The organism is Desulfuromonas svalbardensis (assembly GCF_055389415.1).
This window is the reverse complement of sequence record NZ_AP042416.1, coordinates 344366-402036: the sequence shown is the minus strand read 5'-3', so window position 1 is coordinate 402036 and position 57671 is coordinate 344366. Positions and strand designations below refer to the sequence as shown.

The window sequence follows — 57671 nt, the reverse complement described above, 5'->3', positions numbered from 1 at the left end:
ATGCCTTAGAGGGCTGTATGCAGCAAAACTGTTCGATGGTCCTTGAGGTGATTCGACGCGTTGATGATCTAGGTCACTCGTTTCGCCAATTTTCACAAGAACTTGTTGAAACGGTTCGCTTAGTCATTCTATGTGAGTTGGTTGCTGACCCTCAAGAAGAGCTTGGTTTGTTTGGTGATGAATTACAGGCGTTGAGACATTTGGCTGGTTTGGCTTGCCAAGAGGATTGGCAGCGTTTGTTGAGCTTGTTGATTAAAACTGAATCGGAACTTGCGGGGTCAGTTTACCCAAAATTGCTGGTTGAGATGAGTTTGATTCGTGCTGCGAGCTTGCCTCCGTCTCGTGAAATTTCGGAGTTGATTCAAAAGATTGAAGGATTAGAAGGAGCGAGTTCTAGTCAGTCATTCCCGCGTCGTTCACCTGTTGTGCAACGCATGGCTCCCGTCTCTGCACCGGCTGCGGCTCCTGTCTCTGTTGCCCCAGTTGCCCCAGTTGCCCCAGCTGTTGCTGAATCTGTCCAACCTATTATTGCTCCCGTTCAAGCGGTTGAAGTTGGGTTTGAGGTTGCATCGAGCGACTCAGCGCAGATTTTGCCGACACCTTCACAGTCGAGTGCTGCAACTGTTATACAACAACCCTCTGTGGTGGTTGAAGCTGAAGCGAGCTATTCCTCCAACTCACCAACTGCGGTGGTTGCTGGTGTGGCTCCTTCTGAAGCGCGTGGCTGGATGGAGTTTGTCCAGTTTGTCAAGGTTGAACGACCACGGATTGGTTCTTTACTTGAACACGGTAGTTTATTGTCACTTGAATTACCGTTGTTACGCGTTGGCGTGACGGCAGGTTCTTTTTTGATGCAACAATTGGGAGATGCAGAGACAAAAGAGCGACTTGCTGTTGTAGCTCAGCAATTTTTTGGTCAAGATGTTCAGGTAGTGATTGAACCGTTATCGCGGCAAAAAGAGGCCCCACTGTCGTTGGTTGCAGAAGAGGAACGAAAAGAAAGTGACCGTGGTCGTCGTTTACGAGAAGATGCCTTGGCACACCCTTTAGTTCAGAAAGCCGTTGACGTTTTTTCGGGTGAAATTGAATCGATTAAGTCGATTGATAAAGGGTTTGTATAAACAGAGTTCTGTTGAATCTAAATAATTGTATTGCGGTTAAGGTAAGCATATCGTCTTATTATAATATTGATTAGAGGAGAGTATCGATGGCTAAAGGTTTAGGTAACATGATGAAGCAAGCGCAGCAGATGCAAAAGAAAATGGCGCTGGTTCAAGAAGAGATGGAAAAGCGTGAAGTTGAGGCAAGTGCTGGCGGTGGTATGGTGACGGCTGTTGTCAACGGCAAGCAGCAGGTTTTGTCTATTAAAATTGATCCAAGTGCTGTTGATCCTCAAGATGTTGAGATGTTGCAAGATTTGATTATGGTTGCAATGAATGAGGCGATTCGTCAAAGTCAAGAGATGATGCAACAAGAGATGTCGAAATTGACTGGTGGCATGAATATCCCTGGTTTGTTTTAACGAGGTGGTGTTTTTGTCTAAAAATTGATTGTTGAGAGCCATCATCGAATTTAATTTCGCTGGTGGCTTTTTTGATTTTGATGGCACGAAAATCGTGTTTGAACACACTGTGTTTTTTGTGAAAAAACAGCGTTAAGTTTTACTGTTGCTGAAAAAAAATACAATCAGGTTAAAAAATAGAACGCTATTCTAAACGGTTGTAATTCTGGAGGGCTTCATGCTAAACTCTATTCCTTCATTGGCTCGGTTAACGGTTGAATTAGGTCGTTTCCCGGGGATTGGTCGCAAAACAGCGGCACGATTAGCTTTTCATGTTTTGCAACAATCTGAAGTTGAAGCTCAGGCTCTGGTTGCTGCAATTACCGATGTAAAGGCGAAGGTCGGTTATTGTTCGTGTTGCTTTCATGTGACAGAACAGGACCCGTGTTCAATATGTCAAGCAGCGGATCGTGATGACACGCTCTTGTGTGTTGTTGAACAGCCACGGGATTTAATGGCCATTGAACGTGGCCACTCCTATCGAGGTCGTTACCATGTATTGCATGGTGTGCTTTCGCCCCTTGATGGTGTTGGTCCCGATGATCTGAAGTTTGAAGCCTTAGTTGAGCGGGTTCAGCAGGGTGCGGTCGCAGAAATCATTGTCGCTACCAATTTTTCAATCGAAGGCGAAGCGACTGCGTTATACTTGGGGCGCATTTTACAACCTCTCGGCGTGAAAGTGACCCGTTTGGCTCATGGGATTCCCATGGGAAGTGACCTTGAATATGTTGATGAAGCTACAGTAGGGCGTGCGATTGAGGCGCGTCGAGATATCTAAATTGTTTGTACCACCTGAAATTATAGGTTTTTTTGTATTGCTGATCATCGTTGATCGGTAGAAGTTTATGACAACATTTAAAGGAGGAACACATGTCGCGTAAGATGGTAAACATCGATGGCAATACTGCTGCTGCTCATGTCGCTCATGCTACCAATGAGGTTATTGCGATCTATCCCATCACCCCGTCTTCAGATATGGGTGAAATTTCCGACGCTAAGAGTGCTGCGGGACAAAAAAATATTTGGGGTACGATCCCTCGGGTTGTAGAGATGCAATCTGAAGGAGGAGCTGCTGGTGCTGTTCACGGTGCATTGCAAACTGGTGCGTTAACAACAACATTTACTGCATCACAGGGTTTGTTGTTGATGATTCCCAATATGTACAAGATTGCTGGCGAGTTGACCTCAACGGTCTTTCACGTCTCAGCTCGTGCGATCTCTGCTCAAGCCCTTTCAATCTTTGGTGATCACTCCGACGTTATGTCTTGTCGTGCTTGTGGTTGGGGGATGTTGTGTTCCAATACCGTTCAAGAGGTAATGGACTTTGCCCTGCTTGCGCAGTCAACGACATTGCGTAGTCGAATTCCTTTCATGCATTACTTTGACGGATTCCGTACTTCTCACGAAATTCAAAAAGTTGAGCAGTTGAGTATGGACGACATTCGCACCATGATCGATGATGACTTGGTTCGTGAGCACAAGGCGCGTGCATTGTCGCCAGATCATCCAGTATTGCGTGGTACCGCTCAAAACCCTGATGTCTACTTCCTTGGCCGTGAAACCGTTACTAAGTTTTATGAGTCTATTCCTGATGTTCTTCAAGGCGAGATGGATAAATTGTCGGGGCTTGTTGGCCGTCAATATAGTTTGGTTGATTACGTCGGTGCTCCTGATGCAGAGCATGTTGTTGTGGTAATGGGTTCTGGCGCTGCAACCATGGAAGAGTTGGTTGAGTATCAAGTTTCTCAAGGTAAGAAGGTTGGCCTACTGAAGGTTCGTCTGTTCCTACCTTTCCCAATTAAGGCATTTGCTGCGGCGCTGCCTGCGTCAGTGAAAAGTATTGCTGTTCTTGATCGCACCAAAGAGCCTGGTTCATTGGGCGAGCCACTCTATCAGGTGGTACGTACTGCTCTTGGCGAAGCGATGGAGACCGGTCTGTATCAAGGTCAAGGCTATCCGAAGGTTGTTGGTGGTCGTTTTGGTCTTGGCTCTTACGAGTTTACCCCAGCTATGGCTCAGTCAGTATTTGACAACTTAGCTGCTGACCAACCAAAAAATCACTTTGTTGTTGGTATCAATGATGATGTGATGGACAAAGGGTTGGCATACGATCCAAGCTTTAGCGTGCCGACTGATCGTTATGCGGCAATGTTCTATGGTCTTGGTTCTGACGGTACTGTTGGTGCCAACAAGAACTCGATTAAGATCATCGGTGAGACCACTGATAACAAAGTTCAAGCCTACTTTGTTTACGATTCAAAAAAAGCGGGCAGCATGACTACAAGTCATCTGCGTTTTGGTAAGCAAGAGATTAAGTCACCTTATTTGATTAAGAGTGCTGACTTCTTGGCCTGCCATAATTTCTCATTCCTTGAGAAATACGATATTCTTTCGAACGCAAAACAGGGTGCAACCTTCCTGCTGAACAGCCCTTATGGCAAGGACGAGGTCTGGAATCACATTCCGGTTGAAGTTCAAAAGCAAATTATTGACAAGCAATTGAAGTTTTATGTCATTGACGGCATCAAGCTCGGTGAAGAGATCGGTCTTGGTTCGCGCATCAATGTTATCATGCAGACTGCATTCTTTAAGATCTCTAACATCATTCCATTGGATACCGCTTTAGCTGAGATCAAAGCTGCCATCGTTAAGTCGTATGGTAAGGCAGGCGATAAAGTGGTCAACATGAACAAAGCGGCTGTTGATGTCGCTCTGGACAATATTCATGAAGTATCTCCTGGTGCTGTGGGTGGCGCGTTGCGTATCCATGCTGCCATCGAAGGAGACGCTCCAGCGTTTGTCAAAAACACCCTTGGCCCGATCATCGAAGGTAAAGGCGATAAACTACCAATCTCGGCCATGCCGTGTGACGGAACCTTCCCTGTTGGAACCGCCAAGTATGAGAAGCGTAACCTCGCTGTTCATATCCCAGTATGGGACGAGGAACTGTGCATTCAGTGTGGTATTTGTTCCTTTGTTTGCCCTCATTCGACGATTCGTATGAAGGCTTACGATGCGGAATGTCTCGAAGGTGCACCGGCGGCATTTAAGTCGGTCGCTGCCAAAGGCAAGGACTTGGCGGGGATGAAGTTTACCCTGCAGGTGGCTCCTGAGGATTGTACTGGTTGCGGCTCCTGTGTGCACAACTGCCCAGCGAAGAGCAAGACAGTCGAGGGCCATAAAGCGATCAATATGCAAGCACAAGTTCCTCTACGTGAGCAGGAAGCTGCTAACTGGGACTTCTTCCTTGATCTACCAGATACCGATGAAAAACTGTTTAAGCGTTCAACTCTGAAGGGTAGTCAGTTCTTACCGCCAATGTTTGAGTTCTCAGGTGCGTGTGTAGGTTGTGGTGAGACACCTTTCGTTAAATTGCTGTCGCAGTTGTTTGGTGATCGCGCTCTGATCGCAAACGCTACGGGTTGTACCTCTATCTATGGTGGCAACTTGCCGACCACGCCTTGGACCACCCGTAAGGATGGCCTCGGTCCCGCTTGGTGTAACTCACTGTTTGAGGACAATGCTGAGTTCGGTTACGGCATGCGTCTGACCGTTGATAAGTTCAAGGAGTATGCACATGAGTTGTTAGCAAGTGCAGTTGAGAAACTGTGTGATGCTGGCGCTGAATTTACTGGCTTGATCAAAGAGATTCAATCTGCTGACCAAACGACCCAACAGGGTATTGAAGATCAGCGTGCACGGGTAGCCACGTTAAAGGCTGGCCTTGAGAAGTGCCCTGAAGGTGATTCAAAGCAGCTGTTGTCTGTGGCTGACTATCTTGTAGAGAAATCAGTGTGGATCGTTGGTGGCGATGGTTGGGCGTATGATATCGGCTATGGTGGTCTTGATCACGTACTCGCTTCTGGTGAGAATGTTAACATGCTCGTCCTTGATACCGAAGTTTACTCCAACACGGGTGGCCAAGCCTCTAAGGCAACTCCTCTTGGCGCCGTTGCACAATTTGCGGCTGGTGGTAAGCGCATGGGTAAGAAAGACCTCGGCATGATCAGCATGACTTACGGGAACATCTACGTTGCTAAGGTCTCCATGGCGAACCCAGCGCAGTGTGTTAAGGCGTTTATCGAGGCGGAAGCCTATGATGGTCCTTCCATTATCATGGCCTACAGCCACTGTATCGCTCACGGTATCAACATGACCACTGCGGTTGATGAATGTAAAAAAGCGGTGAACTCTGGCCACTGGCCACTGTACCGCTACGATCCCCGCTTAACTGACCAGGGTAAGAATCCTCTTCAGCTCGATAGTAAGGATCCAAGCATCACCTTCGAGGACTTTGCCTATGGCGAGAACCGTTTCCGTGTCCTGAAGAAAGCTCAACCTGACGTTGCAGCTAAACTGATGGCGCAGGCTACGAAGGAAACCTCTGCACGTTTCGATCTTTACAAGAAACTTGCTGGTATGGAGCCAGATTGCGGTAAGAAGTAAGATTGTTCCGCAGTTGTTTGAATCAAAAGCCCCCGCAGAACATTGCGGGGGCTTTTGCTATTTATGGCACAACGATATGAAATAGGTATCGCTTGCGTGATCGATAGGCATGGTGTTATAAGTTTAAAGGTTAAATCTAAAATTAATGTATGTGGATAAAACATGTTTTCGGGAGACTGTAGATGTTTGGCTCACAAGCAACTTTTGTTCTATACGATGAAGAGGTCGCAGCGGTAAAAGAGATTCTTGATGCTCTCTTGAAGGCTTCGAACTCGAAATCAATTTATCTGGTTGATAAAAATGGTCAGATGATTGCGACTTCAGGTGACATCTCTGAAATTGATACCACAAGTTTAGCTTCGTTGACGGCGGGTAATATTGCAGCAACAGGTGGGTTGGCAAAGCTTGTCGGTGAAAAAGAGTTTGCGATTCAGTTTCATGAAGGCGAAAACGACAATATTCATATATCGATTGTTGGTAGTCGTGTCATTCTTGTTGTTATTTTTGATCAGCGAAGTTCATTGGGATTAATTCGTTTGCGTGTTAAAAAGGCAAGTGCTGCACTCGCGGTGGTCTTTGAAGAAATTAGCCAAAAGCACAAAACTCAAGCAAGTGGTCGAGATCGGGCAAATCCTTTTGCTGAAATTACCGATGACGATATTGATAACCTGTTTAACTAAGGACAGCCACTATGTCGTTTATTAATTACGCCTCACGCGAGATCAATTGTAAAATTGTTTACTATGGCCCCGGACTGTGTGGCAAAACAACCAATTTACAACATGTTTATCAAAAAACCGCCAATGAGTCCAAGGGCAAGATGATCTCGTTGGCAACCGAATCAGAACGAACTCTGTTTTTCGATTTTCTACCGCTGGCACTCGGAGAAGTTCGTGGTTTTAAGACACGCTTTCATCTTTATACTGTACCTGGGCAAGTTTTTTATGATGCCTCACGTAAGTTGATTCTTAAAGGTGTTGACGGTGTGGTATTTGTCGCTGACTCGCAAGAGGAGCGTATGGATGCTAACATTGAAAGTCTTGAGAACCTGAAAGATAATTTAGAAGAACAGGGCTACGATCTTGATAAGCTACCGTTTGTCATACAATATAATAAGCAAGATCTGTCTAATCTCAGCCCAATGGACGAACTGCAACGGTTTTTGAATCCCAATAAAGTTCAAGAATATAAAGCCTGCGCCATGAGTGGTGTTGGTGTATTTGAGACCCTGAAAGGGATTGCGAAAATGGTATTGATGGATCTAAAAAAAGGATCTCGTTAAAAACAGAAAAAAATGTTGACAACCGTGTGCGGAAAACAGTATATTCCCACGCGTCGAAAGACTGATCCCCGATAGCTCAGTTGGTAGAGCGGGTGACTGTTAATCACCTTGTCGCATGTTCGAGTCATGCTCGGGGAGCCAACAAATTCAAAGAGATCACAGTGTATTCTGTGGTCTCTTTTTTTTATGTCGTTTTTTGTGATTTTTGGATCTATTTCCCTCCTTAGTGTTCCCTATGTGTTAATTCGCAATTTTGTAGTTGAATTTTTTGTTCTAATTGACGATAAATGTTATATGAGAAATTTTTTTTCGTTTACTATTTGTGGTGAAACGTTTGGTTTGCCATTATCTTCAATTGAAACGGTAGTCCGTTCTGCGCAGTTGTTGCGTTTGCCTAAGTCCTCGACCGAATTACTTGGTTTGCTTGATCTTCGTGGCGTTTTAATCCCAATCATTAATATTCCTGCTCGACTTAATCTTCCCGAACAATCGATTCATGTTGATCAGCGGATCGTCATTGCGCGTAGTGAAAAATGCACGGTAGGTTTTTTTGTTGATTCAGTCGAGTCTGTACAAATTTCTGAAGAGGTGGCTTCCGTTGCTAGTGATGCGATTTATCCCGATATGGATCACTATGTGATAGATGTCATTTGGCACAATGGTAATAAGATACTTTATTGTGACCCTGACAAATTTTTGTTTGTTGATTCTGTCGATTTCACAGTAAGCCCTCTTGCCAGCGATGAGGGTTAATGACATCGACTCCTAGTCTGACCATACAGCAGAAACAATTTGCTAGTGATTTTATTCATGACCGTTTTGGTTTGTTTTACCCGCCAGAACGATTTGCTGATATGTTGCGGGCATTGTGTAAGGCAACTGAGGAATCAGGTTTTGACAGTATGGATCGTTATGTGAACTGGTTGTTGGCTCATCAACTTAGCGATAAGCAACTTGAGCCGCTCATAACTAATTTGACCATTGGGGAGACTTATTTTTTTCGAGATAAGAAGCTTTTTTCAGGCCTTGAGAAAAGGGTGTTCCCTGAGATAGTAAAATCAAATTCTTCGCATGATGTTCGTATTTGGAGTGCTGCCTGTAGTACTGGCGAAGAACCGTATTCGTTAGCAATATTGTTAGATCAAGGGCAAAACCTCCCACTTGATTGGCATGTGCATCTTTATGCGACAGACGTTAATGTTAAGTCTTTAGCAAAAGCACGCAAGGCTGAATATTCTCAATGGTCTTTTCGCGGTATTGATGAAACATTGAAAGCTGGCTATTTTAGTCCCGTTGATAAGAACCACTGGAAACTGGTTGATAGGGTGCGTCAACGAATTGAATTTTCATATTTAAATTTGGCTGTTCACCCGTTAGCGGTTGGTTCGAACGGCACGCGAAAATTTGATCTCATTTTATGTCGTAATGTCCTGATGTATTTTTCATCAGAGCGGCGTGACGAAATTCTTGGCCATTTAACCGATATGCTAACAGATACAGGATGGTTGATTGTTAGCCCGAGTGAGGTGGCCCTTGTCAACGTGCCAGCACTAAGAATTGTTGATGTTGATGGTATGTTGATGCATCGTAAGGGGATCAAAGAAAAAAAGAAAAATTCTCCTACGGTATGGCGTAATGTTGAGAGCCCCGTAACACGGCAAATCAAAACGACTCGGCCACGCCATAAAGTAAAAGAAGTTTCCACGGTTAGTCAGCGGAAAATTATTCTTAGTTCAGTACCCCAACCATCTGGGGTGTTACGAACGCCCAGTGGTGTTGGTATGTCCACTGCTGTAGCTTTTATTGATGAACGAAATTATAACGCTGCGATTGATTGTTTACTGTCATTAGTTACCGATGAAGGTGTTTCTGGTCCAGTTGGGGCTGAAGCTGTTTTTATGTTGGCACGATGTTTAGCAAATGTTGGTCGTGCGGATGAGGCTGAAGAGTGGCTGAAAAAGGCACTTGAATTGGATCGTTTGAATCCCACGGGCTACTATCTGCTTGCTACAATTCAGCAGGAGCGTGGTGATTTAATCCAAGCAAGGCGGTCACTAGACCAGTCTCTCTACCTTGATGGTAATTTTATTATGGCGACATTTTCCCTTGGTATGTTGTTGACACTACATGGTGATGAAAAAGAGCAAGGTGGGAAGGTATTAAGGCGAGCGAAGGCGTTATTGATGCCTTTTGATCAGGATGAAATTGTCCCTGATTCTGAAGGGCTGACAGTCGCGTATTTGTGTAAAATGTTAGAGAGTTTAATCTGATTATTTTGTCAGGATTAATATTAGGGTCGATAACGTGAGGTTCGCGGATGGAAGAACAGTGTGATATTTTACGTCGCCGTGCGGCGTTGTTAGCAAAACCGCCAGAACAAATTTCAACTGAAAAATCGATTCAGGTTGTTGAGTTTCTGTTAGCAACCGAAATTTATGCCTTTGAATTGCAGTATGTAAAAAAAGTTCTTCCGCTAAAGGAGGTAGTTATCCTGCCTGGTGCGCCCTCTTTTGTTTATGGAATTACAAACTATCTGGGTCAAATTATTTCAGTTTTGGATTTGAGAAAGTTTTTTGAGTTACCGATTCGCAGTGATGAGTCGCAGTATAAAATAGTGGTACTGCAATCGCAGCACATGCAGGTTGCAGTTTTGGCTGAAGAGATCATCGGTGTTAAGGATTGTATTGTGCCTCAATTGCAAACAGATATACCAACTTTGACTGGCGTGCGCTCTAGGTATTTAAAAGGGGTGTCTCCCCAGCAAACGATTGTATTAGATGTTGTTTCATTATTGGGTGATGAATCTCTTATTGTTTAGTCGTGAGAGTTGTATTTAAAAAAGAGTTCTTAACCGTTGGAGGAATTAATGAATTTCCTGCGTTCAAGTCTTAAATGGCGCCTGATTGTACAGTTTCTGTTTGTTGCCCTAATCCCTGTTCTCATTGTGGGGATGCTCAGTTTTAACGCGATAAAGAAGGAGCTTGAGCGGACAGCTTTTGAACATGTGCAAACGGTTAATACTGTTAATCGTGAGCAGGTGATGCAGTTTTTCTCTGAAACCATTACGGACCTTGAAATGTTAGCTATTTCGGAAAATGTTCGTACGGCGACGACCGAGTTGAAACGTTATCACGTTAAGGTGAAAACCGCAGATGATGGTACTTTTGATGTAAATTCCTCGGCCTATAAAAAAATACAGCAGCGCATTGACCCTTATTTTGCTGAATATTTAAATAACTATGAATACGATGATCTGTATTTAGTTTGCACTAAGCATGGCCATGTCATGTACACCCCTGTTCGCGGATCAGATCTTGGCGCTAATTTAAAACTGGGATCGTTAGCTACGTCTGGTTTAGCCTCGGTGTGGCAGCAAGTTGTTCAGCTGAATGATATGGTTATTGTGGATTTTGTTCAGTACGCTCCTACAGGCCGACCCGAAATGTTTGTTGGTGTTCCCGTTCCTGATAGCGATGGCGGAATCCAAGCAGTGTTGGTACTGGCGGTGAGCATTGATAATATTAATGAGGTGATGGAAGAGTCCGGGCAGTTTGGTGCTACAGGTGAGAGCTATCTCGTTGGTACCGATCACCTGTTGCGTTCCGAGCTACGTTTCGACGAGGGGCAGATTCTTCGTAAGGTGGTCAATTCCGAGTCGGTTAATCTGGCCTTGGAAGATTTGTCGGGTAGCCACTTTATCCAAGATGACAGTGGCAATGATTTGCTGAGTGTGTATTCCGATCTTGGTCTTAATGAAATATATGGTCTTGATTTTGAATGGGTTGTCATTAGTGAAATACAGCTTGATGAAGCCTTTGCTACCGTCAATATGCTGCGCTCACGTATTTTGTGGACCTGTTTTCCCGTCGCAATTATTGCCTGTTTGTTTGGTTGGTTTGCGGCTTTTAGATTGGTTGTGCCTGTGCGCGAGATGCTACACGACTTTGAAACCTTAGCAGATGGTGATTTGGCGATTGATAATGACCGCGTAACGCGTGCCGATGAACTCGGCCGGATGCAGATTGCTTTTATGCGCATGGTAAAAGGATTTCGTGTTCGTAGTGATCAACTGACCCGCATCGCTGAAGGTGATTTGAGTGATGATGTCGATATTGTTTCTGAGCGCGATGCCGTCGGTAAGGCGATGCAGCAGATGGTGATAAGTTTACGAGCGATTACCGTTTCAGCGCAGCAGATTTCTAAAGGCGATCTAAGTGTTGAGATTGCTGAACGTAGTGATCGCGATGAGTTGGGCATAGCGCTGCGCCAGATGATCGATAATCTTCGTGAAATTATTGGTGAGTTGGTTTCGGGGACCTCAACCCTTGCCGCTTCGGTGAGTCAGTTGTCCTCAACGTCATCGTTGTTGGCTGCTGGTGCGTCAGAAACCTCAAGCTCAATGGCCGAGGTGACCGCCACAGTTGATGAGGTTCGTCAGACATCACAGATCTCCAGTGACCGCGCTAAGCAGGTGTCCGATTCTGCTGAAGATGCCAATGGTTATGCTGAAAAAGGCAATGAGGCGACACAGAAGACCGTCGCTGGCATGGATCTCATCAAAGAGGAGATGGACTATATTGCTGAAAGTATTGTGACTCTCAGTGAGCAGAGCCAGAGTGTTGGCGATATCGTTGATTCGGTCAACGATCTGGCGGATCAATCCAATCTCCTTTCAGTGAATGCTTCAATTGAGGCCGCCAAGGCGGGAGAGCATGGCAAAGGATTTACGGTTGTTGCTCAAGAGGTGAAATCGTTGTCGGCCCAATCGAAGCAGGCGACAGAACAGATCAAAACGATCTTGAGTGATATTCAGAAAGCAACGGGTTCGGCTGTTATGGCAACTGAGCGTGGCGCTAAGGCGGTGCAGTCAGGTGTTGAGCTGATGTCGCAATCAGACGAAACCATTCAAATGATGTCAGGGAGCATTGGCACTTCGGCTGATTTCGCCTTGCAAATTGCCAGTTCAAGCCAGCAGCAGTTGGCGGGGGTAGAGCAGGTTGCTCAGGCGATGTTGAGCATTAAAGATGCTGGACAGCAAAATATGGATAGTGCGCGCCAACTAGAGGATGCAACGCTCCGTTTAGAGACTCTTGCTAACAATCTTAAACGGCTATCTGAGCGTTTCACCCTGTAGGCAACTGGAGTAAGAATGGACGAGCAGGAACTACTAAAAATGCTTCGTGAAGCATTTCGCGAAGAGGCTGTAGAGCGTCTGGCCAGTTTATCTAATTGCCTGTTGCAGTTGGAACGTGTGGATCCGAACGATGTTGCCCTCTCTGAGGCTTTAGAGGTCGCTTTTCGCGAAGCCCATAGCCTCAAAGGAGCAGCACGCTCCGTTTCATTGTTAGATATCGAATTGCTCTGCCAGTCACTTGAGAGTGTTTTGTCGAAAATGAAACAGGGCGAACTCGCTCTGCAGCTTCATCATTTTGATGTATTGCATGACTGTGTTGCGGTGATGGAAGATTTTCTGACCAGTTTTGCCACCAATGATGATGCGACCTGTCGTGATGCGGTGGTGCCGTTGGTCGAGTTGTTGGATCAAATACAGCAGGGGCAGCCGGTTTCCCCTGTTGTTGAAAAGGTGGTTGCTGCACCCGTTGTTGAAGTTCTGGTGGCGACCAGTGTTGCTGAACCTGCGGTCGCATCGCGCGTTGACAGCAATAACCCGATTGTCGATCTAGGCCCCTCCCCAGATCTTAGTTCCACCGTTGAGCCCGTCGCTGAGGTGGCCAGCCCTGTTGCTGGTGAGTTGTCCGCTAATGTCAGGGGATGTGATACCACATTGCGCGTTGCCTCTATCCGTCTCGATGAAGTGATGCGCAAGGCTGAGGGGATGATCTCGTTAAAGTTGGCATCGACACAGCGCCATGTTGAGGTGGAGAAGATCGGCACGATCATCCCAGTATGGAAGAAAGAACGTCTGAAGGCCGCGCAACAGTGGCGCAGTCGTTTAAAGCATCTCGATCAGCTGAACGCCGATGAGTGCCGAGCTGTCATTGCACAAATTTCTGATGCCTTCGATCAGTCAACGCAGAATATCTGCATCTTAGAGGCTGGTATTGCCGATTTGACTCACCGCCTTTTTCAAGATTCGACGATTATCAATACGCAGGTTGAAGAACTTCTGGAGGATGTCAAAGAGATCCTTATGGTTCCCTTCTCGAACACTGCCGCTAGTTTGCCACGAATGATTCGTGACATCTCGCGTGCGCAAGGCAAGAGTGTTGATTTTAGTGTTCGCGGTGAAGAGGTTGAGCTTGACAAGCGTATTCTAGAGAAAATGGTTTCGCCGTTAACACATATTCTTCGAAATGCCATTGATCATGGGATTGAGTTACCTCAGGAGCGCCTTGCCGCTGGTAAGGATGCCCAAGCACAGGTTGAGATTGTCGTCAGTCGCACCCGAAGTGGTTATGTTGAAATTCGTATTAAAGACGATGGTGGCGGAATTGATGATCAACGGTTGCGGGATAAGGCGGTGGTGCAAGGTCTTATGACACAAGAAGCTGCAGCAGAGTTGGGCCATGACGACGCAGTTGGGTTAATTTTCAACTCAGGATTGTCCACCAGTGAGATTTTGACTGAGATTTCTGGTCGCGGTTTGGGGATGGCGATTGTTAAAGAAGACGTAGAGGGTTTAGGTGGACATCTGCATGTCGAAACGACACTTGGTCAGGGCACGTGTTTTATGTTGCACCTTCCCGTTACGTTGTCAGTGTTTCGCGGGATTTTGATTCATGTACGTGGTCACGATTTGGTTTTGCCAACAACCGCAGTAGAGCGGGTGATTAAAATTCCACGGCAAGAGATTAAGACTCTTGAAAATTGCGAAGTCATCGTAATTGATGGTGTAAATCTTGCAATCACAGAGATGGGTGCGGTACTTGGCATCACTGAAAAACCGATTACTCAAGGGGATACTTTACAGATCGTTGTCGTCAGTGATTCGGGGCAGCGACTTGGTTTCGTCGTTGATTCTGTCGATGGTGAGTATGAATTACTGGTCAAAGGGTTAGGTCATCACCTTCAGGGTCTACGTTATTTTTCTGGAGCCTCTGTTCTCGGTGATGGTCGTATTGTACCGATTCTTGATTCGCGCGATCTTCTTGCTTCCCCACAAGAGGGAAACGTTCTTACAACAGTGCGACGAAGCAATGACGAGCGTGTCGTGAAGAAGATTTTGGCCGCAGACGATTCGATCACCTCGCGGATGTTGATTAAGAACATTCTTGAATCTTCAGGTTATGATGTTGTGTCGGCTGTTGATGGTGCGGATGCTTATGAAAAACTAACAAACGGCAGTTATGATCTTGTCGTAAGTGACGTTGAAATGCCACATCTGAACGGGTTCGAGTTGACGACACGTATTCGTGCCACAGATAGCGTGGCAGATATTCCGGTTATTTTAGTGACCAGTCTAGAGACGACGGAAGATAAAGAAAGAGGGATTGTTGCAGGAGCCAACGCATATATTGTTAAGCGTAGCTTCGATCAAACAAACTTGCTGGATACGGTTAAACGATTACTTTAGGATGCAGTGGTAGCTCTATGGCTGAAAATGGATTTAAAGTTCTCTTAGTTGAAGATAGTCGCACTCAAGCGTTACGCTTGCAGTTTATTCTGCAAGCCAATGGTTTTGAAGCAGTTGTTGCGACCAACGGCATTGAAGCTCTGGAAAAACTGTCTAACGACTATTATCCGATTATTATTACTGATTGGGTGATGCCAGAAATGGACGGAGCTGAGCTGTGTAAAACCATTCGTATGCGCCAATTTGATGGCTATGTTTTTATCTTTTTGGTCACCTCTAAAGATGATCCTGCCGATATTGTTGCTGGCCTTGAAGCTGGTGCCGATGACTATTTAACGAAGCCTGTTTCAGAACTCGAACTTATTGCTCGGCTCAGTACCGCAAAGCGGGTTATTGAGTTAGAGCGCTCGCTAAAAAAACGCAATGAAGAGGTATTGCATCTTTCGGTAACAGATGCTCTGACAAAGATCAATAACCGCAGTTATTTCAATACTCATTGTCCGGCATTTATTGCCAGGGCTGCTCGGTCAGGTCATTCAGTGTCAGGGATTATTTGCGATGTTGATCATTTTAAAAAAGTGAATGACACCTATGGTCACCTTGCTGGTGATAGGGTTCTTGAGGAGTTTTCGGCCTGTTTAAAAGGGTTGGTGCGTGACGATTTAGATCTGTTGGTGCGCTACGGTGGAGAAGAATTCGTCATCATGTTGCCCGAAACTGATGCTGCTACAGCGGTGGCTGTCGCCGAAAGAATGCGTCAAGCGATTGAGGGTCTCCGAGTGCCGTGGGAAGATGGAATTCTTGAAGTGACGGCTAGTTTTGGTGTTGTGACTTACTCGCCAACAGGACAAGAAAAGCAGGTTCCTGTCGAAGAGTTCATGATGGTCGCGGACAATTGTCTTTACAAGGCTAAGGGCGATGGGCGTAACTGCGTACGCAATGCGTTATTATGATTCGAGTTTTAATCGCTGAAGATTCAGCCTCAGTCAAAGCCTATCTTGAATACCTCATTAAATCTGTCGTTGATATGGAAATAGTCGCCGTGGTGTCTAATGGTGAAGAGGCCGCCCGGCTGACGTGTGAGTTGAAACCTGATGTTGTGGCGATGGATATTCATATGCCTGTGATGGATGGTTACAGTGCGACACGGCGTATTATGGCGCAGTGCCCGACTCCGGTAGTGATTGTTAGTTCATTGATCCATGGTAGTGAGGCACGGGAAATCTTTCGTATTATGGAGGTTGGTGCCGTGGCCGCAGTGCCTAAGCCCCCCGGGCCGGGTTCTGCTCATGCCAAACAGGAAGCAGAGACCTTTATCAGTACATTGCGTAAAATGGCGGGAGTTAAAGTGGCAAAACCTGCTGTAGTACCAGCATTAGTAAAGGTGCATGCTGTGGCTAAGAAAGGCTCGGATTATCGTTTAGTTGTCATCGGTTCTTCAACGGGGGGACCTGTCGCGCTACAGTCCTTGTTGCGTGAGCTGCCTGCTGACTTCCCTCTACCTATTGTCGTTGTTCAGCATATCTCAGTAGGCTTTATTGCTGGTATGGTCAAGTGGCTGTCGCAAAGCTGTGCGTTACCTCTTTCCGTTGCTCACGATGGCGATACGGTGCAAAATGGGCGGGTTTATTTTGCTCCAGATGGTGCACATATAGTCATTAATCGACAGGGGATTCTTGCGCTGAACTACGATCCTCCTTTCCATAGTGTACGGCCATCGGTGTCCTACCTCTTCGGTAGTACCGCACAAAATTACGGCAAAAGAGCGATTGGTGTTATGTTGACGGGCATGGGGCGCGATGGTGCTCAAGAGATGTTGGCAATGAAAAATACTGGTGCTGTGACACTGGTCCAAGAGGAATCAAGCTGTGTTGTTTACGGCATGCCGGGTGCGGCAGCACAACTTGGCGTCGGAGACTATCATTTGGCACCCGAACGAATTGGTCAGCAGCTTATTGCGTTAGCTGCTAAATGAATCAACCCATCTGTGGATCCATTTGGGGTAAATATTCATGGAAATTGATATGGTTAATCTATTAGATGTTGCTCCTGATACGCTACTTATCGTTGAAGATAGTCATACTCAGGCGCTCGTTCTCAAGCAGTTTCTGACTGATAATGGTTTCGATGCCGTGTATGTTGAAGATGCTCATGCTGCCTTGACATGGTTACGGTCGAATACTCCCGCATTGATTATCAGTGATGTTCTGATGCCCGACATTGATGGTTTCGCTCTCTGTGAAACGATAAAAAACACCCCGCAAATTAGAAATGTTCCGGTTATGCTATTAACGCGGCTATCAGAACCAGAAGATATTGTTCGTGGCTTGGAGTGTGGTGCCGATCATTTTGTCACCAAGCCTTTTGATAATGCTTTGCTGCTGGCGCAGGTCAGCAATATCCTTCTTAATCAACAATTGCGTTCTCATCCTGTTGGTGAGGAGAGTGTTGAAGTCTATTTCGGTGGGAAACGCCATGTTATTAATTCTGAGCGTTCGCAAATTCTAGATTTGCTACTGTCAACCTACGAAGGTGCTTTGCAGCAAAAGCGAGAACTTGAGCAGACAAACGGTCAACTCAATGAAGCATTAGATACCATTAAAAAGCGTAATACTGAAATTGCTGAGTTAGCGGTTCGAGATCCGTTAACAGGTGTCTTCAATCGCGGTTACTTTAATGATACCTTTCCTGGCTCGATCAAGTGTGCGCTGCGTTACCGCCAGTCCTTGTCATTGGTCATGTGCGACATTGATCATTTTAAACTGATCAATGATCATTATGGCCACCAAGCGGGCGACAAGGTATTGAAGCAAGTTGCTGACTGCTTGTCGAATAGCCTACGTCAGGGTGTTGATTGGATCGCTCGATATGGTGGTGAAGAGTTTGTTATTGTGTTGCCCGAAACGGATAAAGAAGGTGCTTTGGTGATGGCTGAACGGATGAGGAAATTGGTCGCAGAATTTTTAATTAATTGTGGGCCACAGCCAATCCGCTTGACCGCTAGTTTTGGTATTGCTTTTTGCCCACTGGAAAGTGTCGCTGAGTTAACGCTCAATAGTATAGTTGAGGTTGCGGACCGTTGTTTATATCAAGCGAAAGACCAAGGGCGTAATTGTTGTTGCTACGCTGAAGTTAGCGAATAGTAAAAAGCCCGCCAACAACGTTGACGGGCTTTTATTTTTTTCGCAGCCGGGTAGTCCTCTGCTTTAGTCCAGTTTCCCCATGATCTCTTCAAGGGGGTTGTTTTCACATTCTAGCTTTGGCGTTACATCTTCTACGCGGATATCAAAGATTAGTTCTTTACCTGCAAGAGGATGGTTGCCGTCAAAGGTGACTTCGTCATCAGTTGTATTGGTCACCATGACATGAAACAACGAGTCATCCTGATTGGTGATCTCGATTTGTGAGCCCACCTTGTAATCAACATCGGTAGGCAAGTTGTTGCGTTTGATCACTTCAATTAAGTTAGGTTTTGATTCACCGTAGGCTTGTACCGCTTGAATGGTTACGGTCTTCTTTTCACCTGGGACCATTCCCATAACAGCCGCATCAAATCCTTCAACCACCTCTTTTTTACCGAGCATAAATAGCAATGGCTCTTTGTCTTCTGAAGTGTCAAAAACTGTACCGTCTGTTAGCCGTCCCGTGTAGTGGACTTTGACAGTATCCCCCTTTTTTGCATTAAACATAAAAATTCCTTTCAAGAAACAATGTTTTTCTGAGATTATGAGGAATTTATCAGCATGTCAATGCTACATTCCTGTGTTTGGTTTATTTATTGTATTAAAAGATTGGGGGATTGTGTGAATCAGACTGACTTACGACAGCAAATTGAGAAAAAACGGACCGAAGAGTTACCATTCATTCTGTGGCGCTCAGAAGCGGGTGGCGAGCCACAGGTCGAACTTGTTGACTATTTTTTAAAACGACTGATCACCACTGTAACAGTCGATAGTTTTCACTTGTTAGATTTGGAGCAGATGTGGACAGAGCTTATCCAGCTGAACGAAAAGCGACATTGCGGAACATTTTCAAGACATTGGCGCAAAAAAGTTGAAGTGATCGATTGGGAAACGAAAAAGAATGATGGCAGTGCTACATTGAGAAGCTGTTGTTTTCGACCCGAAGGACTGTTGGCGATGTACGAAGAGGTTGCGGCACGATAAGGACAGGTTGGTTTGTTGTAATGTTGAAATCGTTAAGGTTGAGTCATCGGTCTTGTAATGGTAGTGTTGCGACCTTGTTGCTAATATCTCTTATCGGAAAATATTATTGTGGTGAAATGTTATGAGTTTTGATGTAGCTGCATGGCAGCGGATCGACCATCCGCAAGGTGGCATCTATTTACGAGGTGATCTTCCGAGTTGGTTTGTTCCTAACAGGGCAGGAGATCTGATTTTACAGCAGTTGATGGCGGGTGAATGCATCACTGATGATCCGATTGTTCAGCGCTTTCTTCAGCGTTTACCGGCGGGGCCACCAACCACCTATTTAGGCCGATATTCCAACCTTGAAACGGATCGTTTGAGCGAGCTGTGGTTACATATTACCAATCGCTGCGATTTGAGTTGCCGTCATTGTTTGTTTGCTTCAGGGCCGCAAGAAGCGGATGAACTGAGTTATGAAACTATTGTTCAGCGCGTTGATGAGGCGGCGGAACTTGGTTGCCGGGTGTTTGCTCTTACCGGTGGAGAACCATTTGTTCATCCCCGTTTTGTCGATATTGTCCAACACATTCAATCTTATGCGGGGGCCCATGTCGCGGTACTGACGAATGGGATGAGCTTACAGCCTGTTCTCCAATCAGTTGAATGGGATTGGAGTCGTTTTCACATCCAGCTAAGTGTGGATGGTTTGTCTGAGCGGCACGATCATATCCGTGGAACTGGCAGTTTTGCCCAGCTGCAAACACAGATGAAGTGGTTGCGCGAACAGGCTCGGCCGTTCACGCTGTCAATGTGTGTGGAGCGGGATAATCTCAATGATATGGTTGCAGTGGTTGATGTTGCCGCGGATTGTGGTGCCAGTAATGTCCATTTTATGTGGTATTTTGTCCGTGGTCGCGGTAAAGCCGAGCAGTATGTTGAACCCTCACAGATTTTTTCGCAGTTAGGTGAGGCGTGGCAACATGCCCAGCAGCGAGGGATCAGTATTGATAATCTCGACGCCTTAAAAACGCAAGTGTTTGCACCGTCAGGAACCATCCATGATGGCAGTGGATGTGCGTGGAACTCGGTGGCGATTGGTCCCGACGGGGCGCTGTATCCCTCTGCAGCATTGGTTGGTGTTGCTGAGCTGGCAACCCCTATCGAGAAAAGTTTGTCACACAGCTGGCGAAACAGTGACACCCTAGAGCGGATTCGGCTCAGCAGTTGTGTCTCACAGTCATCACCATGGCGTTTCATTCTGGGTGGTGGTGATAGTGATCACAGCTACCATTATGCGCAAACCTTTGTCGGCGATGACCCCTACCTGCCCCTATATGAACTGTTGGCAATTGAATTGATCCAGTCTGTGGCTCAGCGTTTTGAAGAGCAGCAGGGGCCAGCTTTGCGGTTGAAAATGGGTGATTATTTGGAGAGTTGTGGCGCGCACGGCAAGGTGGCGTTGCTGCATTCAAATTGTCTGCTAGCGCTGACGCAAGATGATAGCCGCAGCGTCGTTAAAAATTTCTACGCTGAAGCTGTTGGTGATACCAAGGAAGATATCCTCAATCCAGTCTGTTATGAAGCTGAGATTATCAGTCATATTCCCCCTGAATTTCGCTTACGCGGCTATGGCTGTGGTAGCCCCGTTCTCGATGCTGAGATTTGTCCTGGGGAAACAGTATTAGATCTCGGTTGTGGTAGCGGTGTGGAGTGTTTTATTGCGGCCCGCTTAACGGGAAGCAGTGGTCAGGTGATTGGTGTCGATATGCTCGACCCCATGCTTGATTTGGCTCGTCGGGGAAGTAAAGGGGTCAGTGATAATCTTGGTTATGATAATCTTGATTTTCGTAAGGGATTTCTTGAGCAACTTCCCGTCGCCGACAACAGTGTTGATCTGATCTTATCTAATTGTGTGTTGAATTTGTCTAGTGACAAGCGGCTTTTGTTTGCTGAAATCTTCCGTGTTCTCAAGCCCGGTGGGCGGTTAGTCGTTGCCGATGTGGTGTGCGAAACAGAACCCGATGCGGCGATTCGTAACGATGAAGTATTGCGTGGCGAATGTATTGCAGGGGCGCTGAGTCAAAAGGATTTAAATGGCTTACTCGACGAGAGTGGCTTTCATGCGTTCTTTTGTTTAAAACGGGTGCCTTATCGTTGTGTACAGAACCACCTTTTTTATTCCTTAACATTTCGTGCTGCTAAACCCGAGCCTGAAGCCACCGTGCGGGTGATGTATCCAGGGCCGTTCCCAACGTTACAGCTAGCCAGTGGTCAGGTTGTGGTTCCGGGGCAGGTGTTTCACGTTTCTGCTGTTGAAGCTCAGGCTGCTGGTTCTCAATTGTATCACCTTGATGAAGCGGGGCACATTACCAATGTTGTCTTTAGCTCCAGCTGCAATTGTGCTTTGCCGCAGCAGCTCAATGAGGTTGATGGTGGCAAAACGACTGCCGATGAAAAACAATCTCAGGGTTGCATGGTGTGTGGTGCGCCGCTGATTTATGAAACGTTATTTCGTCGTCATGAATGTCATTATTGTGGTCGTCACGTCGAGGCGAGTGAAAATTGTGAGCAGGGTCATTATGTGTGCGATCAGTGCCATTGTACCGATTCTGTTCGTGCCATTGAGAGTATCTGTTTTAGTTCGACAGAAACGGATATGCTGCGTCTGTTTCATCACGTCCGTCGCCACCCGGCTATTCCGTTACATGGGCCTCAATTCCACGCCCTTGTCCCGGCGGTCATTTTAGCAACGTATCGTAACCGCGGCGGTAAGCTTGGTGATACGGTACTTGCTACTGGCATTCGTCGCGGTTCTCAAGTGATTGGTGGTAGTTGCGCTTACAATGGTATTTGCGGCGCTGCGGTTGGAGTTGGTATTGCCTTTAGTCTGATTCTTGAGGCCAATCCCTTGAAGGCTGATCAGCGTCAAACGGTACAGACTGTGGTGCAACGCGTACTTAAAGAGCTTGCGGACTTTAATGCAGCGCGGTGTTGTAATCGTGATTGTGTGGTGTCGTTACAACAGGCAGCAAAATTATCTCAACACTATCTACCCCTTCCTTTGGTGGCACAGGATTGGCTTCCGTGCGATCAGCATCAACTGAATTCAGATTGTTTAGGTCAAGGGTGTCCATTGTTTTAGGTTGTGTTGTTATTGTGTCAGGTTATTAACTGTTTTGAGGAGGATTTATGGTTCGCTTGTTGGTTGTGTGGTGTGTTCTTTTGGCTCTTTTAGTCGGTGGCTGTCAACGTGATGAGACGACAACAGATGCAGCTCTAACGCAGGAAAGTGTGACGCTCTCTTATGCTAACTTTCCCCCTGCAACGACATTTCCCTGCGTGCAGATGGAACATTGGAAAGAACAGGTTGAGCAGGACAGTGGTGGCAGTTTGGCGATCAATACCTTTCCTGGTGGTACCCTTTTGGGTGCCAAAGATATGCTTGCTGGTGTCATAGCGGGGCAAGCTGATATCGGTTGCCTGTGCATGTCATATCAGCCGGGGGCTTTCCCCATGACAACCGTAACTGAATTGCCGCTAGGTTTTAAATCATCCACTGTGGCGAGTAGCGTGCTGTGGGATCTGTACGAAAAATATCAGCCAAAAGAGTTCGCTCAAGTAAAAGTTTTGGCCATGTTTACCAGCGCGCCTACGTGCATTATGAGTCAAGTTCCTGTGCGTAGTTTAGAGGATTTATCAGGCTTAGAACTCCGTGCCTCGGGAATTGCTTCACAAATATTGGATAAATTGGGGGCAACACCCGTCTCAATGCCGATGTCGCAAACACCTGAAGCCCTCCAAAAAGGGTTGGTTAAGGGATTGCTCTCTTCAATGGAGGTGCTCAAGGATCTCAATTTTGCTGAGTACTGTCGCTATGAAACGTTAACGAACTTCCAAGTGTATCCCTTTGCGGTGGTGATGAACCTTGACAAATGGAATGGTCTTTCAACTCAGCAGCAAACGGTGTTAACGGATCTCTCTCGCGAACAGGCGTTATGGACGGGGCGCTATATGGATGCCCATGTTGCGGACTCACTCAAGTGGGCCAGTGAAACATACCAGATCGAGCAAATTAATTTGTCGGAGCAAGACCAACTGTTAGCTGAACAAAAAATGAAGCCACTATTAGATACCTGGCGTAGTGCTGCTTCAAGTCGTGGTGTCGATGCTGATGCCGTAATGGCCGATGTGTTGAAGTTGAAAACTCAAGCCGAGCTTACACTGACAAAAGGGATGTAACGATTGAAGTTGCTACCGTATTTGGAAACAATTAATAAAAAAATATGTTTAGGGTTGCTGTGCCTCGCGGGCTTTTTTATGGTGCTGATGGTGCTTCTGGCCTGCTCAAACATGGTGCTGCGGGCAGTGTGGTTGCCAGTGAAAGGAACCTTTGAGCTGATGGGGTTTTCGGGCGCGCTGGCTGCCGCCTTTTCTCTTGCTGCAACCCAGCGCGGCAAGGGCCATATCACTGTGACGTTATTAAAGGGCCGCTTGCCAGAATGGTTGGAAAAAACGTTGGTGTTGTTTTCGTTTATCATTAGTAGCAGTTTTTTTCTGTTGGTCAGTTGGCATTGTGGTCAGAGGGCATTAGGTATTTGGCGGCTCGGCGAACTTTCAGAAACGTTGCAAGTGATTTATTACCCCGTTGTGTTTGCGGTGGCATTAGGGTTTATCGCATTAGCATTAGCGCTGGTGACTGATTTTTTCATCGTCCTTTTTTCATCTACTAAGCGGGGCCATTCATGAGTTTATTTGCCCTTGGTGTTATGGGTATCATCGTTTTGCTGGTGGTGATCTTTGCGTTGCGTGTTCCTGTTGGCTTTGCCATGGGCATTGTCGGTTTTATCGGATTTTGGAATGTGGTCAATCTACCCGCTGCGATGGGGATGATTGGTGCAGAATCGTGGAAAGTTTTTTCGTCCTATGGTTTAACCGTTATCCCATTGTTTGTTCTAATGGGCCAGATCTGCTTTCACTCGGGTGTCAATGAACGGCTTTACAAGGCGGCTCATGTTTGGATGGGTGGGGTGCGCGGTGGTTTAGCTATCGCTACCATTCTTGCCTGTGCAGGGTTCGCTGCTATTTGTGGTTCTAATACAGCGACAGCTGCAACGATGAGTAGTGTGGCCTTACCGCAGATGAAGAAATATGGATATAGTCCACTGCTCAGTACAGGTTCAGTTGCCGTTGGCGCGACTCTCGGTGTGGTGATCCCGCCTTCGGTGGTGCTGATCTTAATTGGTTTGCAAACGGGGCAGTCAATTGCTAGCCTTTTTTGGGCGGGGCTTGTTCCTGGGGTTTTGCTGACGGGGTTATTTTTACTGACGGTGCTGGTGAGTTGTTTGATCCACCCTGAACTTGGTCCAGCGGGTGGCAAAACATCATGGCGCGAAAAAATGGCGGCATTACCAGGAGCCATTGAAATGCTCGTGTTGTTCGCACTGGTGATGTTAGGTTTGTTGCTTGGATTCTTTACCCCCAGTGAAGCGGGTGCGGCAGGAAGTGCTTTGGCACTGCTCATTAGTGTGTTGGGCGGCCATATGAGTTGGCGTAAATTTGTTTGCGCTGTTGATGATAGTTTGCGCATCTCATGTATGATTATGATGATTATTTTTGGTGCCGTTGTTTTTGGTCGTTTTTTAACGATTACTCGGCTGCCCTATCAGGTGGCAGAACAGGTCTCACATGCTGATTTGTCACCAGTAATTATTATCACCCTGATCTGTATTATTTATGCGATTGGTGGGGCGATTATGGATGCCTTAGCACTGCTGATTATTACGATACCGATCTTTTTTCCTGTTGCCCAGCAGTTGGGCTATGACCCGCTATGGTTTGCGGTGTTGATCACTGTTGTCACCACGATGGGGGCGGTGACTCCGCCAGTTGGGGTTAACACCTTTATCGTTTCTTCCATGGCTAAAGACGTTCCCCTTGGGCAGGTGTTTCGTGGGGTAAGTCTTTTTTTACCCTCCTTTTTCCTGTGCTTGTTTCTTTTGATCGTTTGGCCTCAGTTGGTACTATGGTTACCTAATTGGCTTCATTAGATTAGAAAGTGTTGTGAGATTTAGGCAGAATTGGTAAACTCTAGCCGTCTTTTATATTTTTATTGAGGAGGTTTATGCAATGCGTTTATTGACCCGTTCAGATTTTGATGGCATCGCTTGTGCCGCGTTATTAAAAGAGATAGGTGTGATCGATTCGATGGAATATGCTCATCCTAAAGACCTTCAGGATGGCAAGGTCGATGTGACTAAAGATGATGTGTTGGCCAATGTCCCTTATGTGGCAGGCTGTGGCTTGTGGTTTGATCATCACAGTAGCGAGCATGAAAGAATGTCTCTTGAGGGGCAGTATCAAGGGTGCAGTGCTGAAGCACCGAGTGCTGCTCGAGTGATCTATGACTACTACAAAGATCCGCGTTTGACTAAATTCGATCAGATGCTCAAATATGTTGATCGTGTTGATTCGGCGCAGCTGAGTGAAATCGAAATCCTTCATCCAACAGGGTGGGTATTGCTTGGTTTCTTGTGTGATCCACGCACAGGGTTGGGTTACCATAAAAGTTTCACCATCAGTAATCTACAACTGATGCGCGAGTTGATGGAAGCTCTGCGGACGCAATCCATTGAATCAATTATGGCAAATACCGATATTCAAGAAAGAGTTAAACTCTATTTTGAAAACGATGCCCAGTGCAAAAAGTTTTTGACCGAGCAGACCAAAGTTGATGGGCCTATTGCCATTACCGACGCACGTGGTTTGACAGGGATGCCACCGGGAAATCGCTTCTTAATTTATTCACTGTTTCCTGAAACCAATATTTCTATTCGGATGATCGATGGTCGAGGCAAGGAATTTGTCGCTATCTCGGTTGGTTATAGTGTTTTAAATCGTACCGCAAAAGTAGATGTTGGCTCGTTGATGCTTAAATACGGTGGTGGTGGACATAAAGCTGTTGGCACCTGTCAGGTTCCCTATGCTGATGCCGATCGTGTATTAGCTGCAATCGTCGAGGCGATCAAAGCTGAATCTTAAATTGTTATCATTGTATGACACAACAAAGGGCCGCACAGTGAGACTGTTGCGGCCCTTTTTGTTTTCTAGATTTGACGATCAAAACAAGGTCGGTTGAGCTTCGTTGCCGTAAATATAGTACGTGTTGCGACCTGCCTGTTTGGCCTTGTACATGGCATCGTCAGCGCACTTGAGTAGTTCGTCGACGGTGTTGCCGTTGCGAGGGGAAAAGCACAATCCAATGCTGGCTGATGTGGTTATCTTTTCATTTTCGATCGTAATAGGTTTAGCTAGCGCATGGAGTAGGGCTTCAGCTAAGTTTTTCGCGTGTTCATTTTTGCAACTGTTGTGATAAATAATTAAAAATTCATCGCCGCACATTCGTGCCACAGTATCCGACTCACGTACGCATGAACTCAAGCGTTCCGCTACAATTTTGAGAACTTCATCACCCGCGCTATGGCCAAGGCGATCATTGACTTCCTTGAAGTTATCTAAATCAATAAAGGCAATGATTCCAGAGGAGTCTTCACGGGTCGATAGTAGCAGTGATTGTGCTAACCGGTCGTGAAAGAGGCTTCGGTTCGGCAATCCAGTTAGCGAGTCAAAGTAGGCCAGTTGGGTAATTTGCTGTTCCTGCTTTTTTGCTTGAGTAATATCACGGGCGACGCGCACCACTTGAATGGTATCGCCTTGTTGGTCGAGTATGGGCGACACACAGACATCATAATAAAACTGTTGACCATCGATTTCACGAACACGTTCTTGACGGCATGGAACTTTGTGTAACGCGGCATAGCAGCCAGGGCAGGGAGGAGTGCCCTTGGCTGTGGCGCTCGGTTTACATGTTGAAATGTCATGGCAGTGGGAGCCTATTGCTTTTTTATGCGTGGTGTTGTGCATGATGAAAAAAGCACCGTTCGCGGCAATAATCGTTTGTGTCTTGGGAGCAATAACGCACACCGCATCGCTAATATTGCTAAGGATTGTTGTCGAAAATTCATAAGCAGCGAGCAGGTCTTCCTCTCGATTTTTGATCTCCTCTGACATTTTCTGCATGGAGATGGTCAGAGTGTCGAGTTCATCACTACCAGTCTTGTGAGGTTCTTTCTCACAACTATCTATTCTGTTTTTTTGTGAGATCGTGTGCAAAATAGTTAGTTTTTTGTTGATCATCCGATTAAACAGCAGCACCGTTGTTAAGCAGCACACAGTAAGGCTAATAAGTATAATAATGAGGGTGTCATTTTGTCTTTTAAACGCTTGAGCTTTAAGCTGTTGGGCCGATAGTGTTATGGCGAGAATCCCATCAAGGGAGCCGGTGGGATTTTTAGATGCCAGATGGCATGAGAAACAATATGTCTCAACAAAGGTTGGTGTACTGTATTGATAAAAAAGTTCACTATTAATATAAAATGGAACAAGATGATCGCGTTTGTCGGGGTGTGTAGCAAAAAACGAGAAGGCTTTTTTTTCTAAATCAGTGGCCTTTTCCATGGTGTCAAAGGGGCTGGTTTTAAGAGTTCGAAAACGAGTGCCCCGGGAAACCGAAAGCTCATTAAGCTTTGCGGAAATCTTTTTCATGGTGTGGGAGGGTAGAAATTTCGAAACCTCTTGCGGTACTGCGAAGTTACCTTCTAGGAACGTATTATGGTAGACAATGCGAACCGACTGGATAAGTTTAGTTAGTGACTCACCTTGGGTTCGAATTGTTTGTTCGAGGGCTTTTTGGCTATGGTTGTGTTCTGAATAAAGAAAGAGGGTAAAGAACAGCCCGAACAGCAGGAGAACTGGAATAAGAAATTTAGATTGAAGCTTCACAAAGAACCCCTATTAAATAGGCCGATGATGGCCGAATTCCTTACATTAAAGCACGGTAAGGAATAGGGTTCAATTAGAAAGAGCTTTCAGTTTGTTTTTTAACTTGTTTTGTCACAAACGCTACCGAACGGTAACGTTTGTTTCTTCAAATGTGATGGTTTGACCGCTGCGGATCTTACAGCGTTTACGAGTTTCAGTGTTGCCGTCGACCAACACTGCACCATCTGCAATCACCATTTTTGCCATGCCACCGCTATGGCACAGACCTGTTACTTTAAGTAAATTATTCAATTCAATAAATTCATGACCGTCTAAATTAAAATCCATGATGTGACTCTCTTTCAATAAAAAGTTTTGCACCCTGTGGGTTACATTTGCTCGCCGAGCAAGATGGTGAACAATGGTGCTATAGCAGGGATGGTATTGCGTGGATACTTGAATTTCTCCAAACAACATTTTTGCAGTCGTGTGAATTCACTCGAACTATATTTGTCACCACGGGGACCTTTCCAGCGTCCCCTGAAGTATTTCACGATCTCTTTATTGTTGATCAGGCAACGGATAAACTGAATGTCGTCATTCTCTGTTTCCCAGGTAACCTTAACCTCATATTCAGTGCCGAGCCAGTTGATTTTTTCTGTCATGTTTTCGCGGATCATAATGTGTTCCTTTGTTGATACGGTAATTTATGTTAGGGACGGTTTATAAGGATGAGTCCCGCTGGTAACGATTCACCGAACTGAACTTCGCGATCTTCGTTACTGATGGCAATAAAGTTTTCAATGGGGCGAATCAATTCGATCGCCACTTTTGTTTCGCGCATTTTAGCACTAATTTTGCTTCGCGTCTCATCATCAATGTCAATATCTCGTTGTTCAGTACAGCGGGCTGCGAGACTAAACAGTCCAGCGAGACCTTTCCACGGTTCATTGCGCCAATCGAAGTCGCAAACTTTATCAAATAGCGTGGTCACGTGACGCGGATGAACGATGCTATTCACCCCAGCATAGAGTGGTGTGCGACTGAGCAAGCGGCCGAGTGCCCAGAGGTAGGGCGCTTTGTGACGAATACGTTCTTTTAGTAGGTTTTGACTAAATAAATGGATCAGTTCTACTTTTGCTTCAGTCGAAAGCCGTTCAAGTGCTCCGGCAAGATAGACCATTTCAGGTGCGGGGTCACCACTGGAACGTACCAACGGGATGATTTTGTTTAAAATCTGTTGTTGGCGTGAGCTGTTTAATCCTCCCGCAATGCGCCGCCATAGCAGATACCAATGGCTTTGGATCCGTTTCTCTTTTGGAAACGACATGCCAAGGTTAAACAGCCGCCAGAGTTCTTCAATGCGCGAGTCATCACGTTGGACACCATACCCGGGACGCAGGGTAAATCCGGCGAGGTACAGCCACGCGGCTTCATGCTCAAGGCTGCGAGTTTTACGGGTCATGCCTGCAGCCAGTTCTGGCCATAGTGAGCGCAGTGTTGTTGAACTCCAACTGTCACGGGAACCGAGCTTTTTTTCAAGCTGTTTGATGAGCTGTTTTGGCTTTATTTCGGGTAAGTTTGGGTCTTTTTTCTTGGCGAACACGGCCTGAATAAAAGGGCTGGCCATCATCGCTTTTTCATCCGCTTCGAAAGGGGTCTGATCGTCCGTGGAGCTGTTGTCTTCATCGACCCCTTTGCGTAGGTTGAAGTCGAGACGCCATCGGCCATCGCCCTGTTTCTCAACACAATACAGTTGCAGTAAGCCCAGCTCGTTGAGGGTTGCTTCGAGGGTGACTCGCAAACGGTTGTTGGCCACAGCTGGGCGGTCTGGTGCTAAGTGGATCGCTGTTTGCAGGGGTGGCAACGGGTGAAAGTCATTTTTGTTCCACGCAATAATGGCCCCAGCAAGGTCTTGGTTGCGTCGGGCTGAATAGCAACATTGGAATTGTGCCGGTTGATTAACGATCAGATCAAATTCAGCTTGGTTGATATGGGTGGTATTACCCGCTTCCATCCCTTTAGGTAAGATGCAGACCAGAGAACGTTCTTTTTTCTTTTTGCCACTCACCACTTCCAAGTAGAGGGCGTGGGCATGGCCACCTGCAATTCGGTTTTCAGTTGTCTGTTGTTGTAAAATCCAACCGTAACGCGCTGCACCACGGGCAACGGCCATGGAGATCGCTTCGTTATGGAGGACCACAGGTGGTGCGTCGACCTGCCAAGAGCAAATGAGCTGATGGAGGCGGTTGCGCAAGAGTAGCGGTGTCACGCTGCCGCCGTTAAAGAGGATGGCATCAACGTGCTGATTGTCGAGAAACGCCGCGAGATGGCGAGAAATTGCAGAATCTGAGGCATACGGCAGCCCCCACTCTTTAAGACCAGATGTTTTGTGTTGTGGTCGGTCTTGCGCATCGCAAAGCGGGAAAAAGCCATCTAGCACACAATGCTGTACGTCGGCTGCACGAATGGTTGTTGACAGGGTGCTGGCAAACATTCCAGCACCGCTACCCGAGAGGGTAATGGAAAAGTCACTGTCACTGTCAATAGCGCTCAGGCATTCCTCGCCACCAAGAATCCGTTCCTTGAGGTCGCGAGCTTGTACCAGCAATTGGTTCCATTGGCGACCCGTTAGCTTTTTTTTGCCGTGGGTTAGCTTTTGTTCTAATACGTAGGCTACGGTGAGATCAATATTGTCACCACCCAGTAATAAATGGTCGCTCACTGCTAGTCGTTTTAAGTTGAGACCAGTTGTTGAACTTTTGTCGGCGCACGCTTCGAATAAACTGAGATCTGTCGTGCCGCCGCCAATGTCGCACACCAGAACTTTAACGGTGGTTCGTGGTGACGCATCGAGTAGGTCGTGTAGTTCGCTCAGGTGTTGATCTTTGCCAAGCCAAAAGTAGAACGCTGCTTGTGGTTCTTCGATTAGGCGCAGTTTGTTGGGGTAGCCTGCTTTGCTGGCTGCGAGCAACGTCAACTCTTGGGCTGCCTCATCAAAGGATGCTGGAACGGTGATGACGATGTGTTGATCGGTAAACAGGGCATCGGCATGGTTCGGTAGCATGGTGCGATCCCAAACCTGTTGTAGCCATTCTAGATAGAGAGCACTGGCGTCAACGGGCGATAACTTTTCTTCGTGACTGATATCTTCCGATTGCCAAGGCAGGATGCCACTGGTGCGATCAATATCGTTATGACACAGCCATGACTTTGCTGAATGGATAACGCGCCCCGGGTTAAATGCCATTTGGTTGCGGCCGTGTAAGCCGGGAATCCAGTTGTTGATTGGTTCGGGAACGCACCCGTTGTCAGCAATAAAGCGGGGATGTTCTGCCGTGGTTGGGCTGTAGGCAAAGGAGGGCAGTTCTTGGCGCAGGACTAAGCTTCCGGCATGATCCCATTGTGGAACTGCTAGAACTTGCGACCCATTTTGGGTCTGTTTTAAGTCGACATAGGAGAGCACTGAATTGGTGGTGCCGAGGTCAATACCAATGCAATAGCGTGGTGACGGTGCCATATTTAATGCCCCCTAACGTTAAATTCAATTTTCCAGCGCTGACCCGATTCATCATGTTGCATCCACAGCTCAAGAGTACCAAGGTCGGTGATGTGGCTATGGAGGGTAACGGGAATGCGTTGTGACGGTTGGCCAGCGAGGGGAGGTAAGGTTATTTCGAGTTGTGACGTTTCTTCGAGTTCATCCGTTGTTTCGAGTTGATCACCAACCGCGTCACCAGCACGAACGCTAGAGCTAAAAAAGCGGAAATCGACAGGTTGACCTGTCATGAGGCCAAATTGTTGTTTGGCCAAGTTGAACTCAGCACCCTCTTCCATCCCTTGCGGTACAACGCATAACGCTTTAAGGGCTGGGACGAGACCAGGGATAGCAGGCATGGAACTCTCAAGTCCGATGTAGTAGGAGCGGGCGGTTCCGGCCTTGATCCGTATCCCGTCACCGTTGGCAATTGAGGCGGTATAAAATGCGGCTCCCTTGGCTACAGCGAGGTCAAAGTTTGCCCCACCCAGCTCGCGCAGTGGCGCATCGCAATTAAATTGTTGCAGTATGTCAACAACTCGCTGCCGAATCGGTTGTGATTTAAACACACCACCATTGAACAGTACGGCACTCGGTCGAATATAGCGCAGTCCATTATGTTGTCCTTGCGTTACGTTGGTCAACGGGGAGAGCGCTGAATTTGAATCGGAGTTGGCTTGGCTGCGAACGAGAAATTGAGCCAGATGCTTAGTGAGTACAGGGTCTGTTGCGTAGTTGAGGCCTGATTCTTGTAAACCTGACTGTGGGCGCTCTGTCGGTTGCTCGTCGATAGATAGCAGAGGGAGGAATCCCTCGAGTACAATCGCTGTCAGTTGCTCTCGGCTCAATTGTGTGGTGATGGTTTTGGCAAACAGACTCGATCCGCGGCTCGGAATAGAGATTGGATAACTCTGTAGCTCATCATTGTCGAATAGCTGCTCTTTGCCGAGCCGGCAGGAGAGAGTCAGAGAGTGAAACTGTACTGAATCAATTTTAGTACCGCGAGCTTCGAGTTCGGCTTTAAGCGTATAGGCCAAGGCGAGGTCCATGTTGTCGCCACCAAGAAGGATATGGTCACCGACGCTGATCCGCTCTAGTTGCAGCTCACCATCGTCTTGCGATACAGCAATTAAACTGAAGTCGGCGGTCCCACCACCAATATCACAGACTAAAATAATTTCGCCTGCGCTAATTTGTTGCCGCCACTGGTCACCGCTTTGGTCGAGCCAATGATAAAATGCAGCTTGTTGTTCTTCGAGCAGCGTTACTTCGCCCCAGCCCGCCTCAGTGGCGGCTTCAGCTGTTAGGATTCGAGCGACTTCATCAAACGATGCAGGGACGGTTATTGTCACTTTGCAACGTGGTAATGTGTCAGCAGTAAGGGGATAATCAGGGTGGTCAAGTAGCGCGCAACGTAGATGGCGCAATAGCTGAACCTGAGCCTCAAATGGCGAAATCATGATGGTGTCGATTTGTGACTGCCACGGCAAAAGAGGTTTTTGTGGATCGTGATGATGTTGGCATAGCCACGATTTCGCCGAGGTGACCAGACGCTGCGGTGAACGAAAGCCGTGTTCGTTGGCAAACTGTCCAATCACATGGGCAGGAGCTTGTTCTTGCCATGGTAACGTTGCAAAGCTACGCTGCTCAGCCTCGGTGCTCAAATAGAGTGCCGAAGGGAGTGTGGGCTTACGCGCGCTCGTCGTCTCCGACGTGAGTTGTTCAACCGTGAGTATCTGTACCGGCGTTGCCCCGTCAAGCGCGGTGAGAGCAAGAGCGGAATTTGATGTGCCAAGATCGATACCGATCGCATACAGCGTGTCCATACGTTTTACCTTCTAGTTAATTTCAACATCCGCAGGAGCCATGATAGAGCGAGCTACTTCGATGTGATCTTCCGTGTTAACCACCTGAGGGAGATTGACACGGGTTGTTTTCCAGCCGCGATGAAGGACTTGACCCACAAATGGAGCCGATTCTGGAACTTTGCCGATCAAGCGGTATGAATGGCTGTCGTAGTTATCCGCCAAGGTAATGCTTTCCATCTCTTCGCCATTGAAAACGGTTTCGATGGTGAAACTATCATGCATCACTTCACAGCATCCTTGATGGACAATTCGTGCAGCAGCGCCAACTGACTCATTATCGTAGGCTGCAATATCGTCCATAATGAAATCGAGCAAACGCCCTTTCTCTTGTAACCGAGCGACAAATTGTACTACTGCCGCATCACAGCTTTGTTCGGTGGTTATAGCGGTTGCTGCTGCGGGCTGATCAACTTTTTCTGGCTCGGTAATTTCCGTTTTAGGCAACTGTTTGCTTTTGCCAAGGGTTAGCATTTGCAGGATGAGTAATAAGGTCGGTGTTGCAATTGCGGCAATTTGCATTGGTGCCAAAAACTGCGCAGGAATTGGGCTGTATAAAAGAGTGCTGATTAGGGCAATGGTAAGAAGGGTTAAAAATGTCATGTGTAAACTCCTCTAGGGCGTGTGTAAACTTCTCTAAGTCATTTTTGTGAAATTATAAAGTTTAGATTGTTTTTGAGTACTGAACAGCGAAACATACCATTATAGAGAAGAGTTTTCGAATACATAATTAAGGATCGGTAGTTTTAAGTGTTGCGGATAGCACAGCTAAAATCTTTGGGGGAATGGTTTATTGAGGTGGGGGCGTTAAGGATTTACAGATGAAATAAAAAAACAGCCACCTTGAAGAAGGTAGCTGTCTGTATCGCAGCGAGTGAAAGGAGAGTGTTGTGGGGGGCACTCTACTGCTCAATAGTCACTTCTAACGCGCTCATTCTGTAATTGTAAGGCCGTTGTGTATCGATGCCCAACTCTTTGAGAAGTTTTGCGACAGTGGTTGGTTTTTTACCGATAATCTTTTTTAGTGGAATGGTGATTGACATAAGCGTTATCCTCCTGTATTACAACGTTCCTTAACTATGACAAAATTAGTTACTATTGTCAACGTTGGATCAATTTTTTAAGATTCTCTTTGTTTTTACGTTTGTGTATTCGATATACACAATTAAGAACAATTAGTTGTATGAAAAGCACGATGTGTGCCATGTTTCGTTTCTCGTTTGTTTGGTGTGCATGCTACCGTATTTGTTGGTATTTTATATGTTCGCTCGTTGTTGTTTAATTATGATTAACTGTAGCGCTGTACCATGTTGGCACTATGACCATGCGTAGGACTGTGAAATAACGATGAAGAGATTTGGCGATAAGGCGGTCGATGCGGATTCTACTGTGTGCTAGATAGCCGATTGCACTCGACAAAGAGCTTTGTGCTGTTTATTATAATCATTTATATTTAGGGTCCGTTTCGCTGATTTAGGCTAGATTATTTATTGGAAGTTGATATGAATTTAATTGCGACACTCGGGGCCGAAACTCTTCGTGTTTTAGAATTGTTGGGGCGCTTTGGGCTGTTTTTATTGACCTGCTTGTATTGCGCTGTCACGCCACCCTATAAATTAGCGCCTATTGTTCGCCAAATCCGTTTCATTGGTGCGCATTCCTTGTTCGTTATCTCCTTTACTGGATTATTTACCGGGATGGTTCTGAGCCTTCAAGGTTATTACACGTTGGCAAAGTTCGGTTCGGTTGGATTTCTCGGTGCCGCAGTCTCTTTAAGTCTAATTCGTGAACTTGGTCCTGTTATTGGGGCGCTGATGGTGATTGGGCGTGCTGGTTCAGCCATTTGTGCCGAAGTAGGCATTATGCGTAATAGCGAACAAATTGATGCGTTAGAGTGTATGGCCATCGACCCTTACCGCTACCTTATTGCGCCCAAATTAATTGCTGGTTTAATCGCGATGCCCCTATTGACTTGCGTGTTTGATGTTGTCGGAATCTTTGGTGGCTTTTTGGTGGGGGTTGAGCTGTTCGATGTGAGTGCTGGAGCCTATTTTCAGGGGATGTATTCAAGCGTAGGCTGGAACGATATTGAGATGGGACTGGTGAAGTCAGTTGTTTTTGGTTTGTTGTTTGTGTGGGTGTGCGCTGCCAAAGGATTTTTTCTTCATCTTGAGCGCGGTGGTGGTTTTGGTGCCGAAGGTGTGAGCCGCACGACCACTAGCGCCGTTGTCATCGCCTCTGTCTCTGTTCTGGTCTGGGATTACCTGATCAGTGCCGTGTTGCTGTAAAGTGAGGGGATAGTCCGTGGGAATGAATTCATCAGAAATTGTCATTGAGTTAGATAATGTTGAGAAGTATTTTGGTCAACAAAAAGTATTGGACGGTGTTTCACTTCAGGTTCGTGCTGGAACAACAACCGTTATAGTTGGTGCCAGTGGTCAAGGTAAGAGTGTCATCCTCAAGCACATGTTAGGGTTGATGGCCCCTGATTCAGGGCGAGTCGTTGTGTTTGGTCAGGACCTAGCTCAATCTAACACCAAACAGTTACGTGATATTCGAAGTCATTTCGGCGTGCTATTTCAGAATGTCGCCCTGTTTGATTCCATGTCAGTGTATGACAATGTGGCACTGCCATTGCGTGAGCGCACTCATATGAACGAAGTTGATATTCGCGTTAATGTCGAAGAGAAGCTGGCTCTTATGGGGTTGGTTGAGCATGGAGATAAGTTCCCGGCGCAACTCAGTGGTGGGATGAAAAAACGTGTTGGCTTAGCACGGGCACTGGTGTTAAATCCTAAAGTTGTTTTTTTTGATGAACCGACTACCGGGCTTGATGTCAGTAAAAGTAATGAGATCTATCGGCTATTTTTTGAAACTCAAGCTCGATTAAATTATACCGCCGTTATTGTTAGTCATGATGTGCCAAAAATATTTAAGCTGTCTGACTCTGTTGCTTTAATGGCCGAGGGACAACTTCAGGGGTGTATGTCTCCTGAGGCGTTCCAATTATCTGATAATCCATTGATCCGATCCTTTGTCCTTGAGACCATGGGGCCGATTTATAGTAGTGAAACTGAGGAGGCTCTTCTGTATGAAACGCTTTAATGCTGAAATTGTCGTAGGTTTATTTATGCTGATTGGTTTCAGTTGTTTTGCTTACCTTTCGGTAAAGTTAGGTGATGTGGATCTGTTTGGCAACAATAGTTACCATGTTGAAGCTCGGTTTGGTTCTGTTGCTGGACTTAAGGTTGGTGCGAACATTCAAATTGCAGGCGTCAGCGTTGGTAAAGTCTCTGCGATAGGGCTTGATCCTGTGAGTTATGATGCCCTAGTGCAGCTTGAGGTCGACCCTGAAATCGAACTACAGGAAGACTGTATTGCCTCCGTTCGTACCGCGGGTATGATTGGTGACCGCTATGTCAGTATCTCTCCTGGTGGCTCACCAATGGTGCTAGAAGAGGGTGATGAAATCTTTGAGACAGAGTCAGCAATCAATATTGAGGAGCTGATTAGTAAATATATATTTGATAAACAATAAGTCAGGTTATGTGATGTTGAATTTATCAAAAAAAGGGGGAGCTGTGATCAGACGCTATTTTGTATGTATCTCATTACTCTTGTTGATAGTGGTTCCTGTTGCTTCCGCTGATTCGATTGACCCTGTTGGCGTGACCGATGATAGCGCATTTTCGAGTGATCTCTTCGCTGATGATCTATATGCCGATGAAGAGGATTCTGAAGTGTACGATCCTTTGGAACGGATTAATCGCGGCACCTTTTGGTTTAACGATAAGGTTTATTTTTATCTCATCAAACCCATTGCTCGTGGTTTTAGAATTGTGCCCACTCCAGTTCGAACTGGCTTAGGTAAAATGTTTGACAATCTCAAATCGCCATTGCGAGCTGTGAATGCCCTGTTGCAGCTTAAGTTCAAGCAGGTAACAGCCGAAACAACACGTCTGGTGGTTAATTCTACCATTGGTTTAGCTGGTTTTTTTGATCCAGCGGATTCGTACTGGCAGATAAAAAAGAAAGATGAGGATTTTGGTCAGACTTTAGGCTACTATGGCATGGGTGAGGGGTTTTATATTGTGATTCCATTGCTGGGTGCTTCAAATCTTCGAGACGGTTTATCGCTGATTCCTGATGGTTATGCTGATCCTATTCCGTGGTTTGTTGATTCTAAAACAGCCCTTGCTTTGAGCGGTGGTAAAATCATCAATCGTGTATCGCTAGATAAAGATACCTACGAAAGCATAATAGATGAGCAGCTCGACCCCTATCTCTTTATTCGCGATGCCTATACTCAAAATCGCCGCGCTAAGGTGATTGATTGATCTGTTTTGAATGTTGATTTAATGCTTGTAATGGGGATGAAAAAACCCTGTGATGGAGATAGTATAATGAAAAAAAATTGGTTTATAGTTGCTTTGTTGTTGATGTTTGGTTTCACCTCTCTATGCAGTGCCGATACTGAAACGCCAACTGTAGAGGCTGTTGGGCCCAAAGCTCAGGTGGAACAAACGGTTAATGCTATTCTCGATATTTTACGCTGTGATGAGGCTGAGGACTCCGCACAGCGACAACATATTAGCACCCTGATTCGCAATAAATTTAATTTCAAGGTGATGTCGCAAGGTGCCTTGGGGCGAAATTGGCAAGTCGTTAGTGATGAAGAGCGTCAACAATTTGTTGAGCTTTTTAGTCGCCTTCTTGAAGAAACCTACCTTGGTCGAATTCGTGCTTATACTGATCAAGAAGTCAGTTATGGTGAAGAGACAATTCGTAAAGGGCGAGCGGTTGTCGAAACATTTATTCATAACGGCGGCGTTGAAATTCCTATTACCTATAAGCTTACCCCGCAGGGGCATGATTGGTTGGTCTATGATGTGGTGATCGAAAAGGTGAGCCTGATTCGTAATTACCGCAGCAGCTATAAAAATATTTTGCGCTCAAAAGGGATGGCACATTTACTTGAACAGATGAGTATTAAAATTGAGTCGTTGCAAAATCGGGGTGTCCAAGCGGGTGAGGCAGAGCTGAGTGAGGGAACCGTATGATCCTCGAGGCTCCAGAAGATTTATGTTTACAGATGAAGCGGGATTTCCGTTTTTTTAGCTTTCTCGATCAAGAAGATGTCGCTCGACTTTCCCCCTATTTTGAATGTCGCAGTTATCAAAAGGGCGATGATGTTTGGGTTGAAGGGGGCGATAGTCAATTCATCGCATTTATTGTTAGTGGCCGGGTTGAAACTAAAAAAGAGACGGAATTTCGTGGTAAGCAAGTGGTCGTCGGTGTGTATCGTAAGGAGTCACTTATTGGTATTCTGAGTCTTCTATCAAGTGAACCTCGACCCGTGACGGCAACGGCTCTGGAAGACTGCCATGTGCTGTTATTACATAAAGAGCGTTTTGATGCGATTAACGATCTCTATCCTGAATTGGGTGGCCGTTTGATGAAGGGGATGCTGTTTAGTCTCTCCATGCGTTTACGCCAGTCTTACGAACGGTTAGCTGCAATCTTTTAGTTGTAGCAGTCAAATATTGAATAAATTTAAGTTGAAGCCGCGATAATTTATCGTGGCTTTTTCTTTTAGTGCTTCATCGCTTGCTTAGGTCGGAATTGTTCAGTAGTATATCTCACTGTTTTAATTATTTACTTTATGTCAACGTAAGGTAGAGATACGAGGAGCTATCCATGAAGAAACTTCTATCGGGAAATGAAGCCATCGCCCGTGGTGCATATGAAGCGGGAGTTGTTGTTGCAACAGGTTATCCCGGTACGCCATCGACTGAAATTCTAGAAAATATCAGCCGCTATAAAGATCAAATTTACTGTGAGTGGTCGCCTAATGAAAAAGTGGCTTTTGAGGTCGCCGTAGGTGCGTGCCTGACTGGTGCGCGCTCAGTGGTGACGATGAAGCATGTCGGTTTGAATGTTGCTGCTGACCCCCTCATGACCCTTTCATATATCGGCGTAGAAGGTGGTTTTATTGCCTGTGTTGCCGATGATCCAGGGATGCATTCGTCGCAAAATGAACAGGATACCCGTCATTTCGCCCGTTTTGCTAAAATACCAGTCTTTGAGCCTTCTGACTCTCAAGAGGCCAAAGATTTTATGCAGCTGGCCATTGATATCTCTGAAAAATATCGCACCCCAGTGATACTGCGCACCACAACCCGAGTCAGTCATTCGCGAAGTTCAGTGGTTGAGGGCGAACGCCAAGAGAGTCCGCGGGCCATCGGTTTCGTGAAAAATCCATCTCGCCATGTTCCGATCCCAGTGTGGGGTCGTAAGATGCGGGTCGAAGTTGAAGAACGTTTGGGTTTATTAGCCCAAGAGGCCTGTCAGTCGAGCGCTAATCGTATTGAATGGAAAGACCGCTCATTGGGGATTGTTGCCGCCGGGGTTGCGTACCAATATGTCCGTGAGGCATTTCCTGACGCTTCGGTATTGAAGTTAGGTTGGGCCTACCCTTTTCCTGATCAGCTGTTGCAAGAGTTTGCTGATGGTGTTGATTCGCTGTTGGTGGTTGAAGAGCTAGAGAACATCCTTGAAGAGCATATTAAGGCGATGGGTATTGCCTGTGATGGCAAAAATGTAGTGCCGACCATTGGCGAACTATCAACGGAGCGGTTGATGGAGGTTCGGGCGCGTCTTAACGGTGAAGAAGAAACATCGATGGCTGCTGAAATGCAGGTGGATATTTCAGATCTTCCCGCACGGCCACCTGTGCTGTGTTCGGGCTGCCCACATCGCGGCGTATTTTATGGTCTGACTAAGTTTGATGTGGTGGTTACGGGAGATATTGGTTGCTACAGCCTTGGCGTGTTCCCGCCACTGAATCGCACCGATGTCATTTTGTGTATGGGCGGTGGTATCTCGATGGCACATGGTATTGAGCGTGCAGGTGAGCCGCGTAAGGTTGTTGGTATCGTTGGTGATTCCACCTTCTTTCACTCGGGAGTGACCGGATTACTCGACATTGTTTATAATCGTGGCGCATCAACCATTATTGTTGTTGATAATCGCACCACCGCTATGACAGGCCATCAAGATCACCCCGGAACAGGTCGCACCCTCATGGGTGAGGCAACGAAAAAGGTTTCAATTGAGGCCATTGGCCGTGCCTGTGGAATGGAACATGTTGTACGAATTGACCCGTATGATGTGGAAAATACGCAAGCTGTTTTTAAGCAGGCTATTGAATCGGATGAACCGTGGTTGATCATTTCGGAAGGGCCGTGCGTGTTGAAAGAACGTGCATTACAAGGACCACGATTACAGGTGGATGCGGAAAAATGTATTCAATGTGGGAAATGCTTGAAGTTGGGCTGTCCTGCCATTGAAGGGGTGGAAGCCACGCCACATGTTGATCTTTATCAATGCACAGGTTGTCGGCTTTGCGCGCAGGTTTGCCCTGTGGATGCATTTGTTGCAGCAGAGGAGAGTGACCATGGGAAATGATAAAATAACGAGTGTTCTTCTCGTAGGTGTTGGCGGTCAGGGCATTCTGTTGGCCAGTGAAGTGATGGCAACTGCGGCCGATCTCGCTGGATTTGAAGTTAAAACCAACGAGGTGCATGGCATGGCCCAGCGTGGCGGCTCGGTGATTGCGCAAATCCGTTATGGTCAGCAGGTGTTTAGTCCGCTGGTTGCTGAGGGGACAGTGCGGGTGATTGGTGCCCTAGAGCAGGTTGAAGGCTTGCGTTACCACTCTTACCTTGCCAAGGGTGGCTTTGCTGTTGTCTCACAGCAAGCGATTATCCCAGTGACCGTTTCAACGGGGCAGAGTGACTATCCACAAGATTTAGAATCACGGCTACGTGAAGTTTATCCTCGTTTGGCGTGGGTGGATGTTCAACAAGCCGCCGAAGATATTGGTAATCCTAAGGTGGCAAATATGGTGGTTCTTGGAGCCATGTCAACCGAGTTAGATCTGCCTTCAGCAGTGTGGGAACAGGCGATCTCCCAGTGTGTTAAGCCTGAGTTTCTTGATAGTAACTTGATGGCCTTTGTCATTGGTAGGAGTTTGGTATGACGCTGAGTCCTTATTATGAGCCTGAACTCGAAACCTTGCCTCAACAGCAATTGAAGGCATTACAAAGTGAACGCTTGCAGCACATTGTGCGCTATGTTTATGCCAACAATGCTCAGTATCGCCAACGGTTTGATGATGCGGGCGTAGCGCTCGATAGTATTCGGACTATCGATGATTTAAGTTTATTGCCGTTGATGAGTAAAAATCAGCTACGCGATAACTATCCATTGGGGTTGTCGTGTGTCGATAAAAAGAGTCTTGTTGAGATGCATATGTCCTCTGGATCAACAGGCGTTCCCGTGGTCATGCCCTATACGCGTGGTGATTTAGAACAGTGGGCGAGTTGTATGTCACGCTGTTACCGGATGGCAGGGATTGATCCGAGTGATGTTATCCAAATTACGCCGTCTTTCGGTCTGTTTAACGGCGGATTTGGTTTCTACCACGGCGCACAAAACCTTGATCTGTTTGTCGTGCCAACCGGAGCAGGACATACGCGGCGTCAAATTTCGTTAGCGCGCGATTTCAAAACCCGTGCGCTAACCGGGGTTGTTTCTTATGCGACACGTATCCTCGAAGAATTAGAAGCGACAGGCGAAAGCCTACCCGATTTAAAAGTGTGTCTGTTTGGCGCTGAAATCTTTTCCAATAGTATGAAAGAGAAGGTGTGCTCAGGTTTAGGAGTTGAAGCCTTTGATATCTATGGCATGACCGAGACGGGTGGTGTCGGTACGTTAGGGATGGATTGTTCGGCCCATGACGGTTTACATGTGTGGGAGGATCATTATCTTATTGAGATTCTCGACCCGAAAACGCAACAGCCCGTTGCTGATGGGGAAATTGGTGAGTTAGTCGTCACCGCTCTAACGCGCGAAGCATTACCCGTTATCCGTTTTCGAACTGCCGATCTCACGCGGGTTATTTCCCGTGAACCGTGTCAGTGTGGCCGCACCCATGTGCGGATTGCACCGATCACAGGTCGTTTGGATGATATGTTGATCGTTAAAGGGGTAAACTTTTTCCCTGTTCAGGTTGAGCAAGCGTTGATGACTATCCCAGGAGTGAGACCGCATTATCAGATTATTATCGAAGACGATCATGGTGTGAAGGATGTGCGTGTTAACGTTGAAGTTGACGAAGGTGTGACGGGATTTATGGTCGAAAGGGTCTTGAAAGAGGCCTTAGGCTTTTCGCCAAAAGGGGATGTATTCAAGCCTGGAGAATTGCCACGCCAAGAGGGCAAGGCGCAGCGGGTTTTTCATACGCAAAAATAACCGTAGTGAACAGGTTAGATTGTGAAGATAAAAAGGGGGAGCTGTAAATAGCTCCCCCTTTTTTTATCAATAATGATGATCTCGCAAAAACGAATTAGATGGCTAAGCCATCAATACTTATGCGTCAGCTTTTGTGGCTTCAAAATCTTTGTAAAGTAGGCTTGGTTGAATCCCTCGATTGTTTTGATATTTACCGCTGGCGTAGTTTTGGTGATCGCCCTCAATGCTATGGTAGAAAATTTGACATATTTCGACCCCGGGATAGATTCGTATCGGGTGGATGCAAAACATCTCCAGCGTCCAGAAGCCACTAAATCCAACATCACCGAAACCTGCTGTGACATGGATAAATAAGCCGAGTCGACCAATAGATGATCGGCCCTCTAGCATGGGAACCAAATTGTTTGTTGTCGTATGCTCGCAGGTTCGGCCTAAATAGAGGCGGCCCTGTTCGAGCACCAATCCCTCATCGGGGATGATAAGTGCCTCAGTATTAGGCGGTTTTTTCATGTCAAGAACAGGATCAGTATAGATCATCAGTTCATTGTGCAAGCACAGATTATAACTGTTTGGGTTGAGCTGCTCGGAGCTAAATGGCTCAATGAGGATGTCATCGCCGAGGCGTTGTTGAATCTCTTGGCCAGATAAAATCATAAGTAATCCCTTCGTTATTGCTCTGGACTGAGTTGAAGTTTACTGGTGATGTTGTTACGAACCCAGTTTTTATCCCACCATTCAATGGGGTTAACAGGAACACCGCCAACAATAATGCCGTAGTGGAGGTGGTCACCGCCTGCTAGCCCAGTCGCTCCTGTGCGGCCGATGATTTGTCCTCGCTCGACCACATCGCCCACTTCAACACCCATGGAACTGAGGTGCGCATACAGTGTTTGCAGCCCAAGGCCGTGATCGATAATAATGCACTGACCGTAGATACCCATTATGTCGGTATAGACAACGGTTCCACTGTTGGTCGCTGGGACTTTAGCACGCGCTGTTGACGCGAGGTCGATACCAAGGTGGGTCTGTTGGTCGATCTCTTTGTCATTATGAAAATAGTGGCGGCGGTCGCCAAATGTGGCCCGTGTCGCAGCACCAGGCTGGCGTAGGAAGGATTGACTCCATTCAAAGGCGTCGCTGGTCATTGCAGCCACGTCACTCAGCCATGCACGATTCTTTGGTCGTAAAATTCGATTTACATTTATGAACACTTCAAGAGGAGTCTCTGCTTGAGGGAAAAAGTCTTGAAACTGCGGCATTTTCCTTTTAAGAAAACGGTCACTGATTGGAATTTTATCTACTTTGAATTTTGGTTGTTTCAGTCGGTAATAAAATCCACCCACCCCTTGATTTCCTGCGTCATCCATCGCGACTACTTGCGGAACTTCTTGTGGGTCACTGTCGTAGGGGAAGGTAAACAAGCACAGGTAATTACCCGATAGTTGTTGATGCCCGGGAAAAAAATAATCACCAATTTGAACACCTGAGTTCTCGACCACTTCACCAATACTGTAAGCCACAATACCTGAGCCACCGACGGTTAAGTTATGCGCCGTGCTAAATACCTCGATAAGGGGTGGACGGGTGTCACGAATCAACTGGAACGATGTCGTAGAAGTGTTGCCGTCGCCAAAATGGTAAATCGAACGATCTCGACTTGTAATCTGTAGCGTGAGTAAACCATCCTTTAGAAATTGCTTAGATAGATCAATTTCTTCGCGAGCTATGGGGGTGTTCTCAGGGTAGTCTTTGTTGAGGATTTCGACAGTTTTACCATCCTGTATCAATACAATAGTAACCTGAGCCAACATGCTGGTTTCGTCATTGAGCGTAAGGGTAATCGGTGTTTTTCTAGTGATTGAACCGCCGCTTGGGTCGAGTAGGGCTAGGGGGGCATCGGTGTCGTGAAAATAGAAATAGGTGCCATAGCCGAGAGCAAAGAGAAGGGTTAAAGTAAAAAATGTTTTGATTGTTTTCACGCCAAAATCCTTTATGTTGCTTATTGTGAATTAAGTTGATGGTGGGCAGACGGGATCCGTTCTGTTTTGAGACGGTCCTATTAATACTGGTTGTTTGATCATTGTGCAATTCAATCTAGCAGATTTTTGGTGAAGGTGAAACTACTAAGCCCATAGTGTTTGATGCGATAAAATGACTTCATGCATGACAAGGCTTTTGAATTTTGTCAGACTACAGTATAGTAGAAGGCTGTCGGCGAGAGGATCTGCTGTTACCTGATGTTGAGTTTAACAGGTTAAATGAAAGTTCATAGCGTAATGGGGAGGTTGTGTGGCGTTCAATAGCGGGAAAACCTATAAAGATATGCTGTGTGTTGCACACGATATTGCTCAGGACCACTGGACTTTATTGCAAGCTCCATTTGAGCAAGTGATGGAGCAGCAGCGCGACCGGATGCGTGAAATCTCTGGGGATTGGATCCGTACGGGGATCAGTGATAAGGCTCTCGATGCGGAACTTGAAGAGTTGCGGCAGGTTTTTGTTCTCGTTTTTGATAAAATACCACAGCTTGATCAAGAGCTAGCTCAAAAGGCTACCAAGGCCGCGCTAAATTGTTTTTGGGAAGCCCTGATGGCTGGGCTCTAGTTCCCTTCGATCCCCATTTTTTCTTATTTCCCTTCTTAAAAGTACTCAATGCTTATTTTGTTCTAGATTCTTCTTCCTCTGTTTTGCTGCGAATCCACGTGTCAATTTGGGCTTTAATCTCATCATCTAGTTCGATGAAGCGTAGTCCCATGCCTGGTTCACGTTTGTCTTTTGCCGAATATTTTCTTCGCCAAACTGTTTCGCAGCGGCAGGTGAAGGTGATGTTTAGCGGCGAAGGAAGGATGATCTCGATTGTGAACTGACTGCCGATGGCTGTTGGGTTGATACTTGAGATGAACAATCCACTTCGGCTAATATTGGTGCCGTAACCGAAAAATACGCGACAGTCATCTTCGAGGCGAACTTTCTTGATTAACAGTGCACAGCGAAGTCCTTGCCGTTTGTCGGCTGGTGGTGGAGCAGTTTCTTGGCTGTCAGATGTCATGGAGATTCCCTCAAGTGGTTGAAAGTGTGGTTGCTACGGTCGGTGATGAGTTGCGATCACTGACATAAACTGTTGCAATGGATTTTCTTCTCCATCGAGCCAATGGATGGTGCAGCCACGGCGCTCCATGCGGCGAAACCACGTATCTTGCCGTTTGGCAAACTGATGGATTGCACTGGCGAGTTTTTGCACCATATCGTTGCGCGTTAAGCGGTTTTGTAAATGTTGCGCGATAAAACGGTACTCTAAACCGTAAAATTCTAAAACGTCCCAACTTACTCCCTGTTGATGAAGATGGGCAACCTCTTCGATCATCCCCTCATCTAGACGCTCTTTCAACCGCTGAGTAATCCTTTTGCGCAGTGTCTCTCTCTGCCAACGTAAACCAAACACCAAGGGCTGAAGGGTGTCAATAAGGGCCGTTGGCGGCGTAAGGCGGCGTGCTTCAGCAATCTCTATGGCCCGCAGTGTGCGTTCGCGATCATCAAGGTTGGTCCGATTGTGTTGCTCGGGTTGCAGGGTGAGCAACTCAGCTTGCAACGCCTCATCGGTTAACGGGGCAAGTCTGTCGCGAAGCGCTTCGTTTGTCGGTGCTGTGACCATCGCTTCGTTGCGTAAAATAGAATCAAGATACAGACCTGTGCCACCGCAAAGTAGAGGTGTTTTGTGGCGTTGGCGGATCGAATCAAATAATGGGGGAAAGCGTTGCTGAAATTTAAAGACATCGAACTCCTCGCCCGGGTCGACAATGTCGATCATGTGGTAAGGGATCTCAGCGTATTCAGCGAGGTCTTTTCCTGTGCCGATATCCATGCCACGGTAGACTTGGCGTGAATCTGCTGAAATAATTTCAGCTTGAATGATGCGAGCAATTTCAACGGCTAAATGGGTCTTCCCCGATGCTGTCGCACCGAGTAGAACTATAAGGTTGTGTTGAGTGTCGGTCATGGTTATTAGTTCCGTATCCTCAGTGCCGAGTTTCTGTGTGTCGTATTTAAAGTAAAGCGCCATCGTCAAGCACTGGTTCGTTTGATTCTTCCTTTAGCGGCGCTTATCTGCTAAATTACCGTGTGAATTGTAGCTTTGCTTTGGGTGTCTCGATGTTCTAAAGCAATTATTTGTTATTCAACCGGCTGCGCCGAATGTTTTGCGAGATATCAAACTTCTCGGGTAAACAGAGTGCGGCTTCAGGGCTATCCAGTTGTCGAGCACGGTGTTGATGTGCTCTTTATTGTGCCCAGAAATGCTCATGTAATGTCACCAGAACCTTTCGAATCGTCAACAATGGCACCCGTTGTTATCCCGAGGGAAGAACATTCCGTTTCCCGCTCTTTAATTGATGAAAACAGTTTGAAAGTTCTCTATCGTTTACGTCGCCACGGTTATCGCGCTTACCTTGTTGGCGGTAGTGTACGCGATTTATTGTTGGGTCGCCAGCCGAAAGACTTCGACGTTGGCACCGATGCAACACCCGACCAAGTACGGAAACTGTTTCGTAATTGTCGACTTGTTGGCCGTCGCTTTCGTTTAGCCCATATTATGTTCGGTCGAGATTGCATGATTGAGGTCGCAACATTTCGTCGCAAGCCTGAGCTGGATGAGATTCCAGCCCTTGAAGATGGTGGGTTGCACTTCGCTGAAAACGTCTTTGGTTCTCCACGTGAAGATGCTTTTCGCCGCGATTTCACCATTAATGCGTTGTTCTATGATATTGATGATTTTTCTATCGTTGATTATATGGGGGGCATGCAGGACCTACGCGACGGAGTGATTCGGGTTATCGGTGATCCCGATGAGCGTTTTGCTGAAGATCCCGTACGCATGTTGCGTGCTCTTGAATTTGCTGCCCGACTTGGCTTTGAGTTAGAGCACAGTGTTCCCCCCGCTATTGAGCGTTGTGCCGAGCAACTTGCCGCAGCTTCTCCTGCCCGAATCCGCGAAGAGTTAATGGAGCTGTTCCGCCACAAAGTTGCGGGGCAAGTGCTACAAAAAGCGGATAAGATCGGCCTGTTAGAGTTTTTGATCCCTGATTTTAAACCCTCACGCGAAAGTTTTGATCTGTTACGTCAACTCGATCTGCGCACCGCTTCCGGTGTTGCCGTGCGTGAGTTTTTTATCCTTGCTGCGATGACCGTTCATCGATTTGTGCTGCAGGTGAAACCTGACATGACGGTAGGCGATGTCCATAAGTTGGCTAATTACTTGTTGGCAGGCCACTGTCGTTACTTTAGTGTCGCGAATGGAATTAAGCATCAGGCGCGTGAGTTGCTGATCGCCTTTTTCCGTTTTCAACGGGGACGTGGTCGGCGTGGTGAACAGCGTTTTTTACGTCATCCTGCAACGGCTGAAGCGCTTGAGTTATATCGTTTGTGGTGTGAAACGACCAACAGTGACCGTGAGCAACTTGAAAGTTGGACGCGAGCAGTGGCTGGTGATTTAGGTGATGTGAAACCTGTTCCAAGTGGGGATGGTAAGCGTAAACGTCGCCCGCGGCGGCGGAAGAAGCCCCCTGTTGCGGATGCGGTTGATACGGAAGCTGTTGCTGTGGAAAGTGATAAAAGTGAAGCAGTTGTAAGCTCTGAGGAGACTAGTTGATCTCTGTGGTTTGCGTCAGAATGATAAGGTAATTGTCAGGGTCGTAAAGCCAGAGTTCATGGATGTTGTGCTGTTGGTCCTCTGATTCGTAGATACAGGTGGTCTCATGCCGTTCAATATTGCGTTGAACTTGTTTGAAGTTGTCGATTTGTAAGTCGAATGATGTACCAATGCCGCGTAGTTGATGTTTCAGGTGTTGAAATGCTGCAGGGTGTGTTGCTTCGAGTACCTCTATTTGGCGCAATATGATCGTCGCATCGCCTTGAGGTATGATTAACACAGAGTGCACGCTACCTTGAGGGATGAAGCGCTCGACACTTAAACAGAGTATTTCGCGGTAGAAGAATTCACTCTGGTCGATATCGTTAACAGCTAATGTAACGATCAGGCCCATTGGGGTTGTCTCCTTGCTGGGGTGTTGGCAATGCGCTTTTGTCTCAAGTAGCGCGCTACCATAACAGAGGTTGAGTGATGAACGAAGGGAAAAGGGTGTGTCTGTAGCGTCGATTGATACGGTTCCAACGGCTCCAGTTGTCGCTTTGATCGCTTTCGGTGGCAACCTAGGTGGGTGTCGCGAGGCCTTTGTTGCTGCACGAAAAAATTTAGATCACGGCGGCGTGACGGTGATTGCAAGTTCACCTCTGTATCGCACTGAACCAATCGGTGGCCCCAAGGGGCAACCTGACTATCTAAACAGTGTGGTTCACGTTGAAACCACCTTGAGTCCGTTGCGGTTGCTCAATCGATGCCATGAGTTGGAACAGCAGGCTGGGCGCCAGCGTTTGGAACATTGGGGCGCTCGGACTCTTGATCTCGACCTTCTTATTTATGGTCAACTGATTTGTGCGACGCCGCGTCTGATTTTGCCTCATCCGCGCTTACATCAGCGCCGTTTTGTTCTTGCTCCGTTGTGCGCATTGGTGCCAGCGTGGCAGCATCCCGTCTTACGTCAAACATTTGAAGCGTTATTGGCAACTTTGCCGTCTGACGTTGCTGATGGTGCTGTTCATCTTGTTGAATCAACGTGGTAACTTAGGAGAATAAGGTAATGATTGCTCGTATAGTTTTAATGATTTTGGTGTTTTTTCTCGGTTACACGGTATTTTCGGCTCTGATGCGTTGGTTGAGAGGTCAATCTTCAATTGAAGACACGAAAAATGACCCAGACCAAATGGTGCCTTGTGCTCAATGTGGAACCTATGTGCCGCAATCGGATGCGATTCGCAAAAAGAAGTCCGGTGAAGTCTATTACCTGTGTGATGAGACATGCCTCGAAGCATATAAGCAACAACGCTAACTAATTTTAAATAGATTAAATGGAGGACGACGATGGAATTTTTTATTGACACAGCAGAAGTGGATGAGATCCGTCAGGCGAATGAACTAGGCTTGGTCGATGGTGTAACAACGAACCCCTCGTTGATCGCTAAGAGTGGCCGCGATTTCAAAGAGGTTATTACAGAGATCACCAAAATTGTCGATGGGCCAATCTCAGCAGAGGTGATTGCCTTAGATGCTGATGGTATGGTGAGTGAAGGTCGTGAGTTAGCGAAGATCCATCCTAATATTGTCATTAAGGTACCGATGACCGAAGAGGGCTTGAAAGCGACACGTGTGTTTAGTGCTGAAGGGATTAAGGTCAACGTTACTTTGATTTTTTCCCCCTTACAGGCATTGCTTGCTGCCAAAGCTGGTGCCACCTATGTGTCTCCATTTGTCGGTCGTTTAGATGATGTTGGCCATGACGGTCTTGAAGGAGTTGATCAGATCCGCACTATTTTTGATAACTATGGCTATACGACAAAGATCATTGTCGCTTCGGTGCGTAGTCCTCTCCATATCCTCAACTCAGCGTTGGTTGCTGCAGATATCTGCACCATCCCATTTTCGGTGATGAAGCAGCTCGCCAAGCATCCCCTCACTGATGTAGGGATTGCTAAATTTATGGCTGACTGGGAAAAGAGCAAGTAGTCGTGGTTGATGAGTTGACCACGATACAATGTCAGGAGTTGCATCAGGAGTTGCTTCGATTACGTGGCCAGCTCAAGATTTCGTTGCGTGATAGCGCTGAGCAGTCGCAACCCGTTGATCTCGATAAGCCGATTGGTCGGTTGTCACGCATGGACGAAATGCAGCAACAGGGTATGGCTCAGGCTAACCGACGCGCCACCGAGCAACGCCTTGTGCAAGTTGATGCCGCGTTGACGCGAATTAGTCGTGATGAGTATGGCATTTGTGTTGCCTGTGATGAGGAGATCGGCTTTGGTCGACTCCAAGCGCGGCCCGAGGCTCCTTTTTGTTTGAGCTGTCAAACTGAGCGTGAGACGAGTCGATGAAAAAATGTCCTTTTTGCGCCGAAGAGATTCAAGATGCTGCCATCAAGTGTAAACACTGCGGTGAGTTTTTAGATCGTTCGCGCCAGTCTCGAAAGCCCGTGAATACAGAACCGTGGCATTTGCGCACTACTACCATTGTTATTGCTCTTGGTTGTGTTGGTCCTTTGGCATTGCCGCTTGTCTGGTTGCGGCCACAAACTACGTTGGTACGCAAAATTGTGGTAACGGTGACGGTGTTGCTGGTTAGCTGGTTACTCTATGAGAGTACTATGGCGTCATTGCGGACATTGCAGGAGTATATGAAGTTACTCGATTCGATTTAAGCGTATAATAAAAAAGCCCCCAATATTCTAAATATTGGGGGCTTTTTATTGTGCTTGATAACGACTTTTAGCTATGGCGTTTAGGAACAAAAGGCTTGCTGGTCGGTTTTTTACGGCTACTTGGTGCGCTTTTATCGCGATCAGCACGTGGTGCGCTTTTCTTGAACGGTTTCTTTTCTCGCGGTGCTGCGCTGCCTGACATCTCCTGAATTTTAATATCGTTTTGGCGAAGCTTGATTCCTTGCAGCTGTTTGACCTCTTTTTCTGACAAGCTTGCAGCCAGTTCAACTGTGGTGTGCTCGGTAAATAAACTAATGCGACCGATAGTGCGAATATTGATGCGGCCCTCATTGGTGAATGCGCCAACGATATCACGTGGAGTGATGTTGTGTTTGCGGCCGACGGCAATGCGGTAACGGGTCATTGGTTCGGTGTTGCGCTCACGCTCTCCCCGTTCGGGACGTTCGCCACGGTCTCTATCGCGACCAGTGTTGCCACGTTGTTTACGATCATCAAGAGATGGCGTTTGAATGTTGGCTAATTTCGGGAACAGGGTGTTCTTCTCTTGTAGTTGATGGGCAAGAGCCGCAGCAAGATCGGTCATGTCGATCTCGTCTTCTTTGGCAATTGCTTGAATCAATTCACGCATTGGTTGTAGTGTTTCGTGCTCAAGCGTGGTGTGTAATTTTTTCTTAAATGTTTCAATGCGGCGTGCCCCAATGAGATCCCCAGATGGGATGGGCATAATGGGGATTTCCCGTTTTGTCGCACGTTCAATTGTTTTAAGGAGCCGGCGCTCTGCTGGGCAAACAAATAGAATCGCTTTACCTTTACGTCCAGCGCGGCCTGTACGACCAATGCGGTGAATATAGGCTTCGGTATCGAAAGGGATATCATAGTTAAATACGTGACTGATACGTTCCACATCGAGTCCACGAGCGGCAACATCTGTGGCAACGATAATATCAATCTGTCCGCGCTTGAGGCGGTCAATGGTGCGCTCACGAATTTGTTGACTGAGGTCACCGTTGAGCGGGGATGCAGAAAGGCCACGGGCTTCTAGTTTTTCAGCCAGTTCTGTGGTTGCTGTTTTGGTACGTACAAAAATGATGGTGCCATTATAGTCTTCTGCTTCAAGGATGCGGCTTAGCACGTCAAACTTTTGATTGCTGCGCATCATCAGGTGGTATTGTTCGATTTGATCAACGGTTGAGGTGCGTGAGGCGATCTGTACCTCTTGTGCATCACCGAGATATTTTTTAGCCACGCGACGGATTGCTGGAGGCATGGTGGCCGAAAACAGCGCGCATTGACATACGGGGGACGTTGCACCAAGGATGAATTCAACATCGTCGATAAAACCCATACGCAGCATTTCATCCGCTTCATCCAGAACAACAGCATTAACGCGTTCAAGTTTGAGGCTGCCACGTTTCATGTGGTCCATGATACGACCCGGGGTGCCGACAACGACCTGCACGCCACTGTTGAGCGCTTTAAGTTGCTGGTACATTGGCTGTCCACCATATACGGCGAGAACCTTAATGCGTGGTACATATTTAGCAAAACCCTGAATGGCTTCAGAAACTTGAATCGCTAGCTCACGAGTTGGAGCCAATACGAGCATCTGAGGGTAGCGCTGGCTGGCATCAATGCGTGCCAGTAAAGGTAGAGCGAATGCAGCTGTTTTTCCCGTGCCTGTTTGAGCCGTGCCAAGAAGGTTTTTACCCTCAAGTAGGATGGGGATACTTTTCTCTTGGATGGGCGATGGTTCTTTGTAGCCAAGGTCAGTTAATGCTTTGAGGAAGTTTTCTTCAACACCTAGGGCTTCAAAATCAGCAGGTAATGTCATGTGTGGAGGCCTTGCTTTCTTAAATGTATACAGTATGTTTTCGCTAATTATTTAGCGAGCCTTACAGTATAGGCTAAAGCTTTGGGCAATTGCAAGTTTTTATTGTTTTTTTATCGTTTTTATGAGTCGGGTAATATTTTACACCCTGAATTGATACTTTTAACGTATACGGTCGCGGAGTTGGCTGTTACCATCAAATCTTGAAATTTTGAGTTTGGGTGAAGAAAATCCTTTTTTAAGCATGGGGGCTTCATGAACATTCACGAATATCAGGCAAAAGAAATTCTCGCTACATTCGATATTCCCGTTCCTCGGGGTCGAGTGACAGTGACCGCAGATCAGGCGGAACGGGCAGCCAAAATGCTGGGTGGTCGTTGCGTTGTTAAGGCACAGATTTATGCTGGAGGTCGTGGCAAGGCTGGTGGGGTTCAAGTTGCCCATCATCCAGAACAGGCGCATGAAATTGCCAAGGAGTTGTTTGGCAAGCGGATGGTCACTCATCAAACGGGGCCAGAAGGTCTAAAGGTTCGGCGGATTCTGGTTGAAGAAACGGTTGAGGTTGGTCGAGAGTATTATTTATCGATTACTTTGGATCGTCAAACGTCACGCTATTGTTTGATCGCTTCATCAGAAGGTGGTGTCAACATTGAAGACGTCGCCGAAACGGCACCTGAAAAAATTCACACCTTGACGATTGATCCTTACACTGGCTTACGCTCATACGAGGCTCGAAGCATTGCATTGAAGCTGGGACTTAGTGGTAGCATTGCAGAAGACTGTGTTCAGTTGATTCTCAATTTGTATCGGTGCTGCCTCGAAAAAGATTGTTCTATGCTGGAGATTAACCCGCTGGTGGTGACGAAGGCAGGCTGGTTGCTTGCTTTGGATGCGAAAATCAATTTTGATGATAATGCGATTTTCCGTCATTGGGAATACCATGAAATGCAAGACTACTCGCAGCTCGATCCGTTAGAGATCAGTGCTTCAAAATTTGATCTGGCCTATATCAAGCTCAGTGGTAATATTGGCTGCATGGTTAATGGCGCTGGGTTGGCGATGGCGACCCTTGATGTGCTAAAAGAGAACAGTGGCGAGCCGGCTAACTTCTTGGATGTAGGGGGCGGCGCGACGCGTGAAAAAGTAGCTGAAGCGTTTAAAATAATTTTGCAAGATGATGATGTCGAAGCGGTATTTGTCAATATTTTCGGTGGTATTATGCGCTGCGATGTCATCGCTCAAGGGATCATCGAAGCGGCTGGTGATGTGGATTGCCATCTGCCCATTGTTGTACGAATGGATGGCTCTATGGTTGAAGAGGGAAAGAAATTGCTGAAGGAATCAGGACTGAATGTTGAGTGCACTGATTTCCTTGGTGACGGTGCCGAGCGCATTGTGGCCATGATGCAAGGTGAAGCCCAGTCCTCAAGCAACGCTTAATGGAGAATAGCCATGTCGATATTAGTCAATGCACAATCTAAAATTATTGTTCAGGGGATGACAGGTAAAACAGGGTTGTTCCATACCCGAGAATGCCGCGATTATGGTACCAATATCGTTGCGGGTGTGACGCCGGGTAAGGGGGGGATTCATGTCGATGGAATTCCTGTTTTTGATACCATGGAAGAGGCTGTTCGGATCACTGGTGGCAACGTATCGATGATTTTTGTTCCGCCTCCAGGCGCAGCTGATGCGATTTTGGAAGCCTGTGCCGCTGGAGTTGAGCTTGCCGTGTGTATTACCGAAGGTGTTCCTGTTCGCGATATGGTTCTTGCGCGGCAGGTGGTTGAAGATAGTAACACTCGCCTTGTTGGGCCGAATTGCCCAGGATTGATCACTCCTGGCGAATGTAAAATTGGTATTATGCCAGGTTATATCCATAAACCAGGAAAAATCGGTGTTGTGTCGCGTAGCGGAACCCTTACCTACGAGGCAGTAAAGCAACTTACCGATGCCGGTCTGGGGCAATCGACCTGTGTCGGTATTGGTGGTGATCCCATTATTGGCCTGAAGTTTATTGATGTGCTGGAGCTATTCAATAATGACCCTGATACCGATGGGGTGTTGATGATTGGTGAGATCGGTGGTAGTGCTGAAGAGGAAGCAGCACAATGGGTTAAGGATAATATGACCAAGCCTGTTGCTGCCTTTATAGCTGGAGTTACAGCTCCTCCGGGTAAACGGATGGGTCATGCGGGAGCGATTATTAGTGGTGGTAAGGGACGAGCTGAAGATAAAATTGCCGCATTAACTGAATGCGGTGTCACTGTAGCCACTAGCCCGACAGCAATGGGTGAGGCGATGTTGAAAGCGTTGGCGCAATAGACGTTCGTGTTACTCTTTTGATTCATTGTTTCATTACTATGCACCGTTGTTTTATTGTTTATCTTGTGTGCGCCAGATCAATTTAATTGATCTGGCGCCATTTTATTTCTGGTAATTTGGCGTTAAATACGGTGTGATGCATGCCATGTGTTTCATTTTAGTTGAAATATCCCTTGGGGGGCAATTGTGAACCTGCTGCGTAACTTGTGGCCGTGGTTGGTTCCGTATCGTCGTGCTCTCTATGTGGGAACACTGTGGATTATTGTCACTAATGCGTTGCTGTTGGCAATCCCCCAATTGCTGCGTTTAGGGATTGCGGCCATTGAGCAAAACCACTGGCAGGATGTGCTGTTCTATGCTGGGACCATCGTGGTTCTTACACTTGTCGGTGGCGCTATTCGGGTGATCTCCCGACTTAACTTTTTACATACGGGACGTCGTGTTGAAGTTGATTTACGTCATGCGATGTTTGAGCGTTTGCTGTACCAGCCAGGCCCCTTTTTTAATGATCACCGCATCGGTGACCTCATCTCACGCTTTACCAATGATTTAATCAATGTTCGCATGGTGGCAGGGTTCGGAGTTGTTTCACTCGTTAATGCCGCTGTTGTCTATTTGATTGCGCTGTCTTTTATGTTGTGGATGTCGCCGTCGTTGACCCTTGCCGCACTGCTCCCTTTTCCAATCATGTTGTTGGCCATCAAACGTATTAGCCGTCATCTACTCCACTATTCAGCCCAGGTTCAGGAGCGGCTCGGTGGTCTCAGTGATGTGGTTGAAGAGACGCTGCGTGGTCAATCAAGTTTGCGTAGTAGTGGCTTTCAGGGGCCGCGGTGTCAGCGTTTTTCTGATATTAACGAACAATATTTAGAATCTTCCGTTGCCTTGGCGCGCATGAGGGCGCTGATCTTGCCGGTAATGAGCATCGTGACGCCGTGCGGCATTTTAATGGTGCTTTATTTCGGTGGTCAACAGGTAATTGCTGGAACGCTTCACCTCGGTGACATGGTAGCGTTTAATGCCTATTTGGTGCAATTGACGATGCCAACCATGCTTCTTGGTTGGATTTTGACCCTCGTCCAGCGGGCGACGGTGGGTATGGAGCGGATCAATCTTTTATTGAGCTTAACTCAACCACAACCGCTGCTTGATCACTATCAAGGCAGCGAGCGGCCACCTAAAATTGAATTTCGCAATGTAACCTTCACCTACGCTGGCGGACAGAAAAACTTGCCAGTGTTACGTGATGTGTCGCTGACTGTTGAGGCTGGAACCGTTGTTGGTCTGACGGGGTCTGTTGCTAGCGGGAAAAGTACGTTACTTCATTTATTGACAGGACGTTACCCTGTTGATGCAGGTCAATTGTTAATTGATGATGAAGATATTGCCACTGTGCGTCGCCAACAGTACAGTCAAAAGCTGTCGGCGGTATTACAGGAGGGGCAACTCTTTAGCGGTACTGTGGGGGATAACTTTCGCTTTGCTGCGCCAAACTTGACTGATGATGACCTCGATCAGCTGGCGAAAAAGGTGATGCTTTTTGATGAAATTAGCCATTTTAACGATGGGTTTTCGACTCGAATTGGCGAGGGTGGACTGACTCTCTCTGGCGGTCAGCGTCAGCGCGTCGGTGTCGCACGAGCACTCGCGCGTAACCGTGAATTGTGGTTGTTGGATGATCCGTTTAGTCATCTGGATACGTTCACGGCTCGGCAGGTGTGGGACAATTTGCGTCAATGCTTGCACGGTCGTACCGTTCTGTTTGCTTCAAGTCGTGTGTCAATTTTGCAGGGCGCCGATAAAATTATCATGCTAGATGGTGGCGAAGTGAGTGTTCAGGGAAGTCATGATGAGTTGATGGCTCAAGGTGGCGAGTATGCACGTTTGGTGAAGCGGGAACAGTTGCACCGTGAGATGGAGGGGCTATGAAATCGATTCACAGCGATGAAATTCATGGTCGTCATCTCGATAGTAAAATATTGCGCCGTTTCCTCCCTTTTGTTCGCCCGTATTGGAAGAAAGCTCTAGGGGGATTACTTCTTTTACCGCTGATCTCGGTGGTGCGTATTGTGCCGCCGTTGCTGATTAAGTTGGCGATCGATGAGAGTATCCTGCCTGGCGAACTGAATAAATTACTGCCAATTTCTGCCGTACTCGTCGCGTTATTGATTGCTGAAGGGGGCTTGGTGTTTGGTCAATCATTGTTTGTTCAGATGGTTGGACAGCACATTATGGCTGATTTGCGCCGAGATAGTTTTGCTAAATTGATGCGGGTACCGCGGCGTTGGTATGACTGGCAAGCTTCGGGCCGCTTGCTAACGCGTTTGACCACAGATGTTGAACATGTCGGTGATCTGTTTGGTTCAGGGATCGTGTCGGCGCTTGGCGATATTTTAACCTTGGTGATGATCTTTATCATCATGATGTCCATCAATGTACCGTTATCATTGATCTCATTTGCGGTTGTGCCATTTTTGATCGTGGTTATTGCGCTGATTCGGCGGCCCATGCGTAATGTGATGCGGCAGTTGCGAGCGAGGCAAGCCAGTTTGAATGCTTTTATTGCCGAGCGTTTGAACGGGATTGCAGAAGTGCAAATTTTTAGTCAGGAGCAGCGTACCAGTGCTGAGTTTGACGAACTTCAAGATGATTACCGTAAGTGTTCATTGAATTGGGTGACTCTTGAAG

General features: G+C 46.8%; 54 protein-coding genes and 1 tRNA gene (2 of these 55 running past the window's edge). 41 read left to right on the top strand and 14 right to left on the bottom strand.

Annotation, left to right across the window (positions count from 1 at the left end):
* From dnaX to ACZ5KY_RS01790, 15 genes are all read left to right on the top strand, one after another.
* A protein-coding gene (dnaX, locus tag ACZ5KY_RS01860) for a DNA polymerase III subunit gamma/tau (protein WP_464242214.1) crosses the window boundary here: on the top strand, window positions 1-1121 show its 3' portion. 751 nt of this gene lie to the left of the window's left edge; the window shows 1121 of its 1872 coding nt (coding positions 752-1872); the start codon falls outside the window, past its left edge; it ends in the stop codon at window positions 1119-1121.
* A gap of 86 nt (window positions 1122-1207) precedes the next feature.
* Complete coding sequence (locus ACZ5KY_RS01855; RefSeq protein ID WP_464242213.1) at window positions 1208-1522, top strand: YbaB/EbfC family nucleoid-associated protein; 315 nt, start codon at window positions 1208-1210, stop codon at window positions 1520-1522.
* 217 nt (window positions 1523-1739) lie between these two features.
* The gene (gene recR, locus ACZ5KY_RS01850) at window positions 1740-2339 is read left to right on the top strand and encodes a recombination mediator RecR (RefSeq protein WP_464242212.1); all 600 of its coding nucleotides are present in this window, start codon (window positions 1740-1742) and stop codon (window positions 2337-2339) included.
* Between the two features lie 92 nt (window positions 2340-2431).
* Window positions 2432-6007, top strand: coding sequence for a pyruvate:ferredoxin (flavodoxin) oxidoreductase (nifJ, locus tag ACZ5KY_RS01845; protein WP_464242211.1), 3576 nt, complete (start codon window positions 2432-2434; stop codon window positions 6005-6007).
* Window positions 6008-6189: 182 nt separating this feature from the next.
* Entirely contained in the window at window positions 6190-6687 is a 498-nt protein-coding gene (locus tag ACZ5KY_RS01840) for a roadblock/LC7 domain-containing protein (protein ID WP_464242210.1), read from the top strand.
* Between the two features lie 11 nt (window positions 6688-6698).
* The gene (locus ACZ5KY_RS01835; RefSeq protein WP_464242209.1) at window positions 6699-7289 is read left to right on the top strand and encodes a GTP-binding protein; all 591 of its coding nucleotides are present in this window, start codon (window positions 6699-6701) and stop codon (window positions 7287-7289) included.
* 65 nt (window positions 7290-7354) lie between these two features.
* Window positions 7355-7430, top strand: a tRNA-Asn gene (locus ACZ5KY_RS01830).
* Between the two features lie 153 nt (window positions 7431-7583).
* Complete coding sequence (locus ACZ5KY_RS01825) at window positions 7584-8042, top strand: chemotaxis protein CheW (protein WP_464242208.1); 459 nt, start codon at window positions 7584-7586, stop codon at window positions 8040-8042.
* Window positions 8042-9559 carry a CheR family methyltransferase gene (locus ACZ5KY_RS01820; RefSeq protein ID WP_464242207.1) on the top strand — a complete coding sequence of 506 codons (1518 nt, stop codon included), beginning with the start codon at window positions 8042-8044 and terminating at the stop codon, window positions 9557-9559. Before ACZ5KY_RS01825 ends, ACZ5KY_RS01820 begins: the two co-directional genes overlap by 1 nt.
* A gap of 47 nt (window positions 9560-9606) precedes the next feature.
* Window positions 9607-10107 (top strand): chemotaxis protein CheW, encoded by a 501-nt coding sequence (locus ACZ5KY_RS01815; protein ID WP_464242206.1) that lies wholly within the window; start codon window positions 9607-9609, stop codon window positions 10105-10107.
* 48 nt (window positions 10108-10155) lie between these two features.
* Window positions 10156-12423: a methyl-accepting chemotaxis protein gene (locus ACZ5KY_RS01810; RefSeq protein WP_464242205.1), complete on the top strand. Its 2268-nt coding sequence runs from the start codon at window positions 10156-10158 to the stop codon at window positions 12421-12423.
* 15 nt (window positions 12424-12438) lie between these two features.
* Window positions 12439-14823, top strand: a complete 2385-nt coding sequence (locus ACZ5KY_RS01805; RefSeq protein WP_464242204.1) for a hybrid sensor histidine kinase/response regulator — start codon at window positions 12439-12441, stop codon at window positions 14821-14823.
* Between the two features lie 17 nt (window positions 14824-14840).
* A complete protein-coding gene (locus ACZ5KY_RS01800) occupies window positions 14841-15776 on the top strand; it encodes a diguanylate cyclase (protein ID WP_464242203.1) in 936 nt (311 codons plus the stop codon).
* On the top strand, window positions 15773-16798 hold the full coding sequence (cheB, locus tag ACZ5KY_RS01795; protein WP_464242202.1) for a chemotaxis-specific protein-glutamate methyltransferase CheB: 1026 nt from the start codon (window positions 15773-15775) through the stop codon (window positions 16796-16798). Before ACZ5KY_RS01800 ends, cheB begins: the two co-directional genes overlap by 4 nt.
* A gap of 37 nt (window positions 16799-16835) precedes the next feature.
* On the top strand, window positions 16836-17966 hold the full coding sequence (locus tag ACZ5KY_RS01790; protein WP_464242201.1) for a diguanylate cyclase: 1131 nt from the start codon (window positions 16836-16838) through the stop codon (window positions 17964-17966).
* Between the two features lie 63 nt (window positions 17967-18029).
* Here ACZ5KY_RS01790 and ACZ5KY_RS01785 read toward each other — a convergent pair whose 3' ends face one another.
* On the bottom strand, window positions 18030-18512 hold the full coding sequence (locus tag ACZ5KY_RS01785) for an FKBP-type peptidyl-prolyl cis-trans isomerase (RefSeq protein ID WP_464242200.1): 483 nt from the start codon (window positions 18510-18512) through the stop codon (window positions 18030-18032).
* 114 nt (window positions 18513-18626) lie between these two features.
* Between ACZ5KY_RS01785 and ACZ5KY_RS01780 the strand changes: the two genes are divergently transcribed.
* The 6 genes from ACZ5KY_RS01780 to ACZ5KY_RS01755 all read left to right on the top strand — a co-directional run bounded on the left by ACZ5KY_RS01780 (window position 18627) and on the right by ACZ5KY_RS01755 (window position 26009).
* Window positions 18627-18989 carry a hypothetical protein gene (locus ACZ5KY_RS01780; RefSeq protein WP_464242199.1) on the top strand — a complete coding sequence of 121 codons (363 nt, stop codon included), beginning with the start codon at window positions 18627-18629 and terminating at the stop codon, window positions 18987-18989.
* 121 nt (window positions 18990-19110) lie between these two features.
* Window positions 19111-22113, top strand: coding sequence for a DUF5714 domain-containing protein (locus tag ACZ5KY_RS01775; protein ID WP_464242198.1), 3003 nt, complete (start codon window positions 19111-19113; stop codon window positions 22111-22113).
* Between the two features lie 47 nt (window positions 22114-22160).
* Window positions 22161-23210, top strand: coding sequence for a TRAP transporter substrate-binding protein (locus ACZ5KY_RS01770; RefSeq protein WP_464242197.1), 1050 nt, complete (start codon window positions 22161-22163; stop codon window positions 23208-23210).
* A gap of 3 nt (window positions 23211-23213) precedes the next feature.
* Entirely contained in the window at window positions 23214-23717 is a 504-nt protein-coding gene (locus ACZ5KY_RS01765; protein ID WP_464242196.1) for a TRAP transporter small permease, read from the top strand.
* Window positions 23714-25018, top strand: coding sequence for a TRAP transporter large permease (locus ACZ5KY_RS01760; RefSeq protein WP_464242195.1), 1305 nt, complete (start codon window positions 23714-23716; stop codon window positions 25016-25018). Before ACZ5KY_RS01765 ends, ACZ5KY_RS01760 begins: the two co-directional genes overlap by 4 nt.
* 79 nt (window positions 25019-25097) lie before the next feature.
* On the top strand, window positions 25098-26009 hold the full coding sequence (locus ACZ5KY_RS01755) for an exopolyphosphatase (protein ID WP_464242194.1): 912 nt from the start codon (window positions 25098-25100) through the stop codon (window positions 26007-26009).
* A 78-nt stretch (window positions 26010-26087) separates the two neighbouring features.
* Here the strand turns inward: ACZ5KY_RS01755 and ACZ5KY_RS01750 are convergent, their stop codons facing one another.
* The 7 genes from ACZ5KY_RS01750 to ACZ5KY_RS01720 form a co-directional block, all read right to left on the bottom strand.
* Window positions 26088-27809 carry a diguanylate cyclase domain-containing protein gene (locus tag ACZ5KY_RS01750; RefSeq protein WP_464242193.1) on the bottom strand — a complete coding sequence of 574 codons (1722 nt, stop codon included), beginning with the start codon at window positions 27807-27809 and terminating at the stop codon, window positions 26088-26090.
* A 120-nt stretch (window positions 27810-27929) separates the two neighbouring features.
* Window positions 27930-28136 (bottom strand): RNA-binding S4 domain-containing protein, encoded by a 207-nt coding sequence (locus ACZ5KY_RS01745; RefSeq protein ID WP_464242192.1) that lies wholly within the window; start codon window positions 28134-28136, stop codon window positions 27930-27932.
* A gap of 41 nt (window positions 28137-28177) precedes the next feature.
* Window positions 28178-28468 (bottom strand): hypothetical protein, encoded by a 291-nt coding sequence (locus ACZ5KY_RS01740; protein ID WP_464242191.1) that lies wholly within the window; start codon window positions 28466-28468, stop codon window positions 28178-28180.
* A gap of 32 nt (window positions 28469-28500) precedes the next feature.
* On the bottom strand, window positions 28501-31308 hold the full coding sequence (locus ACZ5KY_RS01735; RefSeq protein WP_464242190.1) for an Hsp70 family protein: 2808 nt from the start codon (window positions 31306-31308) through the stop codon (window positions 28501-28503).
* Window positions 31309-31310: 2 nt separating this feature from the next.
* Window positions 31311-33152, bottom strand: coding sequence for an Hsp70 family protein (locus tag ACZ5KY_RS01730; protein WP_464242189.1), 1842 nt, complete (start codon window positions 33150-33152; stop codon window positions 31311-31313).
* 12 nt (window positions 33153-33164) lie between these two features.
* Window positions 33165-33794, bottom strand: a complete 630-nt coding sequence (locus ACZ5KY_RS01725; RefSeq protein ID WP_464242188.1) for a DUF2760 domain-containing protein — start codon at window positions 33792-33794, stop codon at window positions 33165-33167.
* A gap of 299 nt (window positions 33795-34093) precedes the next feature.
* The gene (locus ACZ5KY_RS01720; RefSeq protein ID WP_464242187.1) at window positions 34094-34234 is read right to left on the bottom strand and encodes a hypothetical protein; all 141 of its coding nucleotides are present in this window, start codon (window positions 34232-34234) and stop codon (window positions 34094-34096) included.
* Window positions 34235-34693: 459 nt separating this feature from the next.
* Here ACZ5KY_RS01720 and ACZ5KY_RS01715 point away from each other — a divergent pair, with 459 nt between their 5' ends.
* The 9 genes from ACZ5KY_RS01715 (at window position 34694) to ACZ5KY_RS01675 (ending at window position 42506) form a co-directional block, all read left to right on the top strand.
* Complete coding sequence (locus ACZ5KY_RS01715; RefSeq protein WP_464242186.1) at window positions 34694-35479, top strand: MlaE family ABC transporter permease; 786 nt, start codon at window positions 34694-34696, stop codon at window positions 35477-35479.
* Between the two features lie 22 nt (window positions 35480-35501).
* Window positions 35502-36296, top strand: a complete 795-nt coding sequence (locus ACZ5KY_RS01710) for an ABC transporter ATP-binding protein (protein WP_464242185.1) — start codon at window positions 35502-35504, stop codon at window positions 36294-36296.
* Window positions 36283-36729, top strand: coding sequence for an outer membrane lipid asymmetry maintenance protein MlaD (gene mlaD, locus ACZ5KY_RS01705; protein ID WP_464242184.1), 447 nt, complete (start codon window positions 36283-36285; stop codon window positions 36727-36729). Before ACZ5KY_RS01710 ends, mlaD begins: the two co-directional genes overlap by 14 nt.
* Before the next feature lie 43 nt (window positions 36730-36772).
* Window positions 36773-37528 (top strand): MlaA family lipoprotein, encoded by a 756-nt coding sequence (locus tag ACZ5KY_RS01700; protein WP_464242183.1) that lies wholly within the window; start codon window positions 36773-36775, stop codon window positions 37526-37528.
* A gap of 66 nt (window positions 37529-37594) precedes the next feature.
* Window positions 37595-38251, top strand: coding sequence for an MlaC/ttg2D family ABC transporter substrate-binding protein (locus tag ACZ5KY_RS01695; RefSeq protein ID WP_464242182.1), 657 nt, complete (start codon window positions 37595-37597; stop codon window positions 38249-38251).
* Window positions 38248-38718, top strand: coding sequence for a Crp/Fnr family transcriptional regulator (locus ACZ5KY_RS01690; protein ID WP_464242181.1), 471 nt, complete (start codon window positions 38248-38250; stop codon window positions 38716-38718). Before ACZ5KY_RS01695 ends, ACZ5KY_RS01690 begins: the two co-directional genes overlap by 4 nt.
* A 170-nt stretch (window positions 38719-38888) precedes the next feature.
* Window positions 38889-40658, top strand: a complete 1770-nt coding sequence (iorA, locus tag ACZ5KY_RS01685; RefSeq protein ID WP_464242180.1) for an indolepyruvate ferredoxin oxidoreductase subunit alpha — start codon at window positions 38889-38891, stop codon at window positions 40656-40658.
* Window positions 40648-41232 (top strand): indolepyruvate oxidoreductase subunit beta, encoded by a 585-nt coding sequence (locus ACZ5KY_RS01680; RefSeq protein WP_464242179.1) that lies wholly within the window; start codon window positions 40648-40650, stop codon window positions 41230-41232. Before iorA ends, ACZ5KY_RS01680 begins: the two co-directional genes overlap by 11 nt.
* Window positions 41229-42506, top strand: coding sequence for a phenylacetate--CoA ligase family protein (locus ACZ5KY_RS01675; protein WP_464242178.1), 1278 nt, complete (start codon window positions 41229-41231; stop codon window positions 42504-42506). The genes ACZ5KY_RS01680 and ACZ5KY_RS01675 overlap by 4 nt, the downstream gene beginning before the upstream one ends.
* 117 nt (window positions 42507-42623) lie before the next feature.
* Here ACZ5KY_RS01675 and dcd read toward each other — a convergent pair whose 3' ends face one another.
* Together dcd and ACZ5KY_RS01665 are read right to left on the bottom strand one after the other, a co-directional pair.
* Window positions 42624-43160 carry a dCTP deaminase gene (gene dcd / locus ACZ5KY_RS01670; protein ID WP_464242177.1) on the bottom strand — a complete coding sequence of 179 codons (537 nt, stop codon included), beginning with the start codon at window positions 43158-43160 and terminating at the stop codon, window positions 42624-42626.
* 14 nt (window positions 43161-43174) lie between these two features.
* Complete coding sequence (locus ACZ5KY_RS01665) at window positions 43175-44485, bottom strand: M23 family metallopeptidase (RefSeq protein ID WP_464242176.1); 1311 nt, start codon at window positions 44483-44485, stop codon at window positions 43175-43177.
* A gap of 310 nt (window positions 44486-44795) precedes the next feature.
* Between ACZ5KY_RS01665 and ACZ5KY_RS01660 the strand changes: the two genes are divergently transcribed.
* Window positions 44796-45110, top strand: coding sequence for a hypothetical protein (locus ACZ5KY_RS01660; RefSeq protein ID WP_464242175.1), 315 nt, complete (start codon window positions 44796-44798; stop codon window positions 45108-45110).
* A 52-nt stretch (window positions 45111-45162) separates the two neighbouring features.
* On the opposite strand, the gene ACZ5KY_RS01655 is transcribed toward ACZ5KY_RS01660, so the two are convergent.
* On the bottom strand, window positions 45163-45555 hold the full coding sequence (locus tag ACZ5KY_RS01655; RefSeq protein ID WP_464242174.1) for a PilZ domain-containing protein: 393 nt from the start codon (window positions 45553-45555) through the stop codon (window positions 45163-45165).
* A gap of 33 nt (window positions 45556-45588) precedes the next feature.
* Window positions 45589-46503, bottom strand: a complete 915-nt coding sequence (gene miaA, locus ACZ5KY_RS01650; RefSeq protein WP_464242173.1) for a tRNA (adenosine(37)-N6)-dimethylallyltransferase MiaA — start codon at window positions 46501-46503, stop codon at window positions 45589-45591.
* Between the two features lie 306 nt (window positions 46504-46809).
* Here miaA and pcnB point away from each other — a divergent pair, with 306 nt between their 5' ends.
* Entirely contained in the window at window positions 46810-48150 is a 1341-nt protein-coding gene (gene pcnB, locus ACZ5KY_RS01645) for a polynucleotide adenylyltransferase PcnB (RefSeq protein ID WP_464242172.1), read from the top strand.
* On the opposite strand, the gene ACZ5KY_RS01640 is transcribed toward pcnB, so the two are convergent.
* Window positions 48143-48544, bottom strand: a complete 402-nt coding sequence (locus ACZ5KY_RS01640; RefSeq protein WP_464242171.1) for a VOC family protein — start codon at window positions 48542-48544, stop codon at window positions 48143-48145. The genes pcnB and ACZ5KY_RS01640 overlap by 8 nt on opposite strands.
* A gap of 97 nt (window positions 48545-48641) precedes the next feature.
* Here ACZ5KY_RS01640 and folK point away from each other — a divergent pair, with 97 nt between their 5' ends.
* Genes folK through ACZ5KY_RS01615 form a run of 5 tightly spaced genes read left to right on the top strand, consistent with a single transcriptional unit; the run spans window position 48642 to window position 50809 of the window.
* Window positions 48642-49181, top strand: a complete 540-nt coding sequence (gene folK, locus ACZ5KY_RS01635) for a 2-amino-4-hydroxy-6-hydroxymethyldihydropteridine diphosphokinase (protein ID WP_464242170.1) — start codon at window positions 48642-48644, stop codon at window positions 49179-49181.
* 17 nt (window positions 49182-49198) lie between these two features.
* Window positions 49199-49447 (top strand): PP0621 family protein, encoded by a 249-nt coding sequence (locus tag ACZ5KY_RS01630; RefSeq protein ID WP_464242169.1) that lies wholly within the window; start codon window positions 49199-49201, stop codon window positions 49445-49447.
* A gap of 32 nt (window positions 49448-49479) precedes the next feature.
* A complete protein-coding gene (fsa, locus tag ACZ5KY_RS01625) occupies window positions 49480-50121 on the top strand; it encodes a fructose-6-phosphate aldolase (protein ID WP_464242168.1) in 642 nt (213 codons plus the stop codon).
* Between the two features lie 2 nt (window positions 50122-50123).
* On the top strand, window positions 50124-50486 hold the full coding sequence (locus ACZ5KY_RS01620; RefSeq protein ID WP_464242167.1) for a TraR/DksA family transcriptional regulator: 363 nt from the start codon (window positions 50124-50126) through the stop codon (window positions 50484-50486).
* Window positions 50483-50809, top strand: a complete 327-nt coding sequence (locus tag ACZ5KY_RS01615) for a zinc ribbon domain-containing protein (protein WP_464242166.1) — start codon at window positions 50483-50485, stop codon at window positions 50807-50809. Before ACZ5KY_RS01620 ends, ACZ5KY_RS01615 begins: the two co-directional genes overlap by 4 nt.
* Before the next feature lie 67 nt (window positions 50810-50876).
* Here the strand turns inward: ACZ5KY_RS01615 and ACZ5KY_RS01610 are convergent, their stop codons facing one another.
* Window positions 50877-52661 (bottom strand): DEAD/DEAH box helicase, encoded by a 1785-nt coding sequence (locus tag ACZ5KY_RS01610; protein WP_464242165.1) that lies wholly within the window; start codon window positions 52659-52661, stop codon window positions 50877-50879.
* Between the two features lie 252 nt (window positions 52662-52913).
* Between ACZ5KY_RS01610 and sucC the strand changes: the two genes are divergently transcribed.
* The 4 genes from sucC to ACZ5KY_RS01590 form a co-directional block, all read left to right on the top strand.
* Window positions 52914-54098: an ADP-forming succinate--CoA ligase subunit beta gene (gene sucC / locus ACZ5KY_RS01605; RefSeq protein WP_464242164.1), complete on the top strand. Its 1185-nt coding sequence runs from the start codon at window positions 52914-52916 to the stop codon at window positions 54096-54098.
* A 12-nt stretch (window positions 54099-54110) separates the two neighbouring features.
* Entirely contained in the window at window positions 54111-54983 is an 873-nt protein-coding gene (gene sucD / locus ACZ5KY_RS01600) for a succinate--CoA ligase subunit alpha (protein WP_464242163.1), read from the top strand.
* A gap of 186 nt (window positions 54984-55169) precedes the next feature.
* Window positions 55170-56912 (top strand): ABC transporter ATP-binding protein, encoded by a 1743-nt coding sequence (locus ACZ5KY_RS01595; RefSeq protein ID WP_464242162.1) that lies wholly within the window; start codon window positions 55170-55172, stop codon window positions 56910-56912.
* Window positions 56909-57671, top strand: the 5' end (the start) of a protein-coding gene (locus ACZ5KY_RS01590; protein ID WP_464242161.1) for an ABC transporter ATP-binding protein. It continues 992 nt past the right edge of the window; only the first 763 of its 1755 coding nucleotides appear in the window; its start codon is at window positions 56909-56911; its stop codon lies off the right edge, out of view. Before ACZ5KY_RS01595 ends, ACZ5KY_RS01590 begins: the two co-directional genes overlap by 4 nt.

Bases quoted from the DNA above. Each gene is read 5' to 3' on its own strand.
- ACZ5KY_RS01720 (WP_464242187.1), bottom strand. From the start codon at position 34,234: ATGTCAATCACCATTCCACTAAAAAAGATTATCGGTAAAAAACCAACC.
- dcd (WP_464242177.1), bottom strand. From the start codon at position 43,160: ATGATTTTATCTGGCCAAGAGATTCAACAACGCCTCGGCGATGACATC.
- ACZ5KY_RS01790 (WP_464242201.1), top strand. From the start codon at position 16,836: ATGGAAATTGATATGGTTAATCTATTAGATGTTGCTCCTGATACGCTA.
- recR (WP_464242212.1), top strand. From the start codon at position 1,740: ATGCTAAACTCTATTCCTTCATTGGCTCGGTTAACGGTTGAATTAGGT.
- ACZ5KY_RS01640 (WP_464242171.1), bottom strand. From the start codon at position 48,544: ATGGGCCTGATCGTTACATTAGCTGTTAACGATATCGACCAGAGTGAA.
- pcnB (WP_464242172.1), top strand. From the start codon at position 46,810: ATGTCACCAGAACCTTTCGAATCGTCAACAATGGCACCCGTTGTTATC.
- miaA (WP_464242173.1), bottom strand. From the start codon at position 46,503: ATGACCGACACTCAACACAACCTTATAGTTCTACTCGGTGCGACAGCA.
- ACZ5KY_RS01755 (WP_464242194.1), top strand. From the start codon at position 25,098: ATGCGTTTATTGACCCGTTCAGATTTTGATGGCATCGCTTGTGCCGCG.
- sucC (WP_464242164.1), top strand. From the start codon at position 52,914: ATGAACATTCACGAATATCAGGCAAAAGAAATTCTCGCTACATTCGAT.
- ACZ5KY_RS01680 (WP_464242179.1), top strand. From the start codon at position 40,648: ATGGGAAATGATAAAATAACGAGTGTTCTTCTCGTAGGTGTTGGCGGT.
- ACZ5KY_RS01675 (WP_464242178.1), top strand. From the start codon at position 41,229: ATGACGCTGAGTCCTTATTATGAGCCTGAACTCGAAACCTTGCCTCAA.
- ACZ5KY_RS01840 (WP_464242210.1), top strand. From the start codon at position 6,190: ATGTTTGGCTCACAAGCAACTTTTGTTCTATACGATGAAGAGGTCGCA.
- ACZ5KY_RS01770 (WP_464242197.1), top strand. From the start codon at position 22,161: ATGGTTCGCTTGTTGGTTGTGTGGTGTGTTCTTTTGGCTCTTTTAGTC.
- ACZ5KY_RS01855 (WP_464242213.1), top strand. From the start codon at position 1,208: ATGGCTAAAGGTTTAGGTAACATGATGAAGCAAGCGCAGCAGATGCAA.
- fsa (WP_464242168.1), top strand. From the start codon at position 49,480: ATGGAATTTTTTATTGACACAGCAGAAGTGGATGAGATCCGTCAGGCG.
- ACZ5KY_RS01820 (WP_464242207.1), top strand. From the start codon at position 8,042: ATGACATCGACTCCTAGTCTGACCATACAGCAGAAACAATTTGCTAGT.
- ACZ5KY_RS01740 (WP_464242191.1), bottom strand. From the start codon at position 28,468: ATGATCCGCGAAAACATGACAGAAAAAATCAACTGGCTCGGCACTGAA.
- ACZ5KY_RS01695 (WP_464242182.1), top strand. From the start codon at position 37,595: ATGAAAAAAAATTGGTTTATAGTTGCTTTGTTGTTGATGTTTGGTTTC.
- ACZ5KY_RS01825 (WP_464242208.1), top strand. From the start codon at position 7,584: ATGAGAAATTTTTTTTCGTTTACTATTTGTGGTGAAACGTTTGGTTTG.
- ACZ5KY_RS01775 (WP_464242198.1), top strand. From the start codon at position 19,111: ATGAGTTTTGATGTAGCTGCATGGCAGCGGATCGACCATCCGCAAGGT.
- ACZ5KY_RS01690 (WP_464242181.1), top strand. From the start codon at position 38,248: ATGATCCTCGAGGCTCCAGAAGATTTATGTTTACAGATGAAGCGGGAT.
- ACZ5KY_RS01715 (WP_464242186.1), top strand. From the start codon at position 34,694: ATGAATTTAATTGCGACACTCGGGGCCGAAACTCTTCGTGTTTTAGAA.
- ACZ5KY_RS01655 (WP_464242174.1), bottom strand. From the start codon at position 45,555: ATGACATCTGACAGCCAAGAAACTGCTCCACCACCAGCCGACAAACGG.
- ACZ5KY_RS01760 (WP_464242195.1), top strand. From the start codon at position 23,714: ATGAGTTTATTTGCCCTTGGTGTTATGGGTATCATCGTTTTGCTGGTG.
- ACZ5KY_RS01615 (WP_464242166.1), top strand. From the start codon at position 50,483: ATGAAAAAATGTCCTTTTTGCGCCGAAGAGATTCAAGATGCTGCCATC.
- nifJ (WP_464242211.1), top strand. From the start codon at position 2,432: ATGTCGCGTAAGATGGTAAACATCGATGGCAATACTGCTGCTGCTCAT.
- ACZ5KY_RS01810 (WP_464242205.1), top strand. From the start codon at position 10,156: ATGAATTTCCTGCGTTCAAGTCTTAAATGGCGCCTGATTGTACAGTTT.
- ACZ5KY_RS01745 (WP_464242192.1), bottom strand. From the start codon at position 28,136: ATGGATTTTAATTTAGACGGTCATGAATTTATTGAATTGAATAATTTA.
- ACZ5KY_RS01835 (WP_464242209.1), top strand. From the start codon at position 6,699: ATGTCGTTTATTAATTACGCCTCACGCGAGATCAATTGTAAAATTGTT.
- ACZ5KY_RS01735 (WP_464242190.1), bottom strand. From the start codon at position 31,308: ATGGCACCGTCACCACGCTATTGCATTGGTATTGACCTCGGCACCACC.
- ACZ5KY_RS01630 (WP_464242169.1), top strand. From the start codon at position 49,199: ATGATTGCTCGTATAGTTTTAATGATTTTGGTGTTTTTTCTCGGTTAC.
- ACZ5KY_RS01815 (WP_464242206.1), top strand. From the start codon at position 9,607: ATGGAAGAACAGTGTGATATTTTACGTCGCCGTGCGGCGTTGTTAGCA.
- sucD (WP_464242163.1), top strand. From the start codon at position 54,111: ATGTCGATATTAGTCAATGCACAATCTAAAATTATTGTTCAGGGGATG.
- ACZ5KY_RS01800 (WP_464242203.1), top strand. From the start codon at position 14,841: ATGGCTGAAAATGGATTTAAAGTTCTCTTAGTTGAAGATAGTCGCACT.
- ACZ5KY_RS01730 (WP_464242189.1), bottom strand. From the start codon at position 33,152: ATGGACACGCTGTATGCGATCGGTATCGATCTTGGCACATCAAATTCC.
- ACZ5KY_RS01805 (WP_464242204.1), top strand. From the start codon at position 12,439: ATGGACGAGCAGGAACTACTAAAAATGCTTCGTGAAGCATTTCGCGAA.
- ACZ5KY_RS01725 (WP_464242188.1), bottom strand. From the start codon at position 33,794: ATGACATTTTTAACCCTTCTTACCATTGCCCTAATCAGCACTCTTTTA.
- ACZ5KY_RS01610 (WP_464242165.1), bottom strand. From the start codon at position 52,661: ATGACATTACCTGCTGATTTTGAAGCCCTAGGTGTTGAAGAAAACTTC.
- mlaD (WP_464242184.1), top strand. From the start codon at position 36,283: ATGAAACGCTTTAATGCTGAAATTGTCGTAGGTTTATTTATGCTGATT.
- ACZ5KY_RS01710 (WP_464242185.1), top strand. From the start codon at position 35,502: ATGAATTCATCAGAAATTGTCATTGAGTTAGATAATGTTGAGAAGTAT.
- cheB (WP_464242202.1), top strand. From the start codon at position 15,773: ATGATTCGAGTTTTAATCGCTGAAGATTCAGCCTCAGTCAAAGCCTAT.
- ACZ5KY_RS01785 (WP_464242200.1), bottom strand. From the start codon at position 18,512: ATGTTTAATGCAAAAAAGGGGGATACTGTCAAAGTCCACTACACGGGA.
- iorA (WP_464242180.1), top strand. From the start codon at position 38,889: ATGAAGAAACTTCTATCGGGAAATGAAGCCATCGCCCGTGGTGCATAT.